Source organism: Myxococcus sp. CA051A, assembly GCF_013336705.1.
Lineage (GTDB): Bacteria > Myxococcota > Myxococcia > Myxococcales > Myxococcaceae > Myxococcus > Myxococcus llanfairpwllgwyngyllgogerychwyrndrobwllllantysiliogogogochensis.
On record NZ_JABUMS010000003.1, the window covers coordinates 799,183 to 854,981 of the forward strand.

General features: G+C 68.5%; 50 protein-coding genes (1 of these 50 running past the window's edge). 28 read left to right on the forward strand and 22 right to left on the reverse strand.

All coding sequences use genetic code 11. The features are described 5' to 3' along the window. Together HUA74_RS13165 and def are read left to right on the forward strand one after the other, a co-directional pair. On the forward strand, positions 1-1,415 hold the 3' portion of the coding sequence (locus HUA74_RS13165; RefSeq protein WP_174454389.1) for a response regulator. It extends 5,722 nt beyond the left edge of the window; 1,415 of the gene's 7,137 nt are visible here — the last part of the coding sequence; its start codon lies off the left edge, out of view; it ends in the stop codon at positions 1,413-1,415. Positions 1,416-1,503: 88 nt separating this feature from the next. After that, on the forward strand, positions 1,504-2,037 hold the full coding sequence (gene def, locus HUA74_RS13170) for a peptide deformylase (RefSeq protein ID WP_141648714.1): 534 nt from the start codon (positions 1,504-1,506) through the stop codon (positions 2,035-2,037). Here def and nth read toward each other — a convergent pair. Further along, entirely contained in the window at positions 1,991-2,713 is a 723-nt protein-coding gene (gene nth / locus HUA74_RS13175) for an endonuclease III (protein WP_246137809.1), read from the reverse strand. The genes def and nth overlap by 47 nt on opposite strands. A gap of 48 nt (positions 2,714-2,761) precedes the next feature. Here nth and ltaE point away from each other — a divergent pair, with 48 nt between their 5' ends. Next, positions 2,762-3,787, forward strand: coding sequence for a low-specificity L-threonine aldolase (ltaE, locus tag HUA74_RS13180; protein ID WP_174454803.1), 1,026 nt, complete (start codon positions 2,762-2,764; stop codon positions 3,785-3,787). 226 nt (positions 3,788-4,013) lie between these two features. Then, on the forward strand, positions 4,014-4,922 hold the full coding sequence (locus HUA74_RS13185) for a M23 family metallopeptidase (protein ID WP_217442604.1): 909 nt from the start codon (positions 4,014-4,016) through the stop codon (positions 4,920-4,922). 113 nt (positions 4,923-5,035) lie between these two features. Here HUA74_RS13185 and HUA74_RS13190 read toward each other — a convergent pair whose 3' ends face one another. Next, complete coding sequence (locus HUA74_RS13190) at positions 5,036-5,305, reverse strand: HU family DNA-binding protein (protein ID WP_002635502.1); 270 nt, start codon at positions 5,303-5,305, stop codon at positions 5,036-5,038. A 495-nt stretch (positions 5,306-5,800) separates the two neighbouring features. Between HUA74_RS13190 and HUA74_RS13195 the strand changes: the two genes are divergently transcribed. Then, a complete protein-coding gene (locus tag HUA74_RS13195; protein ID WP_174454804.1) occupies positions 5,801-7,465 on the forward strand; it encodes a hypothetical protein in 1,665 nt (554 codons plus the stop codon). Here HUA74_RS13195 and HUA74_RS13200 read toward each other — a convergent pair whose 3' ends face one another. Further along, a complete protein-coding gene (locus HUA74_RS13200) occupies positions 7,466-8,590 on the reverse strand; it encodes an alpha/beta fold hydrolase (protein ID WP_174454805.1) in 1,125 nt (374 codons plus the stop codon). It lies immediately after the preceding gene. 119 nt (positions 8,591-8,709) lie between these two features. Here HUA74_RS13200 and pssA point away from each other — a divergent pair, with 119 nt between their 5' ends. The 4 genes from pssA to HUA74_RS13220 all read left to right on the forward strand — a co-directional run bounded on the left by pssA (position 8,710) and on the right by HUA74_RS13220 (position 13,104). Next, on the forward strand, positions 8,710-9,570 hold the full coding sequence (pssA, locus tag HUA74_RS13205; protein WP_174454806.1) for a CDP-diacylglycerol--serine O-phosphatidyltransferase: 861 nt from the start codon (positions 8,710-8,712) through the stop codon (positions 9,568-9,570). Between the two features lie 246 nt (positions 9,571-9,816). Next, a complete protein-coding gene (locus tag HUA74_RS13210) occupies positions 9,817-11,079 on the forward strand; it encodes a CinA family nicotinamide mononucleotide deamidase-related protein (protein WP_174454807.1) in 1,263 nt (420 codons plus the stop codon). Next, positions 11,076-12,542 (forward strand): hypothetical protein, encoded by a 1,467-nt coding sequence (locus HUA74_RS13215; protein WP_174454808.1) that lies wholly within the window; start codon positions 11,076-11,078, stop codon positions 12,540-12,542. The genes HUA74_RS13210 and HUA74_RS13215 overlap by 4 nt, the downstream gene beginning before the upstream one ends. Before the next feature lie 58 nt (positions 12,543-12,600). Then, the gene (locus HUA74_RS13220; protein ID WP_141647764.1) at positions 12,601-13,104 is read left to right on the forward strand and encodes a DUF1285 domain-containing protein; all 504 of its coding nucleotides are present in this window, start codon (positions 12,601-12,603) and stop codon (positions 13,102-13,104) included. Here HUA74_RS13220 and recA read toward each other — a convergent pair. Next, positions 13,101-14,129 carry a recombinase RecA gene (gene recA / locus HUA74_RS13225; RefSeq protein ID WP_174454809.1) on the reverse strand — a complete coding sequence of 343 codons (1,029 nt, stop codon included), beginning with the start codon at positions 14,127-14,129 and terminating at the stop codon, positions 13,101-13,103. The genes HUA74_RS13220 and recA overlap by 4 nt on opposite strands. Before the next feature lie 491 nt (positions 14,130-14,620). Between recA and HUA74_RS13230 the strand changes: the two genes are divergently transcribed. After that, the gene (locus tag HUA74_RS13230) at positions 14,621-16,003 is read left to right on the forward strand and encodes an NAD(P)/FAD-dependent oxidoreductase (RefSeq protein ID WP_174454810.1); all 1,383 of its coding nucleotides are present in this window, start codon (positions 14,621-14,623) and stop codon (positions 16,001-16,003) included. 12 nt (positions 16,004-16,015) lie between these two features. Here the strand turns inward: HUA74_RS13230 and HUA74_RS13235 are convergent, their stop codons facing one another. Then, positions 16,016-17,644 (reverse strand): YifB family Mg chelatase-like AAA ATPase, encoded by a 1,629-nt coding sequence (locus HUA74_RS13235; RefSeq protein WP_174454811.1) that lies wholly within the window; start codon positions 17,642-17,644, stop codon positions 16,016-16,018. A gap of 285 nt (positions 17,645-17,929) precedes the next feature. Between HUA74_RS13235 and HUA74_RS13240 the strand changes: the two genes are divergently transcribed. After that, entirely contained in the window at positions 17,930-18,520 is a 591-nt protein-coding gene (locus tag HUA74_RS13240) for a hypothetical protein (protein WP_246137702.1), read from the forward strand. On the opposite strand, the gene HUA74_RS13245 is transcribed toward HUA74_RS13240, so the two are convergent. The 5 genes from HUA74_RS13245 to HUA74_RS13265 all read right to left on the reverse strand — a co-directional run bounded on the left by HUA74_RS13245 (position 18,421) and on the right by HUA74_RS13265 (position 21,677). Then, a complete protein-coding gene (locus HUA74_RS13245) occupies positions 18,421-19,044 on the reverse strand; it encodes a DUF2378 family protein (RefSeq protein ID WP_141647759.1) in 624 nt (207 codons plus the stop codon). The genes HUA74_RS13240 and HUA74_RS13245 overlap by 100 nt on opposite strands. An 80-nt stretch (positions 19,045-19,124) precedes the next feature. Further along, entirely contained in the window at positions 19,125-19,631 is a 507-nt protein-coding gene (locus HUA74_RS13250) for a biopolymer transporter ExbD (RefSeq protein WP_141647758.1), read from the reverse strand. Continuing rightward, the gene (locus tag HUA74_RS13255) at positions 19,631-20,044 is read right to left on the reverse strand and encodes a biopolymer transporter ExbD (protein ID WP_141647757.1); all 414 of its coding nucleotides are present in this window, start codon (positions 20,042-20,044) and stop codon (positions 19,631-19,633) included. Before HUA74_RS13255 ends, HUA74_RS13250 begins: the two co-directional genes overlap by 1 nt. A gap of 128 nt (positions 20,045-20,172) precedes the next feature. Continuing rightward, on the reverse strand, positions 20,173-20,856 hold the full coding sequence (locus tag HUA74_RS13260) for a MotA/TolQ/ExbB proton channel family protein (RefSeq protein WP_141647756.1): 684 nt from the start codon (positions 20,854-20,856) through the stop codon (positions 20,173-20,175). Positions 20,857-20,924: 68 nt separating this feature from the next. Continuing rightward, on the reverse strand, positions 20,925-21,677 hold the full coding sequence (locus tag HUA74_RS13265; protein ID WP_174454812.1) for an energy transducer TonB: 753 nt from the start codon (positions 21,675-21,677) through the stop codon (positions 20,925-20,927). Positions 21,678-21,908: 231 nt separating this feature from the next. Between HUA74_RS13265 and HUA74_RS13270 the strand changes: the two genes are divergently transcribed. The 4 genes from HUA74_RS13270 to HUA74_RS13285 all read left to right on the forward strand — a co-directional run bounded on the left by HUA74_RS13270 (position 21,909) and on the right by HUA74_RS13285 (position 28,568). Continuing rightward, on the forward strand, positions 21,909-25,121 hold the full coding sequence (locus tag HUA74_RS13270; RefSeq protein WP_174454813.1) for a TonB-dependent receptor: 3,213 nt from the start codon (positions 21,909-21,911) through the stop codon (positions 25,119-25,121). Between the two features lie 36 nt (positions 25,122-25,157). Continuing rightward, on the forward strand, positions 25,158-25,874 hold the full coding sequence (locus HUA74_RS13275; RefSeq protein WP_174454814.1) for a hypothetical protein: 717 nt from the start codon (positions 25,158-25,160) through the stop codon (positions 25,872-25,874). A 137-nt stretch (positions 25,875-26,011) separates the two neighbouring features. Then, positions 26,012-27,556, forward strand: a complete 1,545-nt coding sequence (locus HUA74_RS13280; protein WP_174454815.1) for a radical SAM protein — start codon at positions 26,012-26,014, stop codon at positions 27,554-27,556. 94 nt (positions 27,557-27,650) lie between these two features. Then, a complete protein-coding gene (locus HUA74_RS13285) occupies positions 27,651-28,568 on the forward strand; it encodes a hypothetical protein (protein ID WP_174454816.1) in 918 nt (305 codons plus the stop codon). 303 nt (positions 28,569-28,871) lie between these two features. On the opposite strand, the gene HUA74_RS13290 is transcribed toward HUA74_RS13285, so the two are convergent. Beyond that, positions 28,872-29,594 carry a hypothetical protein gene (locus HUA74_RS13290; protein ID WP_254625034.1) on the reverse strand — a complete coding sequence of 241 codons (723 nt, stop codon included), beginning with the start codon at positions 29,592-29,594 and terminating at the stop codon, positions 28,872-28,874. Positions 29,595-29,597: 3 nt separating this feature from the next. After that, positions 29,598-30,176, reverse strand: coding sequence for a DUF4920 domain-containing protein (locus HUA74_RS13295; RefSeq protein WP_174454817.1), 579 nt, complete (start codon positions 30,174-30,176; stop codon positions 29,598-29,600). A gap of 89 nt (positions 30,177-30,265) precedes the next feature. Here HUA74_RS13295 and HUA74_RS13300 point away from each other — a divergent pair, with 89 nt between their 5' ends. Then, positions 30,266-30,697 carry a DUF2752 domain-containing protein gene (locus HUA74_RS13300; RefSeq protein ID WP_141646518.1) on the forward strand — a complete coding sequence of 144 codons (432 nt, stop codon included), beginning with the start codon at positions 30,266-30,268 and terminating at the stop codon, positions 30,695-30,697. A 9-nt stretch (positions 30,698-30,706) separates the two neighbouring features. Beyond that, a complete protein-coding gene (gene plsY / locus HUA74_RS13305) occupies positions 30,707-31,285 on the forward strand; it encodes a glycerol-3-phosphate 1-O-acyltransferase PlsY (RefSeq protein ID WP_141646517.1) in 579 nt (192 codons plus the stop codon). On the opposite strand, the gene HUA74_RS13310 is transcribed toward plsY, so the two are convergent. From HUA74_RS13310 to HUA74_RS13320, 3 genes are all read right to left on the reverse strand, one after another. Further along, entirely contained in the window at positions 31,202-32,449 is a 1,248-nt protein-coding gene (locus HUA74_RS13310; RefSeq protein ID WP_174454818.1) for a class I SAM-dependent RNA methyltransferase, read from the reverse strand. The genes plsY and HUA74_RS13310 overlap by 84 nt on opposite strands. A gap of 51 nt (positions 32,450-32,500) precedes the next feature. After that, positions 32,501-32,785, reverse strand: a complete 285-nt coding sequence (locus HUA74_RS13315; RefSeq protein WP_141646515.1) for an antibiotic biosynthesis monooxygenase — start codon at positions 32,783-32,785, stop codon at positions 32,501-32,503. Between the two features lie 105 nt (positions 32,786-32,890). Beyond that, the gene (locus HUA74_RS13320) at positions 32,891-35,962 is read right to left on the reverse strand and encodes a DNA translocase FtsK 4TM domain-containing protein (protein ID WP_174454819.1); all 3,072 of its coding nucleotides are present in this window, start codon (positions 35,960-35,962) and stop codon (positions 32,891-32,893) included. Between the two features lie 203 nt (positions 35,963-36,165). On the opposite strand from HUA74_RS13320, the gene HUA74_RS13325 reads away from it, so the two are divergent. From HUA74_RS13325 to gatB, 4 genes are read left to right on the forward strand one after another with little or no spacing between them, the layout of a single operon-like run. After that, positions 36,166-36,495 (forward strand): zf-TFIIB domain-containing protein, encoded by a 330-nt coding sequence (locus tag HUA74_RS13325; protein WP_141646513.1) that lies wholly within the window; start codon positions 36,166-36,168, stop codon positions 36,493-36,495. A gap of 26 nt (positions 36,496-36,521) precedes the next feature. Beyond that, positions 36,522-36,809, forward strand: a complete 288-nt coding sequence (gene gatC / locus HUA74_RS13330) for an Asp-tRNA(Asn)/Glu-tRNA(Gln) amidotransferase subunit GatC (RefSeq protein ID WP_141646512.1) — start codon at positions 36,522-36,524, stop codon at positions 36,807-36,809. Between the two features lie 21 nt (positions 36,810-36,830). Next, a complete protein-coding gene (gene gatA, locus HUA74_RS13335; RefSeq protein ID WP_174454820.1) occupies positions 36,831-38,291 on the forward strand; it encodes an Asp-tRNA(Asn)/Glu-tRNA(Gln) amidotransferase subunit GatA in 1,461 nt (486 codons plus the stop codon). Between the two features lie 29 nt (positions 38,292-38,320). Then, on the forward strand, positions 38,321-39,760 hold the full coding sequence (gene gatB, locus HUA74_RS13340) for an Asp-tRNA(Asn)/Glu-tRNA(Gln) amidotransferase subunit GatB (protein WP_174454821.1): 1,440 nt from the start codon (positions 38,321-38,323) through the stop codon (positions 39,758-39,760). On the opposite strand, the gene HUA74_RS13345 is transcribed toward gatB, so the two are convergent. Both HUA74_RS13345 and HUA74_RS13350 read right to left on the reverse strand, forming a co-directional pair. Then, the gene (locus tag HUA74_RS13345) at positions 39,761-40,825 is read right to left on the reverse strand and encodes a carbon-nitrogen hydrolase family protein (RefSeq protein ID WP_174454822.1); all 1,065 of its coding nucleotides are present in this window, start codon (positions 40,823-40,825) and stop codon (positions 39,761-39,763) included. Between the two features lie 62 nt (positions 40,826-40,887). Then, positions 40,888-41,850 (reverse strand): isopenicillin N synthase family oxygenase, encoded by a 963-nt coding sequence (locus HUA74_RS13350; RefSeq protein WP_174454823.1) that lies wholly within the window; start codon positions 41,848-41,850, stop codon positions 40,888-40,890. Positions 41,851-42,028: 178 nt separating this feature from the next. Here HUA74_RS13350 and HUA74_RS45565 point away from each other — a divergent pair, with 178 nt between their 5' ends. Continuing rightward, entirely contained in the window at positions 42,029-44,566 is a 2,538-nt protein-coding gene (locus tag HUA74_RS45565) for a protein kinase (protein WP_254625035.1), read from the forward strand. 38 nt (positions 44,567-44,604) lie between these two features. Here the strand turns inward: HUA74_RS45565 and HUA74_RS13365 are convergent, their stop codons facing one another. Continuing rightward, positions 44,605-44,964, reverse strand: coding sequence for a hypothetical protein (locus HUA74_RS13365; protein WP_141646507.1), 360 nt, complete (start codon positions 44,962-44,964; stop codon positions 44,605-44,607). A 260-nt stretch (positions 44,965-45,224) separates the two neighbouring features. On the opposite strand from HUA74_RS13365, the gene rplU reads away from it, so the two are divergent. The 6 genes from rplU to HUA74_RS45570 all read left to right on the forward strand — a co-directional run bounded on the left by rplU (position 45,225) and on the right by HUA74_RS45570 (position 50,960). Further along, positions 45,225-45,533, forward strand: coding sequence for a 50S ribosomal protein L21 (gene rplU / locus HUA74_RS13370; RefSeq protein WP_141646506.1), 309 nt, complete (start codon positions 45,225-45,227; stop codon positions 45,531-45,533). A gap of 38 nt (positions 45,534-45,571) precedes the next feature. Then, on the forward strand, positions 45,572-45,844 hold the full coding sequence (gene rpmA / locus HUA74_RS13375) for a 50S ribosomal protein L27 (RefSeq protein WP_141646505.1): 273 nt from the start codon (positions 45,572-45,574) through the stop codon (positions 45,842-45,844). A 129-nt stretch (positions 45,845-45,973) separates the two neighbouring features. Next, positions 45,974-47,494 (forward strand): GTPase ObgE, encoded by a 1,521-nt coding sequence (gene obgE / locus HUA74_RS13380; RefSeq protein ID WP_174454824.1) that lies wholly within the window; start codon positions 45,974-45,976, stop codon positions 47,492-47,494. Positions 47,495-47,498: 4 nt separating this feature from the next. Beyond that, complete coding sequence (locus HUA74_RS13385) at positions 47,499-48,179, forward strand: RNA methyltransferase (protein WP_141646006.1); 681 nt, start codon at positions 47,499-47,501, stop codon at positions 48,177-48,179. A gap of 77 nt (positions 48,180-48,256) precedes the next feature. Continuing rightward, entirely contained in the window at positions 48,257-49,153 is an 897-nt protein-coding gene (locus HUA74_RS13390) for an outer-membrane lipoprotein carrier protein LolA (RefSeq protein WP_371817232.1), read from the forward strand. A 10-nt stretch (positions 49,154-49,163) separates the two neighbouring features. After that, positions 49,164-50,960: a hypothetical protein gene (locus HUA74_RS45570; RefSeq protein WP_371817233.1), complete on the forward strand. Its 1,797-nt coding sequence runs from the start codon at positions 49,164-49,166 to the stop codon at positions 50,958-50,960. Between the two features lie 102 nt (positions 50,961-51,062). On the opposite strand, the gene rimO is transcribed toward HUA74_RS45570, so the two are convergent. Genes rimO through HUA74_RS13420 form a run of 4 tightly spaced genes read right to left on the reverse strand, consistent with a single transcriptional unit; the run spans position 51,063 to position 55,776 of the window. Further along, complete coding sequence (gene rimO / locus HUA74_RS13405; protein ID WP_217440474.1) at positions 51,063-52,460, reverse strand: 30S ribosomal protein S12 methylthiotransferase RimO; 1,398 nt, start codon at positions 52,458-52,460, stop codon at positions 51,063-51,065. Between the two features lie 32 nt (positions 52,461-52,492). After that, on the reverse strand, positions 52,493-53,605 hold the full coding sequence (locus tag HUA74_RS13410) for a hypothetical protein (RefSeq protein ID WP_141646008.1): 1,113 nt from the start codon (positions 53,603-53,605) through the stop codon (positions 52,493-52,495). Between the two features lie 8 nt (positions 53,606-53,613). Further along, positions 53,614-54,111 (reverse strand): YajQ family cyclic di-GMP-binding protein, encoded by a 498-nt coding sequence (locus tag HUA74_RS13415; RefSeq protein ID WP_141646009.1) that lies wholly within the window; start codon positions 54,109-54,111, stop codon positions 53,614-53,616. Between the two features lie 24 nt (positions 54,112-54,135). Beyond that, the gene (locus tag HUA74_RS13420; protein WP_141646010.1) at positions 54,136-55,776 is read right to left on the reverse strand and encodes a ribonuclease J; all 1,641 of its coding nucleotides are present in this window, start codon (positions 55,774-55,776) and stop codon (positions 54,136-54,138) included. Between the last annotated feature and the right edge of the window lie 23 nt (positions 55,777-55,799).

Consider the following 55,799-nt stretch of genomic DNA (forward strand, 5'->3'; position numbering starts at 1 on the left):
GCCGTCACCGCACCGCGCTGGAAGTACGCCTGGACGCCGAAGCGCGTCAGCGCGAGGCCATCGAGACCCGCATCGAGGAACAGACCCAGGCGCGAACTGAAGCCGAGTCGCTGTCCGCTCGCCTCGCCGAGCAACTCGCCCAGCTCCAATCCCGGCTGGAGCAAACGGAAGCGGACCTGTCCCAGGTGCGGACGGAGCGCGAGGAAGCGCGCCAGTCCTTGGAGGCACTGCACGCGGAGAAGGCTCGATTGGAAGCGGACTCCGCGGAAGAGCGAGCCCGGTCCGAGCGCGAGCGCCTGGAGTTGGAGGAACGAGGCCACCGCGAGGCCGAGGAGGCCGCCGCGCACGCCCGTGCGGCCCTGCTCCCCCTGGAGGCCCCACCGGGGCGCCCCGAACTCGCGGTGTCCCGCAGCGGCAGTGTCACCCAGGAGGGCCTGTCCCGACTGGTGCTCCGACTCTGCGAGGCGCGCATGGAGGTGCGCCTGGAGCTGAAGGTGATGAACGCGCTGCGCGTGTTGTGGCTCCGGGATGGCTCGCTCGTGGGGGCCGTCTCGTCCGCGTCGGGTGAGTCGCTCATCGACCGTGCCCGCGCGGATGGCCTCATCGACGCGCGGCAGGAGGGCGAGCTGCGGCTGGTGCGCAGCGCCACCACCGGCGCGCTGCTCGACGCGCTCCGAGGCCGAGGCTATCTGCGCGAGTCCGAGTCCGTACCGCTGGTGCAGCGCTACACGGAGCAGGTCTTCCTGGATGCCCTGGCCGAGCCCTCCACGCTGTACCGGTTGGTGCAGGAGCCGGCGCCGCACGAGGTGGCGCTCGCCGCCGCCACGCGCCCGCCGCTGTTCCTGCTGGCGGAGGCCCTGCGCAACACGCTGACCGCCGAGTCCCTGCTGGCGTCCGCTGGCGGACTCCGCGCCCGAGTCGCCCGAGGTGACCTGCACCTCGCGCCCGACGACTTCGGCCTGCCTCCCAAGGACTTGCAGCTGCTGTCCCAGGTGGATGGTGAGCACACGGTGGAGGCGCTGTTGTTGGGGGCGGGTGTGCCGCAGGACTCGGCCTTGAAGGCGCTCTCGGTGGCGAGGACGCTGGGGCTCATCATCCTGCGGCCCGCGGACGCGGATGACTCCGGAGAGCTACCGCCCGAGCTGGACGTCCGTCGGCTGGAAGCGAAGTTCGAGGAGATTCAGGACGCGGACTACTTCACCGTGCTGGGGCTGGCACGCACGGCGGGTAGCGAGGAGGTCAAGCGGGCCTACGAGCTGCTCGCCGCCGAGTTCCACCCGCTGCGTTTCGCGGGGCATCCGGACCCGGCGCTCCAGCACCGCGCGCAGCAGATTCGGGGTGTGTTGTCCGAAGCCGCCCAGGCCCTGGGGGATGACCGACTGCGCTCCGAGTACGCACGCAGCCTGCTCGACTGACAGGGGGTGGACGTCCCGTGCGCCGGGGCGGGGGAGGGCTGCCCGCACGGGGTTGCCCGTGCGCGCGGGGGGAGTTAAGAGGGCCTCCATGGTTCGTGAGATCCTCATCTGGCCCGACCCCATCCTGAAGCAGAAGGCCAAGCCCGTGACGAAGGTGGACGACTCCACCCGCGCGCTGGTGAAGGACATGTTCGAGACGATGTACGCCGCCGACGGCGTGGGACTCGCGGCGCCGCAGATTGGCGTGCTCCAGCGCGTCATCGTCCTGGACACCACGCCGCGTCAGCCCGAGTCCAAGCCCCTGGCGATGATCAACCCGGAGCTCGTCGCGCTCGAGGGTGAGACGACCTACAACGAGGGCTGCCTCTCCCTCCCCGGTGAGTCGGAGGACGTGGACCGCGCCGCCGTCGTCACGGTGAAGTACCTGGACGTGGACGGTCAGGAGCAGACGCTGCGCTGTGACGAGCTGCTCGCCATCGCCGTGCAGCACGAGACGGACCACCTGAATGGCACCGTCTTCGTGGACCACGTCTCCACGCTGAAGCGCGAGTTCATCCGCAAGCGGATGAAGAAGCTCAAGGCTTCGCGCGAGAGCGAGCTGAACCCTTCGGCTTCTCGGTAGTCGCTCGGGCCACGCCCTTCTTGGGGCACAGCTCGGCCACGACGCACCGGTCGCACTCGGGGGAGCGGGCAAAACACGTCCGCCTCCCGTGCCACACCAGGAGCTGGTGGCCTTTCGTCCACCAGGGGATGGGCAGCACGGACCGCATGTCCGTCTCCACCTTGTCCGGGTCCTCGTGCGTGGTGAAGCCGAGCCGGTACGCGAGCCGCTTCACGTGGGTGTCCACCGGGAAGGCATCGTCGCCGCCCAGGTGGATGCACACGACGCCCGCCGTCTTGCGGCCCACGCCGGGCAGCTCCGCGAGCGTGTCGCGCCGGAGCGGCACCTGGCCGCCATGTTCCCCCACGAGGATTTTCGCCGCCGCGACGATGTTCTTCGCCTTGGCGCGGTACAGGCCGCAGGTGCGGATGAAGGGCTCCACGTCGGCGGGTTGGACCTCCGCGTAGGCGTGGGCGTTGGGGAAGCGTTGGAATAGCGCGGGGGTCACCATGTTGACCCGCTTGTCGGTGCACTGGGCGGAGAGCATCACCGCCACGAGCAGCTCCAGGGGGGAGCGGAAATCCAGCTCGATGTGGGCATCGGGCATGGAGGCTTCCAGCCGCTCCATGACCTTCACCGCGCGCTCACGCTTCGCCGCCGTTGTCTCACGTCCGGGCACGCGGCCGTTGTATGTCACCCCTGTCGTGCCCCCAAGCCCTGGCTGTCGCCACCCCGCGGGAGAACCATGAAGCCCATCGACTTTCGCTCCGACACCGTCACCAAGCCCACCGCCGGTATGCGCCGAGCCATCGCGGAAGCGGAGGTGGGGGACGACGTCTACGGCGAGGACCCCACGGTGCTGCGCCTGGAGGCCCGGGTGGCGGAGCGGCTCGGGCTCGAGGCGGCCGTCTTCGTACCCTCGGGCACGCAGGCCAACCAGGTGGCCATCGGCGCGCACTGCCGGGCGGGGGACGAGGTGCTGACCGAGGCGGGCAGTCACATCCTTCACTACGAGGGCGGCGCGGTGCCGGCGCTGTGGGGCGTGCAGCCGCAGCCGCTGCCGGGTGAGCGGGGCTTGCTGACGCCGGAGGACGTGGCGGCGGCGGTGCGCGAGGACAACATGCACAACCCGCGCACGCGGCTGCTGTCGTTGGAGAACACGCACAATCGCGGCGGGGGCTCGGTGTGGCCGGTGGAGCGCTTCCGCGCGGTGGTGGAGGTCGCACGCAAGGCGGGGCTGGCGGTGCACCTGGATGGTGCGCGCCTGTTCAACGCGGAGGTGGCGGCGGGTGTGCCCGCGTCGACGTGGGCGAGGCTGACGGACACGACGTCGGTGTGTTTCTCGAAGGGGCTGGGGGCGCCGGTGGGCTCGGCGCTGGCGGGCCGCGCGGACCTCATCAAGGAGGCGCGTCGGCTGCGCAAGCGGCTGGGTGGAGGCATGCGGCAGGCGGGCATCCTGGCCGCGGCGGCGCTGTACGCGTTGGACCACCATGTGGAGCGGCTCGCCGAGGACCATGCGAATGCGCGCCGACTCGCGGCGGCGCTGGCCGAGGTGCCGGGAGTGAAGGTGGACACGGCGCGGGTGGAGACGAACATGGTGTTCGCGGAGTTCGACCGCCCGGCCCTGGAGATGGTGACGCTGCTGGGGGGACACGGCGTGCTGACGAACCCGGCGGGGGGACCGCGCTCGGTGAGGTTGGTGACGCACCTGGACCTGTCCGCGGCGGACATCGACGAATCGGTCGCGCGCATCCGGCGAGCGTTGGCGTAGGCCGCCGGTCGCCACGCGGGGCTCAACGAGGGGGCGAGGTTTTCCGGGCCGCGAATCTGTCCGCCCCCCGGGTTGCTTGCTCGCTCCCGCTCCGGGCGAAGCCGTGGCTGCTGGGCGAGGGAAGGCACCGAGCGGAGCGTGGTAAGCTCGTCGGGCCGTGCGTCGACTCCGCCTCCTCGCCTTCGTCAGCGTCTGCGCCTGCTCCACCCCTCGGTCGGAGCAGAAGATGAGCTTCGATGAGGTCTACGAGACCCCGGAGCGGTCCTCCGCGGAGCCGTCCTCGTCCCCTGTCCCCGAGGGTGTCCCCGCCCCGCCGGGTGGACGTGTACGCCTGGCCGCGCCCGAGCCCTCCATGGAACTCCAGGAGGCCCTGGAGTCCTTCAGGGAGCGGGCCCGTGGGCACCGTCGGAAGGTGGCGAGGGGTGGGCCCATGCCGTTGGGTCAGGTGGAGAGCTGGGAGCTGATGAACGGGATGTTGGATGCGTTCCTGGCGCGCGCGGTGGAGCGCACGGACTCCCGTGACGTGGAGCGAGCCCGAGGCGTCCTGGAGGCCGAACTGGAGCAGGACGGCAGGACGTATGGCGACATGCCTGGAGCCCTGGCGGAGGCCGTGGTGCTGAGGGTCGGGCGGCTCGCGGTGCGCATGGCGGAGCTGCGGCGGCTGGAGCATCCGGAGGAGGTCAACGGACTGCCCCGACTGGCCTGGCCCGTGGATCCGGTGACCATCACCAGCGTCTTCGGTCAGCGGTGGCACCCCATCCTGGGCGAGCAGCGGCGCCACCTGGGGGTGGACCTGGCGGCGAAGCAGGGCCAGGTCGTCTACACGGCGACGAAGGGTGTGGTGTTGCGTGCGGGGTGGAACGGCGACCACGGCCTCCAGGTAGAGGTGCAGCACGATGGGCGCTGGTTGACGCGCTACAGCCACCTGTCCCGGGTGTTGGTGGAGCCGGGGGAGATTCTCGAGCGGGGCCATGCGGTGGGGCTGGCCGGCGAGACGGGGCTGGCCACGGGCGTGCACCTGCACTTCGAGCTGTGGCGGGACGGGGAGGTGATGGACCCCCTGGACGCGCTTGGGGACGAGGGCGAAGGGCGTCTGGAGGCGCCGCCGATGGCGCGGGGTGGTGCGGGCTTGTGAGCCCGCAACGCATCAGGGGCGCCACCGGCTTGAGGTAGCGCCCCTGAGGGGAGTGCCCGGTTCATCGCGAGTCCCTGGGACGCCACGGCATGAACCGGGGTGGCGTCAGCGACTCACAGCGAGTTCTTCAGCTCCTTGGCCGGACGGAAGCCAATGGTCTTCGAGGCCTTCAGCTTCATCATCTCGTTGGTCTGCGGGTTGCGAATCTTCCGCGCCTTGCGGGAACGCACCGACCAGGTTCCGAAGCCGGGGTAGCTGAATCGCGCGTCCTTCTTCACCGCCTTGCCGATGTTGGTGAAGACGATGTCGAGGATCTGCGCCGCCGACTTCTTGGTGAGACGTGTCTGCGCCGCCACCACCTCGACGAGCTCTGCCTTGGTCATTACGCCCCTCCGTCCTGCGTTGTCTGGCCTTGAATGCGCGTAAGCCAACCGGTGGTAACAAATCGCTCTTTTCCCTGTCAATGCTGACCGCGCTCCGAGGCCGGAAAATCGGCCTCCGGACGAAAAGTTGGCTCGGTGAAACACCGGGCGTAGACAGAGGGAGAAATCCGCACCCGAGACACCGACACACCGTGTGGAATCAGGGTGTCGAAAACAATTGGGTTGATCGTGATTTGAAGAAAGTCTTTGGGATTTCGATCACTTGGCGTGTGTTGCTGATCGCGCCTGGGTCGGGGTGGGCGGGAATGGACTAGGGTTTCCGCCTGCGTGCGCTTCCGAACGTTTCCGACGTTGATGATCCTGACGCTGGGTGCCTGCCGGGGCCCGGGGCTGCCCGTGGCCGGGGGAGTTCCCCCTGGGCGGGAGCAGGTCCGTGTCGAGGTGTGGGTGGACGCGGCGTGGTGGCGGCCCGGGGATGGTTCCAGGGAGAGGCCCTTGAGGTCGCTGGCGGAGGCGCTGGCCCGGCCGGGTCCGCTGACGGTGCACCTGGCGGCGGGAGCGTACCGGGGCCCCTTCACCCTGCCCGAGGACGTCCGGCTGGAGGGCGAGGGACCCGGCACGGTGCTGCTGGTGGAAGCCCCGCAGGGCACGGTGCTGCGCGCCGCCGGGCCATCAGGTGGGGCGGAGGGACCCGAGGAGACGCTGCCGAGCGCCGCCGGGCCATCGGGTGGGGCGGAAGGGCCTGCGAGTGATGGGCAGCGTGTGCTCCCGCCGATTTCTCCAGGCTTGCAGGGCTTGCCGTTTCGGCCCGAGGGGCATGGTGGCTTCCCGTGGACCTCCCCTGGGCAGCAGGGCGTGCCGTCTCAGTCCGTGGGGCATGGTGGCTTCCCGTTGAGCCCCTTGGGCCCGCGGGGCTCGGTCGCGGTGTCGAGTGGATCTCCGTTGAAAGCCACGGATCCGCAGGACCTTTCGTCGCCAGCCACGGGAACGGGGGGAGTCCTGTTGCGGAACCTGGAGGTGCGGGGCGGAACCTGGGGCCTGGAGGTGACGGGCGGCGGGCGCGTCTTGGTGGAGAACGTGGGTTTCAGCGGCCAGCGCCAGGGCGCGGTGCGGGTGACCTCCGGAAGGTTCGACGCGGTGGATGCACGCTTCGAGGCCACCGTGTCGGAGACCGTGGGTGTCCTGCTCGACGCGCCCGAAGAGGCTCCGTCTCCACCGTCATCCCGGGACGCGTGGCTGCGAGGAACCTCCTTCACGGGTCCCTTCCGTCGCGCGGTCCGCGTCCGAGGTGCCGAGTCTCGGGTGCTGCTGGAGGACGTGCGCTTCACGGGGCCGGTGACGGCGGTGGGGATGGATGGTGGGCACGCGGAGGTCCGTCGTGCGGTGTCGGAAGGCGGCCGAGGCGCGGCGTTCTCAGTGGTGGAGGGCAGCCTGGTGATGGAGGACGTGCGAGTGCGGGGGCACGAGCTCGCGGTCTCCGCCATGCGTGCGCTGCGCCTGGAGGTGCGGGGGCTCTTCTCAGTGGGCGCCGAACGGGCGGGATTGGGCGTGGTCGCCTCGCGCGGCGTGCTGCTGGAGGACGTGGTGGTGCGCGGCAGTGGCAGCCACGGTGCGTTCCAGCTCACGGGCTCGGAGGTGGAGGCGCGGCGCCTCCATGTGGAGGATGCCGCCGAGTACGGAGTGGTGGCGGTCGGCGGAAGCCTGAGGCTCACGGGCGGCACCGTGGTGGGCGTGCGCTCGGTGGATGGCATCACGGGAGACGGACTGCACCTGCGTCAGGTGCGCGCGGACGTGGAGGGCGTGGTGATTCGGCGAACCACGGGGGCCTGCGTCCTCGCGGCGCAGAACGCGCGAGTGTCCCTGCGCGACGCGGAACTGGAGCAGTGCGGGCAAGCGGCGCTGGTGGTGGACACGCTCGCGAGGCTGGACGCCACGGGAGTGGAAGCGCGAGACAGCGGTGAGACGGTGCTGGCGGCGATGGGTGATGGCGACCTGCGCGTGGACGCGCTCCTCGTACGGGGGGCCAGCCAGGGCCTCATCTGGGTCGAGTGCACGGGAGACACCCGGGTGAGACTGGGGCGCATCCGCACGGAGGACCGGAGGGGCGAGGAAGCGCCGTGTGTGGAGCGCCTCGCCGAGCCCCGGCCCGGCCCGCGCTGATCACGCGGGGGGTGGCGCGGGCGCGTCGGCCGAATCCAGGGGCGTGGCGTGCTTCTCCAGCCACTCGCGGATGACGGGATACACCTCCTGGGGCGCGCCCTTGCCGAACACGAGGTCTCCGTGCCCGTAGTCCAGCGCGTCGCCCCGGTCCCTGCCGAAGACGTGCAGCGTGCGGTCCTCGGAGGTGACGAGGGCGAACTGGCTCTCCACGTTCTCGGCGGTGGCCAGCCGGTCCGCGCTCCCGCCCATGACGAGGATGGGGAGCTGGAGGCGGGAGATGCCGGCGCGCCAGTCACGGGTGCGGTCGAACGAGCGGAACGCGTCATGCTCAATCCAGTCCTGGAACTGGAGCAGCACCTTGCGGCTCATCGACGACATCATGTTCGCGTAGACCTGCCGCTGGATGCGCGGAGGGATGTGCAGGGGATTCACCACCAGGTCCGACAGCGGGAGCGTCACGTAGCCGAGGAAGGGCGCGAGGCTTGCGCTCATCCACTCCTGCCGGAAGCGCGCGGGCCATGCCGCGCGGACGCCCAGCGAGATGAGCGTGCGCAGGAAGGGCTCTGACTTGAAGTGCACGGGGGCGCCGAGCGTGAGCAGTCCCGACAGCTTCGCTCCTTCCGGGCCTTGCGCCAGGGCATAGCCCACGAGCCCTCCCAGCGAATGCCCGAGCCAGAAGGCCCGCTTCGCGCCCGTCTCCTTCAGGGCCAGCTCCAGCAGTGCGGGGCCGTCCTGGAGGATGTGGTCATCGATGGTGAAGTCCGTGTACCGCCGGCCACGGGGGGGCAGGCGCGAGTGCCCGGTGCCGCGCCATTCGACGCTGAAGCAGTCGAAGCCCGCCTCCGCCAGATAGTGGGCGACGGAATAGGGGGGCTCGAAGTCGAAGGTGTACCGGTTGGCGGCCAGTCCATGGCACAGCAGCACCGGCTCCTCGAAGCGCCGCACGGGGGCGCGCCGGGCGTGGACCGCCAGCTCCCATCCATCCGCGCACTGGGCCTTGAGGGCCTGGGGCAGCGGGGTGCGCAGCCGGTACCACCTCCGGACGAGCGCCACCCACAGGACATTGCCCATGACCACGACTAGGCTGGCGACCAGCACCCACACGACCCATCGCCAGTCTCCCATGTTGCCCTCCTGGATGACCCCTCGGTCTGACGGTGCCTCGAATAAAACCCTGCTAAGGTCCGTTCACCCGCCGTCCTGTTGCCAGGAACTCACGGGCATCAGAGGAAGTCGAGGGAGCGATGAAGTTACGGAAACTGATGTTCGTGCTGCCGAACCTCTTCACTGTCACGTCCATCTTCTGTGGCTTCTACGCCATCACGCTGTGCGCGGGTGAAGCGGGTCCCGTCCAGCTCTATCAGGCCGCGCTGGCCATCTTCTTCGCGATGTTCTTCGACGGGTTCGACGGTCGCGTCGCCCGGTTGACGAAGACGCAGAGCGACTTCGGTGTGCAGCTCGACAGTCTGGCGGACGTCGTCTCGTTCGGGGCGGCTCCGGCGCTGTTGGTCTACAAGTGGGCGTTGGCGCCGCTGGGTTTCGCGGGGCTGTTCATCTCCTTCGCGTTCGCCGCGTGCGGCGCGCTGCGGCTGGCGCGCTTCAACGTGCTGGCGGCGCGCAATCCGCATGGCGGGGGTGGGCGCTTCTTCGTGGGCCTGCCGATTCCCCTGGCCGCAGGCATGCTCGTCTCGGTCATCATCTCCCACCACGTGGCCTCGCGAGGCGAGCCGTTGCACGAGTCGGCCGTTGTCCCGGTGGCGGTCGCGGTGGTGGGACTGGCGCTGCTGATGGTGTCGACGGTGCGTTACCGCACCTTCAAGGACACCCGTCCCAGTCGCAAGAGCGCGGGTGTGTTCACGTTGATGGTGGTCGGCGGTGTGGCCATCGCGACGCAGTACCATCCCGCGTGGTTGTTGGTGGCCTGCTGTGGTGCGTACCTCGCGCTGGGGTTGGTGGAGTCCGCGGTGCAGGTGCGCACGCATCTGGCCGCGCGCAAGGTGACCGCCGGCTCCACGGCTGTCGCCGCCGTCATCGACGACGAGGATGATGACGAAGAGGCCGAGGACGGTACCGGTCCGGGCAACGACGGGCCCGCCTTCCTCTGACCGAACGAGCGGAGTCGGAGCCCTCCTTCTGGGCGGCCGACACCCGCTCGACGACGCCACGGCGCGAGTGCCGAGACCTCGCCCGAAGGCGGCCCTCGCCGTGCAGACGTGCCCGGCACCGAGGAAGCAGGCGCGAGCCCGCGCCGAGGGAAGGCGGGCGTCCGGACGCGGTCCTGGCGGGTGAGCGAGCGCGGAGATGCTTCCGTCCGTGCCGAGGCTGACAGGTGCCGCTAGGATGCGCGACCCATGCGCGTCGAGTTGCTGTGCACTGGTGACGAGCTGGTCACCGGCCTCATCACGGATACGAACAGCACCTACCTGGAGTCCCGTCTCTTCGACTTGGGCGTCAAGGTGGAGCGGGTGGTGTTGGTGGGCGACGTCCGCCCCGACATCACCCAGGCGTTGCTGGAGGCGTCGTCCCGGGCGGAGGTGGTGGTGGTCTCCGGCGGGTTGGGACCGACCGCGGACGACTTCACGCTGGAGTGCGCCGCCGCCGCCGCGGGTGTCCCGTTCGAGGAGGACGCACGGGTGCTTGGCTGGCTGCAAGAGCGCTATGCGGCCCGGGGTCTCCCCATCAACCCGAGCGCGCTGCGCATGGCCCGTATCCCTCGCGGCAGCGAGCCGGTACGCAATCTGGTGGGCTCCGCGCCCCTCGTCATCCTCACGCTGGGACGTTGTCGCCTGTTCTTCCTGCCCGGCGTGCCGCGCGAGTTCCGCGCCCTGCTGGATGGAGAGGTGCTGCCACGCATCCAGGCGGAGCTGGAGGCCAGACCCGGTCGAGTCTTCCGTGCCTTCCGCCTGTTGCGCACGGTGGGGCTTCCCGAGTCGGAGATGGACCTCGCCGTGGCGCCCCTGGCTTCGAGCCACCCCCGGGTGGTGTTCGGCTTCCGAACGCACGCACCGGAGAACCACCTCAAGCTGATGGCGGAGGCGCCCTCGCAGGCCGAGGCTGATGGTGCGCTGGCGGCCGCCGAGGTCGACTGCCGACGGGTGTTGGGTGCCCACGTCTTCGGCGCGGACGGGGACGAGTACGCCCCGGTGCTGCTGGACGTGCTGGGCCGCGCGGGCGCCACGCTGGCGACGGCGGAGAGCTGTACGGGGGGCCTCATCGCCCAGTGGCTCACGGCGGTGGCGGGAGCCAGCACCGTCTTCGTCGGAGGGGCGGTGGTGTACTCGGAGAAGATGAAGTCCGCATGGGTGGGTGTTCCACCCGAGATTCTCGAGCGTCATTCCGCCGTGTCCTCCCAGACGGCCATCGCCATGGCCGAGGGCGCGCGTGCCGCCTGCGGCACCACATATGGCTTGTCCGTGACAGGGTACGCGGGGCCTGGGGGAGGAACTCCCGAGGACCCCGTGGGCACCGTGTACTGCGCGCTCGCGGGCCCGGACCTGGTGACCCGGTGTGAGCGCATGTCCTTTTCCGGAGACAGAGAGCGCGTGCGGCTCTTCGCTGCCTCCCACACGCTGGAGATGCTGCGACAGCACCTGCTGTCCGCCGCCCGCCCATGAGTCGCTCCAAGTCCAAGCGCCAAGAGCCATCCACCCCCGAGCCCGGTGTGACGGGCCCGGCCCCAGAGGAGTCGGCCATCCCAGCTCCCGAGTCGCCCGCGGAGGCCACTGCCCCCTCCACGCAGAGCGCGCCCTCGCTTTCGGGAGGCGCGCCCGGTGCCATGCTTCGCGTGTGGTTCGCCGCCTACCGCGTGGAGGTGCTGCTGTTCGTGGTGGCGTTCGTCGTGCTCTCGAGCTTCAGCTCCCAGCGCTTCCTGCGCCAGAGCGCGGCGCCGCACTTCATCTACCAGGCCCAGTCGTGGTTGGAGGGGCGGCTGGACGTGGACCCCCAGGTCCTCCCCAATCTGGAGGACTGGGCCTGTGTGCGTCAGATGGGTGGCGAGAAGGTCCGCTGCGAGGGCCGGCCGCTTCCCGATGACCGCTGGTTCGTGAGCTTCCCATCCTTCCCCGCCGTGGCGATGCTGCCCTTCGTCGCGCTGCACGGGTATCAGTTCAACGACACCTCGTTCGGCGTCATCGTTGGCGCGTTGGCGGTGGCGCTCTTCTATTCGCTGCTGCGCTTCCTGGCGAAGGAAGGTGAAACGGCGCGCACCCGCGATGAGAACGTCGTGCTCGCGCTCACGCTCGCCTTCGGCACGTTGTTCTTCTACTGCGCCATACGTGGCGAGGTGTGGTTCAGCGCCGAGGTCATGGGCGTGGCCCTCACCTGCCTCTACGTGCGCAACGCCCTGCGTGCCCACCGGCCTGGCCTGGCCGGAGTGTTCTTCTCCATGGCCACGCTCACGCGCACGCCGCTGTTCTTCGCGGGTCTCTTCTTCGTGCTGGAGGCGCTGTGCCCGGGCCCTGAGCCCCGGCTGGAGCAACTCAAGGCCCTGGGGCGCAACTGGAAGCCGGCGGCGCGAAAGGTGGGCTTGTTCGCGCTGGGCGCCGCACCGCTGGGGCTGCTGGCCGCTGGCTACAACGTGTATCGCTTCGGCCGATTGAGCGAGTTCGGCCACGCCTTCCTCTTCAACAACCGCGTCAACGTGGACATCGACCGGTGGGGCCTCTTCCACTGGGAATACCTGGGGCGCAACCTGGAGGCCGCCTTCCTCAAGTGGCCGTCGCTGTCGCTGGCGCCGCTCAAGCTCGGCTATGACCCCCGAGGGCTCACGTTGTTGCTGACGCTGCCCTTGCTCGTCTTCCTGCTGATTCCGAAGCTGAGACCGCGCCTGCACTGGCCGCTGTGGCTCACCGTGGCCGTGTGCGCGCTGCCAGGGCTCTTCTACCAGAACACGGGTTACATGCAGTTCGGCTTCCGCTTCAGTCTGGACTACACGCCCTATCTCTTGCTGCTCTTCGCCATTGGCGGCTGGTCGCTGCGCCAGCGCGTGGTGCTGGCGACGCTGGCGCTGGGCGTGCTGGTGAACTTCTGGGGCGCGGTGGCCTTCCGGGGCTACACGGAGCTTGTCCGGAACTGGTAGGGCAGTGGAGCCCGAGGACTTGAATCCCCCAGGCTCCGCGCGCAGATAGAAAGAGGCCATGCAACCTCCCACCGGACAGCCTCCTGCCGGCAAGCGCTGGCACACCCGCGAGGACAGCGGCATCCGCCTCGATGCCCGCCTGCGCTGGTGGCACGACGACGAGCCCATCGAGCATCCGAAAATCATCGAGCTCTTCAACGCTTCCCTCATCCTGGACGACACGGGCCGCTACCAGCTCCGCATCGGCAATGACTGGTGCTTCGTGCAGGTGGCGGATGCCGCGTACGAGGTGCGGACCGTGGACGTCACGCCGGAGGAACGCGTGTCCATCCGGTTGAGTGACCGCACCGCCGAGGTGTTGGACCTCTCCACCCTGGCCGCGGAGTCCGATGGGGTCCTGACCTGTCGCGTGAAGCAGGGCAGGGCCAAGGCGCGCTTCTCCCGGGACGCGCAGTACCAACTCGGCCAGTTGTTGGAGCCGGCTCCCGAGGGTGGGTTGCTGTTGTGCGCGGGTGAGCGTCGCTATCCCGTGGCCCTCACCCTGGATGAGCTGGCTGGCTAGGCCGCTGCCTCCACGGGCGCGGTGGGGCAGGGGAGGGGCGGCGTACCCGCCAGTTCCCGGGCCAGCGTCTCCAGGGCGTCGGGGTGCTCACGCAGCCATTCCACCGCGCGTTCCCGTCCCTGTCCGATGCGCTCTCCCCGCAGGCTGAAGTGGCTGCCGGCCTTGTCGATGAGGCCCGAGGCCACGCCCAGGTCGAGCACCTCGCCTGTGCGGTGGATGCCGCTGCCGTACAGCAGGTCGAACTCCGCTTCCTGGAAGGGCGGGGCGACCTTGTTCTTCACCACCTTCACGCGGGCCCTCGAGCCCACCACGGCGTCTCCGTCCTTGATGTTGCCCGTGCGGCGAATCTCCAGCCGAACCGAGGAGTAGAACTTCAAGGCGTTGCCGCCCGTGGTGGTCTCCGGGTTGCCGAACATCACCCCAATCTTCATGCGAATCTGATTGATGAAGACGATGCAGGTGCCCGAGCGACTCACCGCGCCCGTGAGCTTGCGCAGGGCCTGGCTCATCAGCCGCGCCTGCACGCCCATGTGCGCGTCTCCCATCTCCCCTTCGATTTCCGCGCGGGGCACCAGCGCCGCCACCGAGTCCACGACGATGAGGTCCACGGCGCCGGAGCGCACGAGTTGCTCGGTGATTTCCAGCGCCTGCTCACCGGTATCCGGCTGTGAGACCAACAACTCCTCCACGCGCACGCCCAGCTTGCGCGCGTAGTGGATGTCGAGCGCGTGCTCCGCGTCGATGAAGGCCGCCACGCCTCCCGCAGCCTGGACCTGCGCAATCGCATGCAAGGTGAGTGTCGTCTTGCCCGACGACTCGTTGCCGAACACCTCCACCACGCGCCCTCGGGGATAGCCGCCCACACCGAGGGCCCGGTCGAGTCCCACGGAGCCCGTCGGAATCACCGCGACCTTCTGTTCGTGCGCGTCAGCCCCCAGCGTCATCACCGAGCCTCGCCCGAACTGCTTCTCGATGGATGCCACCGCCGCCGCCACTGCCTTCAGCTTCTCCGTCAGCTTGCTCATCGACACCCTCGCCGCCCTGTCCTTGTGACTGTGCTGCGTTCCTTCTCCTCCGGATGGAGGTGACGGACGCATCGGCGTGGGGATGAGCAACGTGCATGCCGGGGGCGTGCTCCCCTGGAGCGCGCGTGACGAGGTGTCCGCGAGGCCGGTGGAGTGTCCCGGATGGTGGAGGGTGCGCGCGGCGAGCCCGCACATGTCCTTCGGGCCCCGACAGGCTCGGCGCGCGTCTCCGGGGCGGACACCTCCATTGCACCGCCGATGTCCCGGTGCCATCGCGGGAGAGCCACACGCGCGTCGCCCGATACCCCCCGCGAAGCCGCGGTGAGCGGGGACTGCATGGGCTTGCAGATGAGACTGTGGGGGCTCCCAGTCTTTCGCTTAATGCCTCGCATTATCGTGCGATTCATCTGGAGCAAGGGGGCGCTCGGTTGCTCGTCGGGGGCACGGCGCTTTGCGTTGAAGTTTGGAGGGGGCGGCATGACCTTTCCCTCGTGAAAACCCAACGCGAAGACCTGCCTCATGTGGTCATCCTCGGTGGAGGGTTCGCCGGGCTCAGCGCCGCGCGGCAGCTCGTCAAGGCGCCTGTCCGCATCACGCTGGTGGACCGACACAACCACCACCTCTTCCAGCCGCTGCTGTACCAGGTGGCCACGGCGACGTTGAGTCCCAGTGAGATTGCCGCACCCCTGCGCGGGCTCCTGGGTCCCAAGGGCGTGGCGGTGGTGCTGGCGGACGTGACGGGTGTGGACACCGCGGGCAAGCGGGTGCTGCTGTCGGATGGCGAACTGAAGTACGACTACCTCGTCATCGCCACGGGGGCGACGCACTCGTATTTCGGCAATGACCATTGGGCGCCTTTCGCCCCGGGCCTCAAGTCCATCGAGGATGCGGTGGAGATTCGGCGTCGCGTCCTGCTGGCCTACGAGATGGCCGAGCGGGAGACGGACCCGAGCATCCGCCGGGCGCTGCTCAACTTCGTCATCATCGGTGCGGGGCCCACGGGCGTGGAGATGGCGGGCTCGCTGGCGGAGATAAGTCGGAGCTCCTTGACGGGAGACTTCAAGAACATCGACACGCGCGACGCGCGCATCATCCTCATCGAGGGGCTGGGCAAGGTCCTGCCCGTGTATCCCGACGACCTCGCCGCGCAGGCCCGCCGCACGCTGGAGAAGCTGGGCGTGGAGGTCCGCACGGGCGCCCGGGTGACGAACATCGACGAGTCAGGCGTCTACATCGGCACGGAACACATCGCGGCCCGCACCGTTCTCTGGGCCGCGGGTGTCGCCGCCTCGCCGGTGGCGCGTTCGTTGGGTGCTCCGCTGGACCGCGCGGGCCGGGTGAACGTGACGCCCGAGCTGACGGTGCCGGGGCATGAGGATGTCTTCGTCGTGGGAGACCTCGCCTCGCTCAAGCAGGCGGATGGCACGCCTGTGCCGGGGCTCGCGCCCGCGGCGATGCAGGAAGGCAAGCACGCGGCCCACAACATCCTCCGTCGGCTCCGGGGCCAGCCGATGGTGCCGTTCAAGTACTGGGACAGAGGCTCCTACGCGGTGATTGGTCGCGGCCACGCGGTGGGAATCGCCTTCCGCCGCTTCAAGCAATCGGGCTTCCTCGCCTGGTCGGCCTGGCTCTTCATCCACCTGATGTTCCTCATCGGCTTCCGCAGCAAGCTGGCGGTGATGCTCGACTGGGCCTATTCGTATCTGACGTTCAACAAGTCGGCCCGCATCATCACCGGCCCCGCGCCTCGGTTGGATCAGCTCCGTCTCCCGAGCTCGACCACCCGCGGCGAGCAGATACTGCTGACGGACGCGGAGCCCTCGACACACGGCGCCGCATCCTCGCGGGGGCTGGCTCCTCCGTCCTCGCACTGAGCCTCCGCCGCGTTAGGGGCGCTCGGGTGGCCCCGTTCCGGAAGGAGTCACCGGCCAGCGGGAACCGGAACGGGAGGGCGGGGTGCCGCCGTGCGTGTTGGCGTGCAGCCACCCACGCCGGTCCAGTGCCCTGCAGTCAATGGCGAGTTGCATGTCCACGTCCTCGATGCGCCCGTGTCCTTCCAGGTCTGCCCGAGTCAGGGCCAGCTTGAGCAGCCGGTCATGCGCGCGTGCGGACAGGCCGTGGTGACGCACCGCCAGCTCGAGCATCCGCTCTGCTCGCGGACTCAGGACGCAATGGCGTCGCAGCAGATGGGAGGGAAGCTGGGCGTTGCAGTGCACGCTGGGCTCGTCACGGTAGCGTTCCCGTTGGCGTTGCCGCGCGGTCTCCACGCGCTCCCGGTGGTAGAGGCTCGTGGTCTCCTTCGGCTCCGCGCGCGCCAGGTGGTGGTACTCCACCGGGCGCGTCTGCAGTGTGATGTCGACACGGTCCAGAAGAGGTCCGCTGACTCGCGCGTGGTAGTCGAACACCCGATGCTCGGGACATGTGCAGGTGTGGCCCGGCACGTTGAAGTAGCCGCACGGGCAGGGGTTCATCGCCGCCACCAGCATCACCTGACACGGATAGCTGATGTTCTGGTTCGCCCGTGCGAGGTGGATGACCCCTTCCTCCAGCGGTTGGCGCAGCACCTCCAGCACGTTTCGTCGGAACTCCGGCAACTCGTCCAGGAACAGCACGCCGTGGTGCGCCAGGGAGAGTTCGCCGGGGCGCGCCAGGGGGCCTCCGCCGACGAGGCCCGCATCGGAGAGGGTGTGGTGCGGCGCGCGGAAGGGCCGTGCTCGCACCAGTGAGTGTCCCGCGTTGAGCAGCCCCAACACCGAATAGACCTTCGTCACCTCGAGCGCCTCGGCGAAGGTCATCGCCGGAAGAATGCTGGGCAGGCGCCGTGCGAGCATCGTCTTGCCGGAGCCTGGTGGTCCGCACATCAGCACGTTGTGCCCACCTGCGGCCGCCAGCTCCAGGGCGAGCTTGAGCTCGGGTTGTCCCCGCACATCCGCCATGTCGGGCTCGGGCCGCCCCTGCGGCGCCGCGGCGGAGGGGCCTTCGCGGCGGAAGGGCGTGATGACGTGGGTGCCCGCGAGGTGGTCCACCGCTTCGCGCAGGCTCGTCACCGGGAGCACCGTCAGTCCCTCGACGAGCGCGGCTTCGGCCGCATTGGCCGCTGGCACCATGACGCCCTCGAAGCCCCGGTCCCTCGCCGCCACCGCGAGTGGCAACACTCCCTTGATGGGCTTGAGCGAGCCGTCCAGCGACAGCTCTCCACCGAAGAGGTAGCGAGCCAGGGGCCCGTCCTCGAGCAGCTTCGCCGCCGCCAGCACGCCCAGGGCGATGGGCAGCTCGAACGCCACCCCGTCCTTGCGCAAGTCCGCGGGCGCCAGGTTCACGGTGATGCGCTTCTGCGGCAGCTCGAAGCCCGTGTTCTTCAGCGCGGACACGACGCGCACCTTCGACTCCCGCACCGCGCCCTCTGGCAGCCCCACCACGTTGAAGTAGGGAAGCCCGAGCGCCATGTCGACCTCGCACTCCACCACCACCGCGTCGATACCCATCAACGCCCCCGACCGCACCCTCGCCAGCATGTCCCCGCCCTCTCCCTCAGACGTCGCGACCTTCGCGGAGCAACCCGCGTACCGACGGCGTCCCGAGGCGACGGCCCTTCGAATCCAATCTCCCCAGGCGGATGCCCATCCCGAGGGCCCGCGCGTCACGATTCCAGATGCACTGGATTAGTGAAGGTGGGTCTAGCCAGGGCGGGTGCCTCTTGGGTACCTTGGCGGGTATCTGGGGAATGCATGGGGGAGATGACGCGCATGGGGTCGCAGGTCATTCATCGGCGCCGTCCGGTCCGTATCCGTCGGGCTGACATGAAGCGAGGCCAGCGGATGAAGGTGGCCTTCGCGATGTTCCGCTTCTGCCTCTACGGCATGGTGGGACTCAGCTCGGAGATCTTCTTCTACAACCTGGTGCGCATCTCCCGGGACGTGCCCATCCTCGGGACGCTGTTCCAGTTCCAGTGGCAGGTGGACGACCGGCTGGGGCTCAACGCCATCTGGAACACGCCCAACATCACGGCCTACGGGCAGTGCTCGCTGTGGATGTTCCTCATCTACGGCGTCGCGTGCTTCTGCTTCGTGGAGCCCGTCTACCGCTGGATGCTCTACCAGCACGCCAGCTTGCGAGCCGTCGTCTACGGCGTCGGCATCCTGCTCTTCGAGGCCTTCAGCGGGCTGATGCTGGAGCGGCTCACGGGCTACCGCATCTGGTACTACGCGGACGCGGGCGCCATCTTCTGGGAGATGACGTCGCTCTACATCCTGCCCATCTGGATGGTGACGGGGCTCATCGCCGAGTTCATCTACAGGGAGCTGATGGACCCGGACCTCATGGCAGCCTTGGAGTCCCCGCTGCCCGCGACGCCGGAGGAGACCGAGGCCTCCTTCCAGTTGATGCGGTAGGTGCAGGCGTGGCCGTCGTAGCCGGACGGCTCCACCTTCACGTCCTGTGCGCCGGCCACCCGCAGTCCCGCGTGGATGATGCCGGCGGTGAAGTCCGGGTAGTCACCCACCTCGTTCATCCACAACTCGAACTGGGTGGGGGTGAGCTCCACCAGCTTCGACTCGGTGTAGTTGTTGCCCGCCCGGAAGTTCTGTGTGGCCCGCATGAGCGTCCGGCGAGGCCCCAGCACGCGCAGCAGCGACAGCACCGCGCGGCCCAGCATGGTCTCCCGGAAGCCCTCGATATAGGCCTCGCCGAGCTTCCACGTACCGGGGCCGATGGCTTCCTGGGGAAAGAGCTCTTCCGCGGCGATGCGCAGGAAGGCCATCCACGACGGGAAGGCGTAGGCGGGACGAAGCTTCTGGTCCACGTCGAGCCCCGCCTGGCGCAGGCGACTCTTGCACGCAGGCGTCAGCCGCCCGTGCAGCGCGCGCAGGAAGAGGGCTTCGATGGTCTGTTCAAAGACGAGAAGCTCGTCAGCCATGAGGAGTGAACTCTAGCCGACGAGCTTCTGATTGTGAACCGCGACTCCAACCCGGAGCGTAGGGCTCCGGGCAGAGGTTTTCAGGGAGTCGGCGTCGGAGCGGGCGCCGGAGTGCCGGTGTCCACCTGCGTACCCTGGATGATGGCGTTCGACGGCAGCTCGGTCGCCATGGCGAGGACCTTCGCGCCGGCGCCCTTCGCACCATCCATGGCCACGATGAGGCGGCCATAGTTCGTCGCGTCGTCCGCCATGAAGAAGACGACCTTCTCGTCCGCCTTCTTCGCCGCGAGCATCCGCTTGAGCCGGTTGACGTAGTCGGCGGTGGGCACCTTCTCCGTGTTGATGGAGTAGCCGCCGTCCTTGTCCAGCAGGACCACCAGCTGCTGGTTATTCGGGTCTTCCGGCGGCGGCTGATCCTCCACCTCGGTGTCCGGCACGCGCACCAGGATGTCCTTCTCCAGGAGGGGCGTGACGACCATGAAGATGATGAGGAGCACCAACACCACGTCCACCAGCGGCGTGACGTTGATCTCCGAGTTGGGCGGCGTTTGCGGCTTCACCCACTGACGCTGCTTGTGGCCCGCCATTACTTCTTCTCCTCGACGCCGAGCGCGATCTGCTTGGCCTTGGCCTTGCGGGCCACGTCCAGCACCCTGCGCACGTCGCCCACGTTCACGGTGTTGTCGCCCTTGAGCAGGATCTTCTTGCCCGGGTCCTTCGCCAGCTCCTGCGTCAGTCGGTCCTGGAGCGCCTGCTCGTCCACCTGGTCATTCTCCAGGAACACCTTCTTGTCCGGAGTGATGGAGACGTAGAGAGGGTCTGAGTCCTTGCCCTTCTCCTTCTCGATTTCGGTGGCCTTCGGCAGCTCCACGGACTTGCCGCGCTGGAGCATGGGAGTGACGACCATGAAGATGATGAGGAGCACCAACACCACGTCCACCAGCGGCGTGACGTTGATCTCGCTCTTGATGCCCCCCTTGGGGCCAGCTGACATTCCCATGCGTTTAACCTGCTTCCAGGTGGTGGAAGCCCGCCGTCCCGGGTGGCGTCGCAGGCCCCCAGATTTCAGGGGCCGCGTTCACGTCGGGAGGCGGGCCTCGGGTCGTCCCCGGGCTCGCCGGTGACTGCTCAGGCCGCGTGCGAGGAGTGCGCGCCGCCGCCCATGTGGCGGGCGACCACGTCGAGGAACTCGTTGGAGGACTCAGAGATGTCCACCGAGCGAGCATCCACCCAGCCCTGCAGGAAGTTGTAGGCCATCACCGCGGGGATGGCGACCAACAGACCGAAGGCCGTGGTGATGAGCGCCTCGGCGATACCGGCCGAGATGGTGCCCAGACCGCCGGAGCCGGCCGCCGCCATGAGCTGGAAGGCGTTGACGATACCCATCGTCGTGCCGAGCAGACCCACGAACGGAGCCGTGGAGCCGACCGTGGCCAGCAGGCCCAGTCCGCGCTTCATGCTCTGAACCTCGCGCTGCGCCTGACGCTCGAGCGCCCGCGCCACCGACTCCACCGCGATGTCCTTGTTGTTGGGGCTGATGCGGTACGCGGTGAGGCCGGAGTTGATCACCCGACCCAGGTGACCCACGTCCTTGCCCAGGTTCGTGTTGGCCGCGGTGGTCAGGTCGCCCTTCGCCAGGATGGCACCCATCTTGGCGGCGAAGTTGCGGCTGTCGGACCGGGTCTTGCGGAAGACGATCATCCGCTCCGCCATCACGACCAGGGACGCCACCGACATGATGGCCAGGGTGAAGATGATCATACGGGCGAAGGTGCCCGTGTGGTGCCAAATATCGATGAGAGTGAATTGCATGGCTTGATTAAGCGCTCCTCCTCACGAGCGCGGGGTGGTCGGCGGTGCTTCTCTACGGCGCGCCCGGATCAGCGCGGAAGCTTCAGATTCAGGGTGAAGGTGTAATCCACCTGGACCGGACGGCCCTGGAACGTGACGGGCTTGTAGCGTGACGAGGTCAGGGCGTCCATGACGGCCTGTTCCATGTGCGGCAGGGGCTTGATGATTCGGCAGCGCTCCACTCGACCTTCCACGGTGATGACGCACTTGACGATCATCGTGCCCTGCACGCGGGACTCGAGCGCCTCACGCGTGTACTCGGGCTGCGGGCCCGAGACCTTCTCCGGACGCGTCATGCCCGCACCAAACGGCAGCACTTCCGTCCCCGTCCCGCCCAGCTGCCCGCCGACCACGCCGCCAATCACGCCACCCACGACGCCGCCCACCACACCGCCGGCGACACCGCCCTCGACGCCACCCTCGACCTGCTCCTCGCTGGCCTCCTCGGGAGCCTCTTCCGGCTCTTCGGCCGGCTCGGCCTCCTTGGGGACCTCTTTCGGGATCTCCTTGGGCTGGACGATGGTGTCGGGCTTCTTGGGCTTCTTGGGCGTCGTCTTCGGCTTGGTGCTCGCCGCCGGGGGAGGAGGCGGCGGGGGAGGAGGAGGCGGGGCCATGGTGGCCTTCAGCGTCACCTCGATCTCCTTCTCCTCCTCGACCGGTTCCCTCGTCGACAGGAAGTAGGCCACGCCGAACAATGCGACGTGCAGGATCACGGAGATGGTGGTCCCCACGCCGAACCGCGCTCTGGGCGCCTGACCGCGGTCAAGGACTGAATCAAACATGTACTAGACTCCTCATCACCAGTGGACACCCACCACGCCCCGCCCGGCTGAAAGGGCGCGCTACCATACAGAAACGCGTTCCGGGTTCAAGCAAGCACGGTCAAGGGTAACTGACGTGATCGCGCAATTGCCCCACTGGTTACCAAAAAGCAACGGTCTATTGACAACTGCTTGACCTCGGATATTTTCCCCAGTCATTTTCGGTTGCAGCCCACCTTGGAGGGGTCTGGTATGCACTTGAACCGAGTGCTCCGGGAAACCGGAGTTGTCCTGGCCGCAGGTCTGCTTTATGGATCGGCGGCTTTCGCGCAGTCGAGCACGATGATCGGTACTGTCATCGACGCTCAAAGCCGGCAGCCTGTTCCTGACGTTGTTGTCACCGCGACCTCGCCCAACCTTCAGGGTGAGCAGACCGTGGTTACCGACGCTCAGGGCAACTACCGTATTCCCCAGCTGCCGCCTGGTGTTTACACCCTGCGGTTCGAGAAAGAGCAGTTCAAGCCGTACGCACGTTCTGACGTCCAGCTGCGTCTGAACCGCACCATCCGCGTCAACGTCGAGCTGCTCCCCGAGTCCCTCGGTGAAGTGGTGGAGATCGTCGGCGCGCCGCCGACCATCGACGTGGGCTCCACGACCACGGGCGTCAACGTGGATCAGGAGTTCATCAAGCGCATCGCCGTGGCCCGTCCGGGTGGCAAGGGAGGAGCGGCTCGCTCCTTCGAGTCCCTGGCCGAGCTGGCGCCTGGCGCCCAGAACGACCAGTACGGTGTGTCCATCAACGGCGCGACCTCGCCTGAGAACGGGTACGTGGTGGACGGTCTGTCCACGAACGACCCCGCCTACGGCGTGAACGCCAGCCCGATGAGCATCGAGTTCGTGCAGGACGTGAACATCATCACCGGCGGTTACCTGCCGGAGTTCGGTCGCTCCACGGGCGGTGTCATCAACGCGGTGACCCGGTCTGGCTCCAACGAGTTCCACGGTTCCGTGTTCGCGAACTGGACGCCGGGAACCTTCGAAGGCACCCGCAAGCAGATCCAGGAAGAGGGCACTGTCATCAGTGGCCTCAACGAGCTGCAGAACCTGGGTGACTTCGGCGCGACCCTCGGTGGCCCGATCCTCAAGGACAAGCTGTGGTTCTTCGCCGGTTTCGCGCCGTCGTTCACGCGCTACCAGCACACCCGAACGCTGAACGCCATCCGGCTGAACGCGGACGGCTCCCGCATTACGAACGACGAGGGTTTCACCGTCGTCGACCCCATCGCGGGCTCTGACCGTCAGTACTACGCCGACACCCGGACCGTGCAGTACATGGGTAAGTTGACGTACCTCATCAACCAGGACCACAACGTCTCGATCGCCCTCAACGGCACCCCGACGACGACCGGTGGCATGGGCAAGCTGAGCATCAACCCGCAGTCCGGTGGTCTGCCGGGCGCGCTGTCCTCCCGTCCTGGCGACTTCGCCTTCACGGAGACCAACGCGAACGCCACGTCGCTGGCCCTGAAGTACGCGGGCGCGTTCATGGACAAGAAGGTCCTGGTCGACGCGAACCTCGGCTGGTTCCACCAGACGGCGTCCACCCTTCCGGCGGACGGCAGCAAGATCGGCTCGTCGCAGGGCCTCGCGGGCTACTCCCGCATGCTCTACAACTTCGAGCGCCGGCTGACGGTGTTCGAGAACCTGCCCGCGGGTCAGGAAGCGGCGTGCGATCCGCTGGAGACGGTCGACGAGAACGGCGACCCGGTCTCGGTCGAGCGTTGCCCCGTGACGGGCTACACGCTGGGTGGTCCCGGCCTGATGTCCGACGCGAAGCTGGACCGCTACCAGATCAACGCGAAGGCCACGTACCTGCTGAACGCGCTCGGCACCCACGTGCTGAAGGCCGGTGTCGACACCGAGTTCCTGTCGTACGACCAGCTCAAGGCGTACGGCGGCGGCGTGTACTTCCAGGAGAATCGCCCGTACGCGGGTGCGACCCTCAACGGGCAGCCCTACACGGAGACCATCGCGGTTCATGACTACCGCCGCTATGGCTACCAGGCGTCCCCTGACAGCCCCATCACCCAGCTGACCCAGCAGTCGAAGACCACCAGCACCACGGTCGGTGGCTTCCTGCAGGACTCCTGGTCCATCGCCAACCGCGTCACGCTGAACCTCGGCGTGCGCTACGACGTGCAGGCGATGTACGGCGGTGATGGCGATCTGGCCCTCATCCTCGGCAACCAGTGGTCGCCCCGTATCGGCGCCATCGTCGACCCGTTCGCCAACGGCCGCACGAAGTTCTTCGTGAACTTCGCCCGGTACTACGAGCAGGTTCCGCTGAACATGCTCGACCGCGCGTTCCCGGGTGAGCGTCGTTACGAGGCCCGCCGCGCCATGGTGGAGCCGGGTGAGTCGGGTGGTTGCGACCCGTCCAGCCGCGAGAGCCAGGAGACGGAGTGCCGGGATCCCAACTACGTCCTCGGCCAGCCGGAGAGCAGCCGTAACCCGAACCGCCTCTTCACGGGCGGCAAGGTGGAGAACGAGCCGATCGACCCGGACATCAACCCCCAGTCGTCCGACGAAATCGTCGTCGGCGGCGAGTACGAGCTCATCGCGAACACCCGCGTGGGCGCCAGCTACACCCACCGCGACATGAACATGGTCATCGAGGACATGAGCCGCGATGACGGTCGCTCGTACTTCCTCGGCAACCCGGGCAGCGGCTTCGCCAAGGAGTTCCCGAAGCCGGAGCGTAACTACGACAACGTCACCGTCTACCTGAACCGCACGTTCTCGGACGGCTGGCTGGCCCAGGCGAACTACACCTGGTCCCGTCTGTACGGTAACTACCCCGGTCTGTTCCGTCCGGAGACGGCTCAGCTCGACCCGAACATCCTGTCGGACTTCGACCTCATCAGCCTCCTGGCGAACCGCACGGGTCTGCTCCCGTTCGACCGTACCCACCAGATCAAGGTGTTCGGCGCCAAGGAGTTCAACTTCACCAACGAGCTCTCCGCGAGCATCGGTCTGTCCTACCGCGGCAACTCCGGCACGCCGATCAACTACTTCGGTGCGCACGCTCTCTACGGTTCGGACGAGTCCTTCGTCCTCCCCCGTGGCGCGGGTGGCCGTACGCCCTGGCTGAACGTCATTGACTCCAACATTGGCGTCAACTACCGCGTCAGCAAGGACAGCGTGATCTCCGTGACCCTCGACGTCTTCAACCTCTTCAACTTCCAGGGCGTCAGCACGGTGGACCAGACGTACACCCTGCTCAGCGTCGCCCCGATCCCGAACGGCAAGCCCAGCGACCTGCCGGGCAACGTGACGTGGCAGGAAGGCGAGGAGCGTCCCGAGGCGTTCGGTACCGTCGACGGAGACATCAACCCCAACTTCAAGAACCCGACCAGCTACCAGCCGCCCCGGCAGATGCGCCTTGGCGTCCGGTACACGTTCTAGTCTCTGGCCACTCACGGAACCGGGATTTCAAGTCACATGACCAAGAACATTTTCAATGCTGCGATGGTCCTTGTTGGCACGGCGAGCGTGCTGACGGGCTGCAACTTCGACCAGCCAGAGGCGCCCTGCTTCGTGCAGGACAACGCCAACTGGGTGGTCAAGTACGATGCGGTGGACTCCCCCACCCTCGTCAACGGTGGTGGTGCTTGCACCATCGTTGCTCCCCCTGGAGAGTTGCTCGGCGTCTTCAAGTTCAATGACCCGGACAACCTGAACAACTCGCTGCTCACGATTCGTCCCAACGGCCTGGCGAGCATCGCGAGCCGGGATCCTGGGGCCCCCTCGGAGCAGACGGCGCTGGGTGCGCTCGCTACGGAGCCTGATGACAAGGACTTCTGCGCGGCCCCCTCGCTGTCGGCGGCCACCGTCAATGCCGCGGCGACCAGCACCGCTGCGGCGACGACGATCCGCTACGAGTACACCAACGTGGATGTCTACGCGGCTCCGTTCGCGCCCGGCACCCAGCTGAAGGGTGAGCTGAAGTACACGAAGGATGGTTGCGCCTCGAACTACACCATGCGTGCCCTGTGGCCCGCGATTGCGTGCAGTCCGTCGGATGCGACTTCTTGCGGTCCGGACTCGGGTCTGAACCCCGATTTCGCCGCGGAGTGCCTCACGATTCGATTCAACGCGGACGGGACGCCGGCGGCGTCGTACTGCGTTCCTTCGAAGCAGGTTCCGTCCTTCAGGTAGTCGTTCAACGCTGAACAGCGCCACCTGACAGGTGGCGCCTCGCGGCCCCGCCAGCCCTCCTCAAGGAGTGGACTGACGGGGCCGCGGTGTTTGATGGGCTGTACCTGTCTGTCAGGGTTGTTTCTGTCTGGAGGAACATGGAGGGCCGTTACTCACTCATCCACCACGTCCGCTCGCTGTTGGACGACGAAGAAGGCACCCTCTACAAGGAGGCTCCCTTCCGTGTGGCCCTCTGCTACCCGAGCCCCTACCACGTGGGGATGAGCTCGCTGGGCTTCCAGGCCATCTACCGGGAGGTTCACGAGCACCCGGGTGCCACCGCCGAGCGCGCCTTCCTTCCGGATGACGTGGAGGCGTTCAAGCGCACCCGGACGCCGTTGTTCACCTGGGAGTCCCAGGCTCCCGTCTCCAGCTTCGCGATGCTGGCGTTCTCCGTGGCGTATGAGCTGGAGCTGACGGGGTTCTTCACGATGCTGGAGTTGGCGGGGCTGCCCGTGCTGGCGGAGGAGCGCCGGGATGGGCGCCATCCCCTGGTCGTGGCGGGAGGGCCCCTGACGTTCTCCAACCCGGATCCGCTGGAGCCCTTCGTGGACGTGCTCGTCCAGGGCGAGGCGGAAGACCTCATGCACGTGCTGGTGGAGGCGGCGGCCACGATGGAGCGCGAGGCCCTGCTGGACCACCTGGCACGCATCCCTGGCTTTCGTGTGCCGGGGCGCGGAGGCCAGCGCTACCACGTGGCTCGGGCCACGGATTCGAGGCTGCCTGCTCGCACGCAGATCATCACCCCGCATACCGAGCTGCGCTCGATGTTCCTCATCGAGCCGGAGCGGGGGTGCTCGCGCGGCTGCCACTACTGCGTCATGCGCCGCACGACGAACGGGGGCATGCGCACGGTGCCTCCAGAGCGGGTGCTGTCGCTGATCCCCGCGCACGCCCGGAGGGTGGGCCTGGTGGGCGCGGCGGTGACGGATCATCCGCGCATCGTCGAACTGCTGCGCACGCTCGTGGACGCGGGGAAGGAAGTCGGGGTGTCGTCACTCCGGGCGGATCGGCTGACGCAGGAGCTGGTGGATCAGCTCCGCCGGGGTGGGGCGACCAACCTGACGGTGGCGGCGGACGGGGCCTCGCAGCGCATGCGGGACATGGTGGACCGCAAGCACTCGGAGGAACAGATTGTCCGTGCGGCGGGGTACGCCCGCACGGCGGGCATGAAGCAGCTCAAGGTCTACAACGTCGTGGGGCTTCCCTTCGAAGGGGACGAGGACATCGACGAGCTGATCCGCTTCACCGCGGAGCTGTCCCGCATCCTTCCCGTGGCGTTGGGGGTGGCACCCTTCGTGGCCAAGCGGAACACGCCGCTGGACGGGGCGCCCTTCGCGGGCATCAAGGAGGTCGAGAACCGGCTGGAGAGGCTGCGCAAGGGCCTGCGTGGGCGCGCCGAGGTGCGTCCCACGTCCGCCCGGTGGGCGTGGGTGGAGTACATGCTGGCCCAATGTGGCCCGGAGGGTGGCCTGGCCGCGATGGACGCCTGGCGTGCCGGGGGGAGCTTCGCGGCCTGGAAGAAGGCCTTCGAGGCCCGGGGCTGTGAGCCCTATCTGGCGCGTCGGGTGGAGGACGGGCGGCGCAACCCCGTCCATTGGCCCACCGTCCCGAAGATGGCGCCCCCCGCGTCCGCCGCGTGACGGGGATGTGCAAGTGCCGCTGCACTGCGGGCTCCGCTTCCGCTAGAAGTCCGCATGCGCCGATGGCCGGCGCCCAGGGGCAGCGGAGAACCAGGTGAGCGCGCAGCGTGTGGACAAGGCGTGGCAGCAGAAGGGCCTGAAGGAGTACTCGACGGAGGCCCTGGTCGGAACGCTCGGTCACTACGGTATTTCCGTGGCCGAGGCGGACTTCCGAAAGCTCTCGGAGACGACCTTCCCGCTGGGCATCGCCCAACAGTGGAAGGCCCAGTGGAAGGGCACGGGCCCCTTCAAGGACTTCGTGGTGGCGGCGCCGGTGGAGCTGTGGCGCCGCTGGCTGCCGGACCGCGTGGCGCCGTACGAGCTGACGGATACGCTCGCCTCGCTCATGAAGTCGCTGCTCCAGTTGCTCAATGGCGCGGCGGACGCTCCGGTGGCTCCGGCCTTCGAGAAGATGAACGGCCTGCGCACGCGCCTGCCCGTGGATGACAAGGGCGGGCCCCAGGAGCGCTTCATGCAGGAGGCGCTGGCGCCGTTCTCGGAGAAGGACGCGGAGCTGTTCGACAGCCTCGCGGAGACGCTCGCCCGTTCGGGGCACGGGGCTCACGCGGAGTCGTTCGCGGACCTGGAGGAGTTCTTCCTGCCGGACCGCAAGGGCATCTCCCGCGCCATGGTGCGCGCGGCGCGCGGCGAGCAGGACGCGGCCGTGTCGGACCTGGTGAAGCTGACCGAGGACACGGCGCGTACGCCCATCGCCCGGATTCTGGCCGTGGACGGCCTCATCCACCTGAAGGCGAATGGTCCCGCCGCATCGGCCGGCCGCATGCTGCTGGAGTGGGCCGAGTCGACCAAGGACCTGCACCTGGCGCTGGACCTCGTTCCCCGTCTGGAGCACGTCTACAAGGCGCAGAACGACCGCGTCTCCCTGCTGGACCTGGTGCGCACGGCCGACCGCCTCAATGCGGAGCACGACCGCATCCACCCCGGCCACACCCGTCACCGTCACGGGCGCTGAAGCCAGCACCTGGCGGCGCGCGGGCGAGTGCTCGCGCGTCGCATCCAGAAGGGCAGGGCGCGCCACCGGCGCTTCCAGAGGCGCCCGTGAACGCGAAGACGGTGAGGCGCATGCGATGAGGAGTCGCTCGCGGCGCACCTCACCGCGAGGCGCCTCCGGCGAACGTGGTGGGCTCGCGAGGCGCATGCGACGAGGAATTGCTCGCGTCATACTGCCCCGAGAAGTCCCTCATGAGAACGGGTGAGCTCGCGACGAAGTCGGCGAGGGATGCCCTCGTGACCGTCGATGTGCCCTGGAGAGGCCCTACTCGGCGGTGTTCGAGCCTGCGCTCCGCGCCTGACGCGCCGGTTGTTTGCGCCGTGCCTTCTTCTTGGGAGAGGTCGCGGCCTCCGCGGCCCGCGCGGTCGCTTGCTCGGCGGAGGCCTCGCCGCCGCCCTCCGTCAGCGCCGTCGTCGGAGGTGAATCCGGCGAGGCGACTTCGACTTCCAGCGCGGCGACTTCCTGGGTCGCCAGGGGCGTCGAGCGCTTCAACGGAATCTTGAGCACCCGGGGCACGCCTTCCACGACGTCTCGCGTGGGCACCACCGCGCCCACCGTCGTGTAGCGGATGGCGCCAGTCTGGGTGAAGGCGTGCTTGAGCGTGTACTCCTTCGCGCGTGGCAGGAACCAGTCACGCACTGCCTTGAGGGGCATCACGTGCAGCTCTCCCTGCGAGAGGAAGACGTACACGAGGAGGTCCGCGCCGCTGTAGAGGAAGCAGCCCGGCGTGTCCTTCTCCAGGTTGGAGACCAGCTCGAAGAAGTAGCGGCGTCGGGTGGCGTTGCGGTCGCCCTTCACCTCGATGCCGCGCACCTCTCCCGTCGGCAGCTCCCAGAGGAGGTCCACGCCACGGTGCTGGAAGCGGGGGTCTGACTGCACGTCATGCACGCGCGAGCCCGGCTCCGTCTCCAGCAACCACGTCCGAGCGTGTTGCACGGCGCGGTCCGCCGCGCCCTGCACGCCCCTCATGCTGAAGCTGCGCGCCATGTCCTAGCGGCGCAGCTCAACGCCCGTCGCGACGAGCTGAACCTCGCGCGGCTTGCCGTCCGCGCCACGCGGGACGATGGCGCCTTCCGCCTCGTAGTGCGACGCGTGGCCCTCGCTCAGCTCCGCCACCTTCACCACGCCCTCCACGCGCGCCTGCGAGCCCGCCGAGTCCAGCGGGACGAAGAAGCCGTAGTCCTTGAACGTCACGCGCACGCCCGGCCCCTTGGCCTGGGGGTCCGTCGCCAGCTCCATCCAGCAGCCCTTCTTCTCGCAGGCCTTGCGCACCGTGCCCTCGAGCCGCACCGTCTTCCCATCATGGGGCTGGGGCTTCGCCAGCAGGTCCGCGAGCTTCACGGGAGATGCGCCCTTGAGCGCCTCGCCCCGGGTGAGCTTCCAGTTCTCCTGCGCGGCGGCAGGCGCCGTGGCGGCGGTCGCCTCGGGCTTCGGCGCTGCCTTGGCGGCCTCGGCGGGGTGGTGACAGTCGGCCGCCGCGGCCTTGTCCTTGGCGGGCGTCTTGTCGCCAGCGAACGCAATCAGGGGAACAGCGACCAGCAGCATCAGGGACGTGCGGAGCGAGTTCATGACTCGCTCGCTTAGCCAAAACTCGTTGCCCCGGCAAGGCGGCGCCCGTACTAGAGTGGGACTCCCGCACACCTCTGGGCGAGGCGCGCATGAAGGTCTTCCTCCCTCCTCGCAATCGACGCCTCGGCACCGTGGACTACCTGGGGCTCATCGGCCTCGTGGGGCTGCTCGTGGCCCGGTACATCCCCGTGGCGAAGCTCATCCCCTTCTGGGGCTGCGTGCTGCGCGAGCGGACAGGCTGGCCCTGCCTCGGCTGTGGGCTGACGCGCGCGGCCGACCGCTTCGCCCACTTCAACTTCGAGGGGGCCTGGGAGGCCAACCCCCTGGGGACGGTGGCCGCCTTCCTGTTCGCCCTGGCGGTCGTGGTGACGGTGCTGCACCTCGTCTTCGCCGTCCCCATCCCCGAAATCCGACTCTCGCCCCGGGAGTGGAAGGTGTTCCAGATGGTGATGCCCGCCATCCTCCTGGTGAATTACGCCTACGTGGTGGTGAAGACGCGCTTCCCCCACCTGCTGCTATAGCGTGGGGTCGTGACTTTCGCGCTCGTCCTGCTGGGCTACTTCGCCGGCTCCATTCCCTTCGGTGTCCTGCTGACGCGATGGCTGCGTGGCGTGGACGTGCGCCAGAGCGGCAGCGGCAACATCGGCGCCACCAACGTCACCCGCGTCGCGGGCAAGAAGCTGGGCGCGGTGGTGCTCGTGCTGGACGCGGTGAAGGGCGCGCTGCCCGTCGCGCTCGCGCTGCAGCTCGTGCCGGACCTTCCCACGGTGCACGTGCTGGTGGGCCTGGCCGCGGTGCTGGGCCACGTCTATCCGGTGTGGCTCAAGCTGCACGGCGGCAAGGGCGTGGCCACCGCGCTGGGCGTGCTGCTGGTGCTCGCTCCGCTGGCCGCGCTGGCCGCGGGTGCCGCGTACATCACCTTCTTCGCGGTGTGGCGGGTCAGCTCCCTGGGCTCGCTCGCGGCCGGAGCCACGGCGGTGGGCACGTCGGCCTTCACCGCCCGGGCTCCGGAGTACACCGGCCTCTCAGCTGTCCTCTTCGCCCTCATGCTTTGGACGCACCGGAGCAACATTGGCCGGCTGCTTCGGCGCACGGAGCGGCGCTTCTGAGTTTTCGTCCAAGTGGCTGCTGCCCGCGGCCCGGTAGCCGAGCAACGTGCATTCGATGGGGCCGTTCCACATCTCCCGGCGCGCGGACGGGCGCGAATGGAACGCGCTCTCGAAGGCCGGGTTGCCGGAGAGCACCCAGACGCGCCAGCCGGGCACGCGCAGGGACTCGCCCAGCTTGTAATAGAAGCTCTTCATGCCCTTCTGTCCGCCGGAGCCCGTGAGCCGGTCTCCATAGGGCGGATTGGTGAGCAGCAGGCCACTGGCGGCGGGCAGGTGCGGCAGGTCTGTCGCGTCAGCTTCGGCCAGGATGATTTCCTCTGACAGCCGTGCGGCCTGCACGTTGCGCTGGGCGGCCTCCAGGGCCTCCGGGTCCTTGTCGAAGCCCCAGATGGGGACCTCCACCTTGCGCTCGTTGCGGCGGGCATCCGCGCGCAGGTCCACGAGCAGCTCCTTCGCGCGCGGGCCGATGACGGGCCAGCGCTCCACCGCGAAGTCGCGGTTGAGTCCGGGCGCTCGGCGACGGGCCATCATCCCGCCTTCAATCAGCAGCGTGCCGGAGCCGCACATCGGGTCCACCAGCGCCTCTTCGCCCGTGTAGTGCGCGGCGCGCAGCACGGCGGCGGCCAGCGTCTCCTTGAGCGGCGCGACGGTGGGCCGCACGCGGTAGCCCCGGCGATTCAACGCATCGCCGCACAGGTCCAACGACAGCGACAGCGTCTCGCGCGACAGGTGCGCCACCACGCTCACGTCCGGGTTCTTCGTGTTCACGTCCGGCCGGGTGCCGACCTTGGTGCGCATCCGGTCGACGATGGCGTCCTTCACCTTGAGCGCCACGAAGCCCGAGTGACTGTGCTCGCTGTCCTTCAGCGTGGCATCCACCGCGAACGTCGTGGTGGGCGTCAGGTGCTCCTCCCAGGGGACGCTCGCGGCGGCTTCGTACAGGCCCTCCGCGCCGTGGGCCTCGAAGGTGCCCAGCGGGTAGAGGATGCGCATGGCGATGCGGGACCAGAGGCAGACCCTGAGGGCCTCGTCCAGCGAGGCCATGAAGCGGACTCCACCGCGGTCCTGTCGGATGCGGCGCGCGCCAAGCTCCTTGAGCTCGTCCGCGAGAAGGTCTTCGGTGCCGCGAGCCGTGGTGGCGAAAAGGGCGATGCGTTCAGCCATAAGACACCGCCCTTAGACGACCTGGGACTGCTTGGGAACCCACAAGACGCCTCAGGTGCCCACCACCTCGTAGATGGCGAACGTCGCCCCGTCCTGCTCGGCGCTGGCCTCCTTGGCGCGCCGGAAGTCCTCCGACTGGAAATAGCTCCGCATCGCCTCCTTGTCCCGCCAGCGCGTCACCAGCAGGAGCTCCGGCGAGCGCTCGAAGGACCGCAGCACCTCCAGCCCCAGGAACCCGTCATGGGTGTCCACCCGCCGCGCGCGCTCCTGGAAGCGGGCAATCAGGCGCTCGGCCTCCTCAGGGGCGGGGCGGAAGCGGGAGATGGCGACAATCATGGGCGCTCACCTGGGCTGTCGTGAGGTGGGGGAAACGAAGTGGGGGCGCCCGGACCGCTCCGGACACCCCCACGATGAACAATCGGGGCCGCTTTCCTGGCGGCCCTACATGGCTCCGGCGCCGGGCATGTCGCCCACACCCCGGATGAGTACCTCGCGGGGCTTGGCGCCATCCGCCGCGCCCACCACACCGTCGCGCTCCATGCGCTCAATCATGCGAGCCGCGCGGTTGTAGCCGATGCGCATCTTGCGCTGGAGCATGGAGATGGAGACGGCCCGCATCTCGCTGACCGTCGCGAGCGCCTGGTCGTACAGCTCGTCGGACAGTTCGTCTTCTTCGCCACCAGACTCCACGTCCTCGTCGCGCGGCTTGAGGATGGACTCGTCGAAGACGGGCTTGCCCTGGGCCTTGAGGTGGTCCACCGCCTTCTTGATTTCGTTCTCCGACACGTAGGCGCCGTGCACGCGCTGCAGGTGCGCGCTCGTGGGCGGCATGATGAGCATGTCGCCCATGCCCAGCAGGGCCTCCGCGCCCACCGTGCCCAGAATCGTCATCGAGTCCGGCTTGGAGCGCAGCATGAAGCTGATGCGCGTGGGGAAGTTCGCCTTGATGACGCCGGTGACGACGTCCGTGGACGGACGCTGCGTGGCGACCATCAGGTGGATGCCGGACGCACGCGCCATCTGCGCCAGGCGCGCCACGTAGGTCTCCACCTCGCGGCTGGCCACCATCATCAAATCCGCCAGCTCGTCGATGATGACCACGATGTACGGCAGCTTCTTGAGCTCCTTCTTCTCCGGCTTGTCGCTGGCCGAGACGAAGGGCACGTCCGACTCGTCGTCGGCCTCGGCTTCCACCTCGGGCACTTCGTCCGGCGCGTCGGACCCCTGCGCCTCGTGCAGTTCGTCGTCGTCCCGAGGCACGGCCACGCCCAGTCCGTCCCCGCCCGAGGAGGGCTTGTCGCCGCCCTCCACGTCGAGCACGAGCATCTTCTTGGGCTTCGACTTCTTCTTCGGGGCGGCCTCGGGAGTGCCCGACGCGCCCTTCACCTCGGTGGCGGAGCTCTCCACCAGCTTGTTGTAGCCGGCGATGTTGCGCACGCCCGCCTCGGAGAGCAGCTGGTAGCGGCGCTCCATCTCCTCCACCGCCCAGCGCAGCGCGAGCGCCGCCTTCTTCGGGTCCGTCACGACAGGTAGCAGCAGATGCGGGATGCCCTCGTAGATGGAGAGCTCCAGCATCTTCGGGTCCACCATGATGAAGCGGACCTCCTCCGGTGTGGACTTGAGGAGGATGCTCATGATCATGGAGTTGACGGCCACCGACTTGCCGGAGCCGGTGGTGCCGGCGATGAGCAGGTGGGGCGCCTTGGCCAGGTCGAAGACATACGGCATGCCCTCGATGTCCTTGCCCACGCACATGGTCAGCTTGCTGGCGCTCTTGATGAAGGCGTCCTGCTCGGCGATCTCCTTGAGGTAGACGGTCTCCCGGTCCTTGTTGGGAACCTCGATGCCCACCACGCCCTTGCCGGGGATGGGCGCGACGATGCGCACGCGCATCGCCTCCATGGCCATGGCCAGGTCGTCCGCGAGCGCGGCGATCTTGCTCACCTTGATGCCCGGTCCCGGCAGGAACTCGTACATGGTGACGACGGGGCCGGGACGAATCTCCACCACCTCGCCGACGATGCCGAAGTCGGCCAGCTTCGCGCGCAGCTTCTCCGCCGTGGAGAGGAAGGCGTCCTTGTCCAGCTCGGAGCGCTCCTGCTTGTCGCACTCCAGGACGTCCAGCGGCGGCAGCGTGAAGCTCTTGCGGTCACCCACGAACTCGAACTGGTCCTGGGCCTTCTTCCCGGTGGGCGCGGCCAGCGCCTTGGGAGCGACGATGAGCGGCATGCGCGCCGCCGCCGGGGTGGCGGGCGCGGGAGCCGGGGCAGGGGCCTGCGCGACGGGCTGAGGCGCCGGCGCGGCGATGACGGGGGCCGCGGGCGCGGGCTCGTGGCTCTCCGGCAGCGCGGCGACGGGCGGCGTGCCCGGACCGGTGACGATGTTCGGAGTCTTCCGGCGGCTCCTCGGGGGCTCGACACCCTCGGGGACAATCGGGGTGGAGTGGGGCGCGGGCGCGAGGAACGACGCGGCCCAGGCCGGGTCCGCTCCAGGCGCGGGACGCTTCTCGGCGCGCAGCGCGAGCCTGTTGTCGGCGGGCAGGGCCGGCGAGGACGTGGGCGGCAGCGAGTCCGTCTCGGCGGGGAGCGGCAGTGCCTTGCGCTTCTCCCCCTTCTCACGACCGTCCTTGAGGGCCAGCTTCGCGGCGAGGGCCTGCTCCTTCTCGTTCTGCCGGGCCAGGCGCACGGCCTCCTCGGCCATGGCCTCCGCCTCGGCGGCTTCGGCCTCTTCGGCGGCGCGCTCGGCCTCGGCCAGCTCTTCCTCATCCGCTTCGATTTGCGCGAGGAACGCGGCCTCCTCCAGCTTCTCCTCCGCGGCGCGCTCCTGACGGACCTTGTAGGACGCCTTCTGGGCCTCCCAGAAGACGTTCGCGGACTCGGCGACGCGCCGGCCCAGCACGCTCAGTCCGGCCCACACCAGCGAGCACAGCTTGAAGAACGTGTACTGCGTCCCGACGATGAGGGCGGCGGCGCTGATGGCCGTCACCAGGATGACGGTGCCGACCGTGGAGAACAGTCCCTCCATCACCCCACCCAGGCCGGCGCCCAGCGCGCCACCCGGCGGGTGCGCCCAGCCCTTGTCCCCAGCGAACATGAGCTGCGCCAGGACGGAGATGCTCACGGTCAGCAGCACGAGGCTGATGATTTGAGGACCCCGCTTGCGCTCGCGGCTGCCCACGAAGAGCACCATGGCCGTGTAGAGCCCACCTACGGGGGCCAGGTAGGCGCACACGCCCAGCATCCCTCGCAGCGTCTCCGCGATGAGGTGGCCCATGGGGCCCACCGCGTTGCGGAAGCCCGGTCCGACCCTGTCATGGGCGTCGAACGTGGCGACCGCCAACAGGGACAAGAGCGACGCCGCGAGCAGGAACACGCCGGTGATGGCACGCCCCGCGCTGCCGTCGCCTCCCTCGGCGCCCGCCTTCCGTCGCTTGTCCGCGAGCGCCTTGCGACGCGTCGCGATCTCCTGACGGGAGAGTACCGCCTTTTCCGCCCGACCCTTCTTCGCCGTCATGACCTTCTTCCCTCTGCGCGTCTCAGCCGCGTAGCGGGCTGTAGCAATGCCCGTCGCGAGTGTAGGGAGGGAGGGGGTCTGGTCAATTTTCCGGCAGTCGCTCCAGCCCGGGCGGAAGGTGCCGGACACGGGGCCTACATTTCGGCTGCACCCTCCACCAGAGGGGGTATGGTGCCGCCACGATTTCTTGGAGGAGCATCGCCATGGCAGACACCGACAAGCCGTCCTCGAGCGAGGAAGAGTACTTCGCCCGGGAGGACATCGAAAAGAAGCGCAAGCTGGCGCTCCAGCAGGCCGCGGAGACGGCGGAGAAGCAGCGCGAGGACCTCAAGAAGCTCCACTGGATGAAGTGCCCCAAGTGCGGCATGGACCTCCAGACGCTCAAGCAGGGCAACATCGAGCTGGAGACGTGCTTCAACTGCGGCGGCGTCTTCCTGGACTCCGGTGAGCTGGAGCAGTTGATGGCGCACCACGGCCACGAGGGCAGTGGCAAGGTGATGGGCGCCATCCTGAATCTCTTCAAGCGCAAGTAGTCACTCGCGGTCGGAGGCTTCCACGCATGGCCCTCACGCTCGAGCAGGTGCGACATGTGGCCACGCTGGCGCGGCTGGCGCTGACTCCCGAGGAGGAGCAGCGCCTGTCCACGCAGCTGTCGGCGGTGCTGGACGCGGTGACGCAGTTGCAGTCGTTGGATGTGGAGAACGTGGAGCCCACGTCGCATGCCACGCTGACGGCCTCGCTCCTGCGGGAGGACGTGACGCGGCCTTCGCTGCCTCCCGAGAAGTCGCTGGCCAACGCCCCGGCGAAGTCGGGCACGTCCTTCGCGGTGCCCAAAATCATCGAGTAGTCCGGAGGGGAGCCCCACGTCATGCAGCTCACGGACCTGACGATGCTGGAGCTCGCGGAGAAGCTGGCCGCGGGTCAGGTGTCCTCCGTGGAAGCCACTCGCGCGTGTCTGGAGCGCATCCAGCGGGTGGACCCGAAGATTCGCGCCTTCCTGCGCGTGGACGAGGCCGGTGCCCTGGCCGCCGCCGAGGCCAGTGATGCGCGCCGCAAGGCGGGCACTCCGGCAAGCCCCCTGGACGGCGTGCCCGTGGGACTCAAGGACCTCTTCCTCACCGAGGGGCTGGAGACCACCGCCGGCTCGCGCGTGCTGGAGGGCTTCGTGCCGCCGCTGGACGCGACGGTGGTGCGCCTGTTGCGAGAGGCGGGCCTGCCGCTGTTGGGCAAGCTCAACCTGGATGAGTTCGCGATGGGCTCCTCCAACGAGTCCAGCGCCTACTTCCCCACGCACAATCCCTGGGACGTGACGCGCACGCCGGGAGGCTCCTCGGGAGGCTCGGCGGCGGCGGTGGCCGCGCGCGAGGTGTTCGGCGCGCTGGGTACGGACACGGGTGGCTCCATCCGCCAGCCCGCGGCCTTCACCAACACGGTGGGCCTCAAGCCCACGTATGGGCGTGTGTCGCGCTACGGCGTCATCGCCTATGCCTCGTCGCTGGACCAGCCCGGGCCGATGACGCGCACGGTGTCGGACGCGGCGGCGCTGCTTCAAATCCTGGCGCGGCATGACCCACGGGACTCCACGTCCGCGCCGGTGAAGACGCCGGACTATTCGGCGGAGCTGGAGAAGGGCGTGCGCGGGCTGAAGCTGGGCGTGCCGCGCGAGTACTTCGCCCAGGGCATGGAGGAGGAAGTGGAGGCCTCCGTGCGCGCGGCCCTGCGCGAGTATGAGCGCCTGGGCGCGACGCTGGTGGACGTGTCGCTGCCGCATACGAAGTACGCGCTGGCGACGTACTACCTCATCGCTCCCGCCGAGGCGTCCAGCAACCTGGCCCGCTACGACGGCGTTCGCTACGGCCTCAGGGCCAAGGACGCTCGCGGCCTCAAGGAGCTGTACTCGCTGACGCGCGAGCGGGGCTTCGGGCCGGAGGTGAAGCGCCGCATCATGCTGGGCACCTACGCGCTGTCCGCCGGCTACTACGACGCCTACTACCTGCGCGCGCAGAAGGTCCGCACCCTCATCCGCGAGGACTTCACGCGCGTCTTCCAGGAGGTGGATGCGCTGGTGGCCCCCATCTCCCCGGTGGCGCCGTTCAAGCTGGGCGAGAAGGTGGATGACCCGCTGTCCATGTACCTGATGGATGTCTACACGCTGCCCTGCAACCTGGCGGGCGTGCCGGGCCTGTCGGTGCCCTGCGGCTTCACGAAGGCGGGGCTGCCGGTGGGACTCCAGATTCTGGGACGGGCCTTCGACGAGGCCCTCCTGCTGCGCATCGCTCGGGCCTTCGAGCGCGAGCACGACTTCTTCCGCCGCCTCGCGCCCGTCTAGGGCACGAGGTCCGCATCGGTGACACCGCCATGCCCGTGAGCGATTTCCAGCCCGTCATCGGCCTCGAGGTCCACGCGCAGCTCCTCACGCAGTCGAAGATTTTCTGCGGCTGCTCCACCGCGTTCGGCGCGGAGCCCAACCGCAACACCTGTCCGGTGTGCCTGGGTATGCCCGGCGTGCTGCCCGTGCTCAACGAGCGCGTCGTCGACTTCGCCATCCGCACGGGCCTGGCGCTCGAGTGCCGCGTCAACGCGAAGAGCGTGTGGAGCCGGAAGAACTACTTCTATCCGGACCTGCCCAAGGGCTACCAGATTACGCAGTACGACCTGCCCATCTGCGAGTACGGCAAGCTGCTCATCGACACGCCGCAGGGCGAGAAGCTCATCCGCGTGCGCCGCATCCACATGGAGGAGGACGCGGGCAAGAGCGTGCATGACGCGGGCGGGGGGCAGAGCCTGGTGGACCTCAACCGCGCGGGCGTGCCGCTCTTGGAAATCGTCAGCGAGCCGGACCTGCGCGACGCGGACGAGGCGGTGGAGTACCTCAAGGCGCTGCGCGACGTGCTCGTGTACCTGGGCGTCAACGACGGCAACCTGGACGAGGGCAGCTTCCGATGCGACGCCAACGTGTCGGTGATGCCCAAGGGCTCCGACACCTATGGCCAGCGCTGCGAGCTGAAGAACCTCAACTCGTTCCGCTTCGTGAAGCAGGCCATCGAGTACGAGATTTCGCGGCAGGTGGATGTCATCGAGTCCGGCGGGAAGGTGGACCAGGAGACGCGCCTGTGGGACGTCAACAAGGGCGTCTCTCGCTCCATGCGCAGCAAGGAGGACGCGCACGACTACCGGTACTTCCCGGAGCCGGATCTCCCGCCGCTGCACGTGACGACGGAGGTCATCGAGGCGGTGGGCCACGAACTACCGGAGCTGCCTCGCGCGAAGCTCCAGCGCTTCGTGAGTCAGTACGGCCTGCCCGCGTATGACGCGCGCATCCTCACCGCGGAGCGCCCGCTCGCGGACTTCTTCGAGGCGTGCGCCGAGCGCTACCCCGACGCGAAGAAGCTCTCCAACTGGTTCCTCGGGGAGCTGCTGCGGCTCTTGAAGGAAGAGGGCTCGACGGTGACCTCGGTGCGCTTCACGCCCGTGCAGTTGGCGGAGCTGCTGGGCGCGGTGGACCAGGGCACGGTGTCCGCGAATGCGGGCAAGGACGTGCTGGCGGAGATGTTCCGCACGGGCCGCTCGGCCTCGGACATCATCGCGGAGAAGGGCCTCGCTCAGGTGAGCGACACGGGTGCCATCGAGGCCGTGGTGGACGACATCCTCGCGAAGAACGCGGGCGAGATTGAGAAGTACCGCGCGGGCAAGAAGCAGGTGTTCGGCTTCTTCGTGGGACAGGTGATGCGAGCCATGAAGGGCAAGGGCAACCCCGCGCTCGTCAACGAGCTGCTCAAGAAGAAGCTCGGCGACTGATTACGCGGGACACGCGGGCACGGTGACGTGGAGCACGTCCTCGTCCCGTGGGTGCTCCGAGCGCGCGAGCACCCTTGGCTGTGCCTCGTCCGTGCGCTCGAGGATGAGCGAGGGCGCCTCGAAGTGGTTGTCGAACAGGTCTCCCACGAGCTGGGCCGTCACGGTGTAGCGGACCCGGCGGAAGCTGGAGAGCTGGGAGGCAAGGCCCTCGTCGAACCACTGCTCGCCCCCCGCGCGTGGGTTGTCTCCCGTCGAGTCGAAGGGCCACGGTGAGTCCCACGGCCACGGGTTGGCGGACGGGTGGGCGAGGATGTCCGCACCCACTGCGTCCAGGTACTGCGCGCAGGGGACGAACCAGGGCTCCTTCGTGGTGTGGGGCTTTCGGAAGGCGTCGTAGCCCAACAGCGTTCCCAGTCGGCCGAAGGGTGTGGCGAGCACGGTCAGGTCCTCGGGCCGTCCGGGGCTCAGGTGCAGCACGTCCTCGCGCCCGGGCACCAGGTTCACCTTGCGCGTCACCGCCACGCAGTGGCCCTCGGGGTTGAAGGTATGGCTGGTGTTGTACGTGCGCGCGCCTCGGGGCTCGAAGTCCGGGGTGCCGAATCCTCGCCTGTTGTCCGGGAGCAACGCGCTGCCCGCCACCACCCACAGGCCGAAGTCCCGGGCGATGCCGGAGAACGTCTCGTGCACCACGCGATGCACGCGGGCGGCGAGCGCGGCGTAGAGGCACTCTTCTCGCGTCGGAGGCTGGAGTGTTCTCCAGGCGCGCCACATTGGCCCCCACTCGGCCAGCGCCACTCGCCGCATGGCGCTTCGAGTCGTCGTGTGGCGCCGCACGCGGGGCAGGTGGCCCATCATCCCCAGCGGCGCGCCCACCAGCTCTGGCCACACCGCGAGGGCGGGATGAAGAGGACGGCCAGAGGTGTGGCGCGCCCGCAGGCCATCGATTCGTGCCGCGAGCGCACGGTGCTTCGCGGTGAAGGTCGCGGGGGACGCGTAGTCCTCGAGCGCGATACGGGGCTGGAGGGCGAACAGCTCGACGTGCGTGGGGGAGAGGGCGTCGTCCACGAATGGGCCAGGGCAACCGGTGGGGCGCGAGCTCGCGCCGTCCACCGGGCGGAAGCGTGTGCCTACTTCAAGAGTCCGTTCTCCCGCAGACGCTGTTGCAGGAAGGCGCCCGCGGTGATGGGCGCGTGGCGGGCCGGGTTGTCCGGCGTCTCGGTGCTGGGCAGCGGCTTGAGCACGCAGTCCGAGAACGGATGCACGAAGAAGGGCAGCGAGTAGCGGACGGTGTCCTCGTCCGTGCTCTTCGGATTCACCACCCGGTGCGTGGTGGCGGGGATGACCTCGTTCGTCACGCGGCTGAGCATGTCGCCGGAGTCCACGACAATCTGCCCGCGCAGCGTGTCCACGGGCAGCCACTCGCCGTCGCGCGTGAGCAGCTCCAGGCCGGACGCGGTGCCTTCGCACAGCAGGGTGATGAGGTTGATGTCCTCGTGCTCGGCGGCGCGGACTCCACCCGGGATGAAGCGCTCGCGCAGCGGCGGATAGTGGATGAGCCGCAGCACCGAGTTGCCGTCGGTGGCCATGTCACTGAACGTCGTGCGCGCCACGCCGAAGAACTCCGCCAGGGCCTGGAGCATGACGCCGGCGGCGCCATCCAGCTCGCGGAAGAGCGACAGGGTGTTCTCGCGGAAGGAGGGCACTTCCCCGGGCCACACGTTGGCGCCGTAGTCCTTCAGGTACGGGTGGCCGGCTGGAAGCTCGCGGCCCACGTGCCAGAACTCCTTCAGGTCCCCCACCTTGCGGTCCTTCGCGTGCTCCTTGCCGAAGCCGGTGTAGCCGCGCTGGCCCGCCAGCTCCGGCACCGCGTAGCGCGTCTTCACGTCCTCCGGGAGCTGGAACAGTCGCTCCACGTCCGAGTAGGTGCGGCGGATGAGCGCGTCGTCGATGCCATGGCCGACGATGGAGACGAAGCCGAACTCCCTCAACCCCTCACCGAAGACTTGTACGAAACGAGCGCGCTCGGTGGGTGTGCCGCTTCGGTAGTGGGACAGGTCGAGGAGGGGGATGCGGCGTGAGGTTCCGGACATGGGCTGCGCACTCTAATCGAGCGTGATGGATTGTCGGCATCGACAGCGTCGGCCGGTGGACCGTCTTCATGTACCGCGGCGCTGGCTTGCGTCACACCAGCCGACATCCTCGCGGGCCGCCAGTGGTCAGCTCGGGACGGGAATGTCCAGATTAGCAGGGCAGGCCCGGGGGAGTGGCATGGCCGAGGTGAGCAGCGGTGATGCGTGCGAGGCGTGCGGCCAGCGACATGGGTCGGCGACGTCTTGCTCGACGCTGGTTCGCGCGGAAGGAGAGGGGCCGGCGCCCAGGCCGAGGTGCCCCGTGGCGAGCGAGGAAGCAGACCCCTTGGTGGGCGCTCGTCTGGGCAGCTTCCGACTGGTGCGCCGATTGGGGCGCGGCGGCATGGGGACGGTGTACCTGGGCGAGCACGTGTCCATCGGTAGTCGGGTGGCGGTGAAGGTCCTGCACGAGCACCTGGCCATGTACCCGGAGCTGGTGCAGCGCTTTCACGCGGAGGCTCGGGCCGTCAATGTCATCGGCCACGAGAACATCGTCAGTATCTTCGACCTGAACGCGGGGCCGCCCCGGCCGTACCTCATCATGGAGTACCTGGACGGCGCGCCGCTGTCGGCCTGGGTGGGCACGCCGCTGCCCGCACCGGCGGTGGTGTCGGTGCTCTCGCAGGTGTGCGACGCGCTCCAGGCCGCGCACTTGAGTGGAATCGTCCACCGCGACCTCAAGCCGGACAACATCTTCCTGGTGCGGCGCGGGCGGGGCACGCCCTTCGTGAAGGTGCTCGACTTCGGCATCGCGAAGCTGGCGGATGCGAACATGCCGCAGACCCACGCCGGCATCATCGTGGGCACGCCCGAGTACATGGCCCCGGAGCAGTCACTCAGTCGTCGCGTGGACGGGCGCGCGGACCTGTATGCGTTGGGCGTCATCGCCTATCAGCTGGTCACCGGGCGCCTGCCCTTCGAGGACGAGGGGCTGACGGCGCAGCTCGTGGCCCATCAGATGCGAGCGCCGCCGCCGCCTCGCTCGGTGCATGCGGCGGTCCCCGTGGCGTTGGAGCGGGTCATCCTGCGCACCCTGGCCAAGGCGCCCGAGGAGCGGTACACGACGGCCGCCATCCTGCGCGCGGCCCTGGAGGGAGCACTGGCGGAAGAGGCGCGTGCGCGCACGAAGCCGGCGCGTCCTCCCGGGACTCCGCCAGCGCCCGTCAGGACGGTTCCTCCCGCTATCTCACCGGAAATCGTCGTGATGGAGGACGCCATGGCGCCCTGGTCGCCGGCGCCTCGGCCCGTGTCTCCAGGGTGGGCCTCGTCGCCTCCGCGGAGTGCGCCGGTAGCGCCTCCACGTCTGGCTCCTCCGGTGCCTGTCGCGAGTCGTGAGGGGGCCGCGCGCGCGGGCATGCCCGTCGGCGCGGGGACACCGCCTTCGCCAGTGGCCGTCGCGAGTCGTGAGGGGGCCGCGCGCGCGGGCATGCCGTTCGGCGCGGGGACACCGCCTTCGCCAGCGGCCATCGCGAGTCGTGAGGTTGGTCCCCGCACGGGCATGCCCGTCGGCACGGGGACACCGCCTGCGCCAGTGGCCATCGCGAGCCGAGAGGGCGCTCCGCGCGTGGTCATTCCCGTCGGCCTGGGGACGCCGCCTGCGCCAGTGGCCATCGCGAGCCGAGAGGGAGCTCCGCGCGTGGGCGACCCTGTCGGCATGGGGGCACCGTCCGCGCAGGCTCTCGTGCCGATGTCCGTCGCGAGTCGTGGCGGTGTTCCGAGCGTGGGCGCAGCCCTCGGGAGTGGGACTCCTTCATCGAGGGCACGCACGGTGGAGCTGCCGGTGCGCGTGGTGTTGCGGCCCGGGGAGACGCCGGTGTGGCTGACGGGCTCGGACCTGTCGCGCGGAGGGCTGTTCCTGCGCAGCGAGGGGGTGCTGCCACCCATCTTCGCGCGGCTGCCCATGGTGCTGGAGCTGGACTCCGGGCCGCAGTCCGTCGTCTGCGAGGTGGTGCGCCACGTTCCGGAGGAACAGGCTCGCGTCTGGGGCATGGCCACGGGCTTCGGCGTCCAGTTCGTCGAAGCCACGCTGGCGCTCAAGGCCTCCGTGGACGCGCTCCTGCGAGCAGGTCCCAACCGCCGTCCACCTCCTCCACTCGTGCCCATGGCGGACGACGCGGAAGCCGCGCACGTGCTGGAGTCGTACCGGACGCGGCTCGCGGGGGACCACTACGCGGTGCTGGCCGTGCCCCCTGACCTGGAAATGGGCGCCCTGCGCACCCGCACACGCGAGGCCCGTGGCTCCCTGGAGTCGCTGCGCCAGCGGCCTTTGTCACCCTCGCAGTGCCTGCTGCTCGACTCGGTGCTGGGCCGGCTGCATGAGGCCGGAGACGTCCTGGGCACGGTGACTCAGAGGGCGCTGTATGACGCCTGGCGGGGCAATCACCGAGGTGTCGCCCGATGTCTGGAGGCGGGGCTCACGTCGGAGCAGCTCGATTCCCTCCGGCGGGAGTTCCTCGCGCGCAGGCCCCAGTCCGCGGGGATGGCGCGTGTGCACTATCTCTCCGGCTCCGCGCTGGAGCGTGAAGGGCAACTGTCGCGTGCCCTGGAGACCTACGAGCGGGGGCTGGCGCTGGACCCGCTCGAGTCGAGCCTCCACCACCGTTACCGCACCGTCCGCCGGGCGCTGGATGCTCGCGGCGCCTCGGAGCGCACCAACGACAGGACCCGACCTTCCTGACGGAAGACCGGGCCCGGTGAAGCGCGAGGAGCGGGCGACTACCCGCCAGCGGCGGCGGCGCAGGTGGCGCTGATGCCCTCGGTGCGGTCGAAACAGTCGCTGAACTGGTCAATCCACTCCACTTCGCTGCCCACCCTGCAGTCCGGCAGATCCTGGATGCAGTCGGCCAGGTCGCTCAGCCGGTCCTTGTCGCTGTCCGAGCAGGCATCCAGCGCGTCCTCGCAGACGCCCTTGTCGAAGGTGTCCTCCTCCTCACCCCCCGTATCCGTGCCGCAGGCCGACACCTTCTCCTCCAGGGCCTTGTTCGCGTCCTCCAGGTCATCGCAGGCGTTTCCGCCGCAGCCGGCGCCGAACAAAAGGGTGACGGCGGCCATCAGGCCGAACATGAATTTCTTCATTGTGGAATTCCCCCCCGGGGGACAGTCAGATTGGTTGGACGGTGATCGGCCGGGCTTGCTCTGGCCGGACCATCAGGTAGGGTCGCCCTTTCCCAGGGGCAATCTGGACTGCCGGACGAGATGATCCAGCAACCGTCTTGACTCCCCAGGGCATCTCCCGTAAATCCGGCCGTCCTTTGCGCCACAGGGCGGTCCGTCCGTCCGAAATGCGCGGCCGATTCCACGGGTTGACCCAACCCGAAGCTGACAGGGGTTAGACGATGTACGCAGTGATTCGCACGGGCGGAAAGCAGTACCGCGTCGCCGAGGGCGATGTCCTCCGGATCGAGAAGATTACCGGCGACATCGGGGCCGAGGTGTCCTTTACCGATGTCCTGCTGCTGGGCGGCACGGATAGCCCCAAGGTGGGCCGTCCCACGGTCTCCGGCGCTCGCGTCGTGGGCAAGGTGCTCGCGCAGGACAAGCACCGCCGCGTCCTCCACTTCCGCAAGGAGAAGGAGGGCTGGACCCGTCGCCGTGGCCATCGCCAGCCGTATACCGAGGTGAAGGTCACCTCCATCTCCGGCTAGTCCGGACGGTTTCACCTCAACTTCAGGAGCAAGGTGTCATGGCCCATAAAAAGGGACAGGGTTCTTCGCGAAACGGTCGCGATTCCAACCCGCAGTACCGCGGCGTGAAGGTGTACGGCGGCCAGGAAGTCTCGGCTGGCAGCATCCTGGTTCGCCAGGTCGGCACGGTCATCCACGCGGGGTCGAACGTGAAGCTCGGCCGCGACTTCACCCTCTATTCGGTGGTGGACGGCATCGTGAAGTACGAGCGCCTGGGCCGCGACCGCAAGAAGGTCTCGGTCTATCCGGCCGCCGAGCAGGCCAGCGCCTGACGGTAACCCGGCCTCACAGGGCCGGTCGCCGCGAGGCATCCACGAGCGGGTCGCTTCTCCAGTCCACGCGCCCTTTCAGGCGCCCAGGACGCGAGGCGGCCCGCTCTGCGTTTTTCAGGAGACGCTTTCATGAAGTTCGTCGATGAGGTCCGCATCTTCGTGAAGGCGGGCGATGGCGGTAACGGCTCCGTGTCCTTCCGGCGTGAGAAGTTCATCGAGCGCGGTGGACCCAATGGTGGAGACGGTGGCAACGGTGGCTCCGTCATCTTCGTGGGAGACCCGCAGCTCACCACGCTGCTGGACTACCGCTATCAGCAGCACCACCGCGCCAAGAATGGCGAGCACGGCATGGGCAGCGACTGCAACGGTCGCGCGGCCGACGACATGATCCTCCGCGTGCCGGTGGGCACGCTGGTGAAGGACCACCACACCGAAGAGCTGCTGGTGGACCTGAGCGAGCCGGGCCAGCGCTGGGTGGCGGCCAAGGGCGGGCGGGGCGGGTTGGGCAACATGAACTTCGCGACCTCGACGCGGCAGACGCCGCGCTTCGCCCAGGACGGGACGAAGGGCGAGGAAGTCACGCTGCGGCTGGAGCTGAAGCTGCTGGCGGACGTGGGCCTGCTGGGCTTCCCCAACGCGGGCAAGAGCACGTTCATCTCGCGGGTGAGCCGCGCCCGGCCGAAGATCGCCGACTACCCGTTCACCACGCTGGTCCCCAACCTGGGCATGGTCCAGTACAAGAACGACCTGTCGTTCGTGATGGCGGACATCCCCGGCATCATCGAGGGCGCCAGCGAGGGCGTGGGCCTGGGGCACCAGTTCCTGCGCCACGTCGAGCGGTGCAAGGTGTTGATCCACCTCATCGACATGGGCGCGGAGGGTGAGGGCCGCGAGCCGCTGCACGACTTCGACGTGCTCAACCGTGAGCTGGCGAAGTACAGCGCGGAGCTGGCGAGCCGGCCGCAGGTGGTCGCCGCCAACAAGCTGGACCTGCCGGATGCGCAGGCGCGTCTGGAGGCGTTCCGCGAGGCGCTGCGCGAGCGCGGCATCCGCGTGTACCCGGTGTCCTGCGCCACGGGCGAGGGCATGCCGGCGCTGATGGACTCGGTGGCGGAGGTGCTGTTCACCGGTCGCACCGAAAAGCTGCATGTCGAGGCTCCGCCCCGAGCGAAGGGCGCGAGCAGCAAGTCCGTGGCCAAGGCCGCGATTGCCAAGGTGCGCGAGACCCTCTCCAAGGGTACCGCCGCCGTGGTGAAGGCGACCGCCGCGAAGCTGGGGCGGGCGAAGAGCGCTGCTGTGAAGAGTGCTCCCACGAAGCAAGGCAGTGCGAAGGGAGCTCATGTGAAGACGACTCTGGTGAAGCAGGCCGCGGTGGCGAAGGCGGCGACGAAGGCTTCGGCGAAGAAGAGCGCTGGGGCGAAGAAGGCGGCGGCGACGAAGGCCCCCGCGAAGAAGGCCGCTGCCGCGAAGAAGGCTCCGGCGAAGAAGGCCGCTGTCGCGAAGAAGTCCGCGGCGAAGAAGGCTCCGGCGAAGAAGGCCGCTGCCGCGAAGAAGTCGACGACGAAGGCCGTGGCGAAGAAGGGCACCTCGGCGAAGAGGGCCTCTGCCGCGAAGAAGCCCGCGTCGCGCAAGTCAGGCGGAAGGGGCTGAGACGATGGCTGGCGGCGGTCCTCGGTACGAGCGCTTCGAGAAGGACAAGTTGGAGCCGGAGCAGTTCCTGCTCGATGTGCGCAAGGAGAAGATCGACCGCGTCGTCAGCCAGCGTACGCGCAACTTCACGGTCGTCCTGGACCGGCTGGAGGACAGCTTCAACATGGCCGCGGTGCTACGCACCTGCGAGTCCATGGGGGTCCAGGAAGTCCACGTCGTCATCAACCCGGAGGCACCCTTCCTGCCGAACTCGAGGGTGGCTCAGGGCTGCGACAAGTGGCTGGACGTGAAGCTCTACAAGTCCTTCGGCGAGTGTCGCGAACACCTGAAGTCGCGGGGCTTCCAGTTGTACGCCGCCGCCATCCGTGACGGTGCCACCAGCCTGTATTCGCTGCGCTTCGACGGGAAGGTGGCCATCGTCCTCGGCAACGAGCGCTACGGGGTGAGCGACGACGTGCTCAACGCCGTGGACGGGACGTTCTGGATTCCGATGCGGGGCTTCAGCCAGAGCCTCAACATCTCCGCCGCTGCCTCGGCGTGTGTCAGCCGGGCGATTGCCTGGCGGGATGAGCACCTGGCGGGGGGCTCTGGAGACCTGTCGCCGGACGAGGCGCAGGAACTCCGTGAGCGCTTCTACGTGCTGGCCATCAAACAGAGGAAGCGGATCTTCAAGAAGCAGCCATGAATGCCGGCCCCCCGGGGCGCGTCGGTATGGGGTAGATGGACGCCGTGGGCCTACCCGGCCCCCTGGAGACGCACGCCATGTTCCTGGAAACCCTGCTCGCCACGCTCCTGTCCGCGCAAGCGGTGCCCCAGACCTCCTCCTCGCAGGCCGTCCCCACGCAGCCCGTCCTGGTGGCCCAGGGCGCGCCGGCGGGCGCTGGAAAGCCCACGGTGCCGCCTCCCACGGGCGGCGCGGCCAAGGCTCCCGCAGCCCAGCAGGGCGTGAATCCGGTGACGCCCGCCGCGAAGCCGCCCGCCACCGAATCAGGCAAGCCGGCCACGACGCCCCCTCAGAGCGCGCCGGACACGAAGCCCGCCGTGAAGGCCGCTGCGCCGATGACGCCCGAGGTGAAGTCCCTGGTGGACCGGATGCAGGCCTTCTACGAGAAGACCGGCGACTTCAAGGCGGGCTTCCGGCAGGACTACAAGTACAAGACCTTCAAGCGCACGCAGACGTCCGAGGGCGTCGTGTCCTACAAGAAGCCCGGGCTGATGCGGTGGGAGTACCAGAAGCCCTCCGTGCGCACCTTCGTGCTCGCCGGCAACAAGATCTACGCGTACGACCCGACGGCCCAGTCGCTCACGGTGGCCAACGTGGACACGAGCCAGCTCTCCGCCTCGGTGACGTTCCTTTTCGGACAGGGGAAGCTCGCGGACGAGTTCGCCATCAGCAAGGGGGCCTGCAAGGACTGCAAGGGCACGCTGCTGGTGTTGGATCCGCTGAAGGTGGAGCCCCGCTTCAAGCAGGTCCGGCTGGAGGTGGACCCCGCGTCGGCGCAGGTGCTGAAGAGCACCGTGGTGGATCCGGACGGCAGCGAGAACACCATCTCCTTCCTGGACCTGAAGACGAACGTGGGCATCTCCGCGGACAGCTTCAAGATGGACGTGCCGGACGACACTCGCGTGGATGACTTCACCAAGCAGAAGAAGCAGTAACCTGCGCGCCGTGCGCGGCGCGTTCCTGCTCTGGGTGGGTTTGAGTGTGGTGGGGGCTGGGTGTCACCGGGAGGTGGCGTCCGGCCCTTCACGTTCCGAGGGACTGACGGGGCGGACGCTGCCGCTGCTGGCGTCGCCAGCGCTGCGCCTCACCGTCGCGGGGAGGCTCGGGACTCGTGTCGTCCCGGTGGTGCTGGACGTGGCGAGGCCCTTGTCGATGGTCTCCCAGGAGTGCTTCGACGGAGGTCCTCCCGCGCCCGATGGCACCGTGCGCGCACCTGAAATCGCGGGAGGCTTCAGGGCCTGGCCGGTGGTGCCGCTGCCCGTGCTCACCGTGGGAGGGGCTTCGGTGCCGCTGCGCACCGCGGGGCTGTCGGGTGAGAAGCCCTGCTCGTTGACGCTGGGTTCGGACGTGCTGGAGCCCTATGCGCTCACGGTGGATCCGTTGCGGCGAGAGGTGACCTTCACCGCGTCGCGTCCGCGTGAGGCGCAACCGGCGGCGGAGGTGGCTTCGGATGCCGCGCGGGAAGTGCACCGCGTGGAGCTCAGTCGCGAGCCGGTGGGCGACTGGCCCCTCCTGGCGGTGCGGGTGTCTCAGGGGGAGGCGGAACTCACCGGACCCTTCGTGCTCACCACGCGCGAGCCCTTCTCGCGCATCGCGGTGGGGCCCGCCGAGGCGCAGGGGCTGCAGCCCTTGGAGACGGTCGCGCATCTGCCGCCGCGCACCTTCGCGGTGGATTCGGTGGACGTGGCGGAGGGCGTGGGCGCGCGGCCGCTCGTGGTGGAGGCAGCGGGACGATGGGACTCGCCGAGCAGCCTGGGACGGCTGGGGCCTGACGTGTGGGGGCGCTTCACCGCGACGCTGGATGCGAAGGGCGGGGTGCTGGTGCTGCGGCGTCCACGAGTCCGAGCAGTGGACGAGACTGAAGTGGGTTCGGTGTCATCACCACGGGCGGGGAGGGCGGAGGGACCCGATGCGTCCGCGACTTCACCACGGTCCACGACGACGGAAGGCGCAGGAGGGATGGGGGCGAGCGCATCCTCGACGCCGTCCGCGGGGACAGTCGGTGCCGCACCAGTGCCTTCAGGGGGCACTGCCTCGTCTCCGTCACGCTCCACGACATCCCCTGCTGCGACAACTGGCACTGCACCAAGGGCTTCGGGCACCGCTTCACCTTCGCCCGAGTCACCAGCACGGCCCACGGCGTCGGCGGCCCCCACGGCGCAGGCTCCTGGTGACACCTCGCCCTCAACATCGTCGGAGCCGGCACGTCCGGCGACTCCGAGCCCTGTCGCCAGGCGACAGCAGTGCACCGATGCGCACGGCGTCTTCAGCGAAGAGGCCTGCTACGGCCTGCACGTGCGCAAGGAACCCGAGGGCGGCATCTCCGTGGTGGGCGCGGTGTTCCGCGACCTGCCCGAAGGCGGACGCCTCCATTTGGAGCCAGTGGGCGCGGATGGCCAGCGGTTGGAGTCCGGGTGCGGAATCGGCCTGAACTTCCCGGCCACCAGTCGCGGTTTGACGACTCAGCACCGCCTGCCGTGGCCGTCGCTCGCACATGCCCTGCCCGTGTGCCACGCGGCGCTCGTTCAGGCGCGAGGCTTCAACCTGGCGCTCTTCGAGGAGGGCAGTCAGCCTGAGTGCCCCACGGCGTGCGCCTTCGTCACCGAGACGTCCTCGCGCCGCACGGTGTGCGAGTGCCAGCCCACGCCCCTGGGAGAAGGGGTCGCCGCGCCATCCCGCAAGGCACCGTCTCGCGAACCACCGCGCGAGGAGCGCGAGCTGGAGCCGGAAGATCCACGGTAGCTCCAGCGCTCCGCACCCAGCGGTTCAACACTCCGCTGGATACCTCCGACGAACTCCCGGGCCACTTCGCGATTCACGCGGCGGCGGCCCGGGAAGAACCACCTACTCCAGCCGGGTCACAGGCCGGGGAGCAGGCACCAGCTTCACCGGCGCCGGGTGCGCGTCGCGAGCGGTGTGCTGCCGCTGCTTCGGGTCCGGGCGCTCCACCACGCGAGCCACCAGGTCGTAGTCGTGCGCTTCCGTCACCTCCACGGTGACCAGCTCACCCGGGTACGCCAGGCCGTCGTTGATGTAGACGAGCCCGTCGATGTCCGGCGCCTGACCCTGGTGCCGACCCACGAGCAGGTGCTCCGTCTCCGGCGCGGGACCTTCCACCAGCACCTCCAGCCGCTTGCCGACGAGCTTCTTGTTCTGCTCGCGGTTGATGCGCTTCTGGATGGCCATCACCTCGCGCCACCGGCGCTCGATGGTCTTCTGCGGCACCTTGTCCGGCAGGTCGAACGCCGCCGTGCCTTCCTCGTCGGAGTACTGGAAGACGCCCAGGCGCTCGAAGCGCTGCGTCTTCACGAACTCCTTCAACATCTCGAAGTCCTCTTCCGTCTCGCCCGGAAGACCGACGATGAGCGAGGTGCGCATCACCAGCCCCGGCACGCGCTCGCGCAGCTTCGTCAAGAGGCCCTTGAGGAACTCCGAGTTGCGGCCACGCTTCATCGACAGGAGCAGCTTGTCGCTGACGTGCTGCACCGGCATGTCCAGGTAGCGGGCAATCTTCGGCTCCGACGCCATCACGTCGATGAGCTCGTCCGGGAACACGCGCGGATAGGCGTAGTGCAGCCGAATCCACTTCACGTCCACCTGCACCAGCGCCTTGAGCAGGTCATGCAGCTTCGGCCGGCCCGGCAGGTCATGCCCGTACGCCGTCAGGTCCTGCGCGACGAGGTTCAGCTCCTGCACGCCGCTGTCCGCCAGTCGCCGGGCCTCGATCATGATGTCGTCGATGGGCCGCGAGCGCTGTCCACCGCGCAGCGTGGGGATGATGCAGAACGCGCAGGCGTTGTCGCAGCCCTCGGACACCTTGAGGTACGCGGTGTACTTCGGCATCGAGTTGATGCGCGGCGTGTTCGCGTCGTGGATGTAGTCGGGGTCCGGAATCACCTGACGCGGAGAAGCCTCGGCCGCCAGCAGGTCGCCAATCTGGGCGTAGGCGCTGGTGCCCAGGAAGTGGTCCACCTCCGGCATCTCCTTCGCCAGCTCCTCGCCGTAGCGCTGGGACAGACACCCCGTCACCACCAGGGTGCTGCAGCTGCCCGACTTCTTCAGCTCGGCCATCTCCAGGATGGAGTCCACCGACTCCTGCTTGGCGGGACCGATGAAGGCACAGGTGTTGACGACGATGACCTGGGCCTCGGACGCTTCCTGCACCAGCGTGTATCCGCGGTGCTTCAACGTGCCGAGCATCACCTCGGAGTCCACCCGGTTCTTCGGGCAGCCGAGGGTCATCATGTACAGGTTCTTGGTTGGTTCCACCGCGTCTACCTATTTCCAAGCTCGGTTCGCGTGAAGTGGTCACCACTCCAGGCAAAGTTCATGGTCGCGCCGTTCGAGTAACGGATGGTCAACCCGTCCTCTTCATCCAGCTCCACCGAGGAGGCTCGCCCCAGGGCGCACGTAGCAGCCGGCCACTCGAGCACCCGAGCCGCCGTCTTCCCCGTCACGATGTAAAACCCCAGTCGAAGCTCCTTTTCGGCGTCACATTGACCCGCGACGGCATAGGGATTCTTCCCGGAGAGCACCGTAACGACCGGTCGCCCGTCCGGCAGGCTCAACGTGTCGGGCACATTCACGTTCACCGACGCGGCCTTCAGCGGATCCGTCACCACCAGCTCGCGCAGCGTCTCCGGCGTCAGCTCCTCGTCGCCCTGCGCCCAGGCCGGATAGCTGAGCAGGTCCCAGCCCAGCCAGCCCGTGGCCGCGGGCTCCAGCGCGGTGACGTGCTCCGGCGGCTTGAGCTTGAGCGCCTTGCGCGGCTCGTCCGGCAGCCTCAGCGCGTCGCCGACCATGGTGCCGCTCTGGCAGTTGGAGACAGGCACCGCCTTGGTGCCCGCGCCGTCCTGGTCCTCGTAGGTGATGCACAGGTCCATCACCATCGGGTCCCGAGCGGAGAAGCGCGGCAGCGCGCGCATCGGCACCGCGGCCACCAGCGACAGCGTGTTGCCCCGACGCTCCACCGCGCCATTCACCTTCTGCTGAGCGAACTCCGGCGTGCCGCTGTCCGCACCCGACGCGCGCTTGCCGTCGAAGCCGAAGCGCCACGTGTAGCCCGTCGTCAGCGGCCCGGTGTCCGGGAAGTAGATGGACAACGTGAGCACATCGCCCGCGAGGAGCTGATCATCCTTGGCGTCCACGCCCACGTAGAGCGTGTCCTTGCGGAAGCCCACCTTGGCGGTGAAGGACGCGCTGGCGCCTTCGGTGTCCAGGGACTTGAGCGCCAGCGGCGAGGTGAAGCCCTTGAGGCCTCCCTGGAAGCGCGGCGGCTTGGTCATGTTGGGCACCGGCCGTGACGGACGGGGCGCTTCTTCCTGGGCGGAGGCGATGGCCGGAACGCAGAGCATCCAGCAGAGGGACAGGGCAGCAGCGGCTCGCATGGGCTTCTTCAATCGCGGAAGTTGGTGAACTGCATGTCCAGCTTCAGTCGGTCCTGCTCCCCACGGAACAGGGCGATGGCGGCCTGGAGGTCATCCCGGTTCTTGCCGGTGACACGCAGCTGGTCGGCCTGGATGGAGCCCTGCACCTTCATCTTCGAATCCTTCAACAGCTTCACCAGCTCCTTGGACTTCTCCACCGGGATGCCCTGCTGGAGCTTGATGACCTGCTTCACGTTGTGCAGCCCCGTCTTCTCGATGTCGCCGTACTCGAGCGCGCGCAGGCTGATGTTCCGCTTGGCCAGCTTCACCAGGAGGACCTCCTTGGCGGCCTGGACGCGCTCCTCGCTGTTGGCCTTCACGGTGATGGCCGTGTGGTCCGGAGCGACGAGGACGTCCGCCTGGGTGCCCTGGAAGTCATAGCGGGTGCTGAGCTCCTTCTTGGTCTGATTGACCGCGTTGTCGAGCTCGGCGAGGTCGATTTTCGAGACGACATCGAACGAGGGCATGGGCAGCAGCGGCCCTTAACATACCTACACCCTGACGACCATGGGCACCACCAGGGGGCGCTTGGAGGTGTACAGCCGGAACGCACGGCGCACCACCCGGGTGAGTTCCTCTCTCACCAGGGCGTCGTCACCTCGGAGCTGGACGGACAGCTCCTCGAAGAGTGTCCGGGCCTCCTGGGCCACCCGGGGGAGGATCACCTGTTCGTCCAGTGACAGCCCCTGGCCGGAGAGTTGCGGGCCACCCAGCAGCTTCTGGGTGTCGCGCTGGAGCACGATGACGGCGGCCACCAGCCCCGTCTCGGACAGGCGCACCCGCTCATGGAGTGTGTCCGCCGTCACCATGCCCCCTCCGAAGCGGTCCTTGAAGATGCGCCCGGAAGTCACGCTGCCGGTGAAGCGGCCGCGCCCCTCCTCGAAGCCGACGATGTCTCCGTCCTGGGCCAGCAGGCACTGCGCGGGCTCCATCCCCGACTCCCGGGCGGTGGCCAGATGTCGGTGGAGGTGGCGGCCCTCGCCATGGACGGGGATGAAGTGGCGCGGCTTCACCAGCTCCAGCACGCGCTGCTGCTGGGGGCGGCTGGCGTGGCCGGACACGTGGACGCCGGGCTCCACCTGCGCGTAGGCGACGCGCGCGCCGCGCCATTGGAGCTGGTCGATGAGGGCGCCCACGCCGCGCTCGTTGCCGGGGATGGCTCGCGAGCTGAGGACGACCAGGTCACCCGGGCCCAGCTTGAACGGGCCATCACCAGCGGCGAGCTGGGACAGGCCCGCGCGCGGCTCGCCCTGCGCTCCGGTGGTGAGCACCAGCACGCGCTGCTGCGGCAGCTGCGGCACCGTGTCCAGGTGCACGAAGAGCGAGTCGGGCACGTCCAGGTAGCCCAGCTCGCGCGCCATCTCCACGTTGCGCACCATGCTGCGGCCCTGGAGCGCGACCTTGCGGCCCAGTCGCTCGGCGAGGGCCAGCAGGTGCCGCACGCGGTGCAGGTTGGAGGAGAAGAGGGCGACGACGATGCGGCCGGTGGCGTCCTTGAAGAGGCGCTCGAAGGTCTGCTCGACGACGCGCTCGCTGCCGGTCTCCTCCGTCAGCTCGGAGTTGGTGGAGTCCGACAGGAGGCACAGCACGCCTTCCTCGCCCGCCTCACCCCAGCGCTCCAGGTCCGTGCGCAGCCCGTCGATGGGGTCCGGGTCCAGCTTGAAGTCACCTGTGTGGATGAAGGTGCCTTCGGGCGTGCGGATGATGAAGCCCACCGCGTCCGGCACGGTGTGCGTCACGCGACTGGCCTCGACCTTGAACATGGTGCCGACGGCGAAGGGCTCGCGCGGCTCGATTTCGCGCAGGTCCGCTTCGATGCCCAGCTCGCTCAAGCGGTGGCGCGCCATGGCCAGCGTGAAGCGCGTGCCGTAGACGGGGACGTTCACCTCGCCGAGCAGGTAGGGAAGCGCACCCAGGTGGTCCTCGTGGCCGTGGGTGAGCACCACGCCCTTGAGCTGGGCGGCGTTCTGCTTCAGGTGGGTGAAGTCCGGGATGATGATGTCGACACCGGGCATCCCCTCCGAGGGGAACATCAGGCCGGCGTCGATGAGAAGCATCTCCCCGCGACAGGCGATGACCAGGGAGTTGAGGCCGATTTCTCCCAGGCCGCCCAGGGGAATGACTTGAAGCATTGGGAAGAGTCTAAAGACTCCCC

Bases quoted from the DNA above. Each gene is read 5' to 3' on its own strand.
- HUA74_RS13245 (WP_141647759.1), bottom strand. From the start codon at position 19,044: ATGGCTGACGAGCTTCTCGTCTTTGAACAGACCATCGAAGCCCTCTTC.
- HUA74_RS13240 (WP_246137702.1), top strand. From the start codon at position 17,930: ATGAAGCGAGGCCAGCGGATGAAGGTGGCCTTCGCGATGTTCCGCTTC.
- HUA74_RS13410 (WP_141646008.1), bottom strand. From the start codon at position 53,605: ATGCGAGCCGCTGCTGCCCTGTCCCTCTGCTGGATGCTCTGCGTTCCG.
- HUA74_RS13290 (WP_254625034.1), bottom strand. From the start codon at position 29,594: ATGGCGCGCAGCTTCAGCATGAGGGGCGTGCAGGGCGCGGCGGACCGC.
- HUA74_RS13320 (WP_174454819.1), bottom strand. From the start codon at position 35,962: ATGACGGCGAAGAAGGGTCGGGCGGAAAAGGCGGTACTCTCCCGTCAG.
- gatB (WP_174454821.1), top strand. From the start codon at position 38,321: ATGCCCGTGAGCGATTTCCAGCCCGTCATCGGCCTCGAGGTCCACGCG.
- HUA74_RS13215 (WP_174454808.1), top strand. From the start codon at position 11,076: ATGAGTCGCTCCAAGTCCAAGCGCCAAGAGCCATCCACCCCCGAGCCC.
- HUA74_RS13260 (WP_141647756.1), bottom strand. From the start codon at position 20,856: ATGCAATTCACTCTCATCGATATTTGGCACCACACGGGCACCTTCGCC.
- HUA74_RS13220 (WP_141647764.1), top strand. From the start codon at position 12,601: ATGCAACCTCCCACCGGACAGCCTCCTGCCGGCAAGCGCTGGCACACC.
- HUA74_RS13295 (WP_174454817.1), bottom strand. From the start codon at position 30,176: ATGAACTCGCTCCGCACGTCCCTGATGCTGCTGGTCGCTGTTCCCCTG.
- HUA74_RS13255 (WP_141647757.1), bottom strand. From the start codon at position 20,044: ATGGGAATGTCAGCTGGCCCCAAGGGGGGCATCAAGAGCGAGATCAAC.
- HUA74_RS13390 (WP_371817232.1), top strand. From the start codon at position 48,257: ATGTTCCTGGAAACCCTGCTCGCCACGCTCCTGTCCGCGCAAGCGGTG.
- HUA74_RS13350 (WP_174454823.1), bottom strand. From the start codon at position 41,850: ATGTCCGGAACCTCACGCCGCATCCCCCTCCTCGACCTGTCCCACTAC.
- HUA74_RS13265 (WP_174454812.1), bottom strand. From the start codon at position 21,677: ATGTTTGATTCAGTCCTTGACCGCGGTCAGGCGCCCAGAGCGCGGTTC.
- HUA74_RS45565 (WP_254625035.1), top strand. From the start codon at position 42,029: ATGGCCGAGGTGAGCAGCGGTGATGCGTGCGAGGCGTGCGGCCAGCGA.
- gatA (WP_174454820.1), top strand. From the start codon at position 36,831: ATGCAGCTCACGGACCTGACGATGCTGGAGCTCGCGGAGAAGCTGGCC.
- HUA74_RS13200 (WP_174454805.1), bottom strand. From the start codon at position 8,590: ATGGGAGACTGGCGATGGGTCGTGTGGGTGCTGGTCGCCAGCCTAGTC.
- HUA74_RS13250 (WP_141647758.1), bottom strand. From the start codon at position 19,631: ATGGCGGGCCACAAGCAGCGTCAGTGGGTGAAGCCGCAAACGCCGCCC.
- HUA74_RS13300 (WP_141646518.1), top strand. From the start codon at position 30,266: ATGAAGGTCTTCCTCCCTCCTCGCAATCGACGCCTCGGCACCGTGGAC.
- HUA74_RS13365 (WP_141646507.1), bottom strand. From the start codon at position 44,964: ATGAAGAAATTCATGTTCGGCCTGATGGCCGCCGTCACCCTTTTGTTC.
- rplU (WP_141646506.1), top strand. From the start codon at position 45,225: ATGTACGCAGTGATTCGCACGGGCGGAAAGCAGTACCGCGTCGCCGAG.
- recA (WP_174454809.1), bottom strand. From the start codon at position 14,129: ATGAGCAAGCTGACGGAGAAGCTGAAGGCAGTGGCGGCGGCGGTGGCA.
- gatC (WP_141646512.1), top strand. From the start codon at position 36,522: ATGGCCCTCACGCTCGAGCAGGTGCGACATGTGGCCACGCTGGCGCGG.
- HUA74_RS13275 (WP_174454814.1), top strand. From the start codon at position 25,158: ATGACCAAGAACATTTTCAATGCTGCGATGGTCCTTGTTGGCACGGCG.
- HUA74_RS13310 (WP_174454818.1), bottom strand. From the start codon at position 32,449: ATGGCTGAACGCATCGCCCTTTTCGCCACCACGGCTCGCGGCACCGAA.
- HUA74_RS13315 (WP_141646515.1), bottom strand. From the start codon at position 32,785: ATGATTGTCGCCATCTCCCGCTTCCGCCCCGCCCCTGAGGAGGCCGAG.
- HUA74_RS13420 (WP_141646010.1), bottom strand. From the start codon at position 55,776: ATGCTTCAAGTCATTCCCCTGGGCGGCCTGGGAGAAATCGGCCTCAAC.
- rimO (WP_217440474.1), bottom strand. From the start codon at position 52,460: ATGACCCTCGGCTGCCCGAAGAACCGGGTGGACTCCGAGGTGATGCTC.
- HUA74_RS13385 (WP_141646006.1), top strand. From the start codon at position 47,499: ATGGCTGGCGGCGGTCCTCGGTACGAGCGCTTCGAGAAGGACAAGTTG.
- obgE (WP_174454824.1), top strand. From the start codon at position 45,974: ATGAAGTTCGTCGATGAGGTCCGCATCTTCGTGAAGGCGGGCGATGGC.
- def (WP_141648714.1), top strand. From the start codon at position 1,504: ATGGTTCGTGAGATCCTCATCTGGCCCGACCCCATCCTGAAGCAGAAG.
- HUA74_RS13235 (WP_174454811.1), bottom strand. From the start codon at position 17,644: ATGCTGGCGAGGGTGCGGTCGGGGGCGTTGATGGGTATCGACGCGGTG.
- HUA74_RS13190 (WP_002635502.1), bottom strand. From the start codon at position 5,305: ATGACCAAGGCAGAGCTCGTCGAGGTGGTGGCGGCGCAGACACGTCTC.
- HUA74_RS13185 (WP_217442604.1), top strand. From the start codon at position 4,014: ATGAGCTTCGATGAGGTCTACGAGACCCCGGAGCGGTCCTCCGCGGAG.
- pssA (WP_174454806.1), top strand. From the start codon at position 8,710: ATGAAGTTACGGAAACTGATGTTCGTGCTGCCGAACCTCTTCACTGTC.
- HUA74_RS13325 (WP_141646513.1), top strand. From the start codon at position 36,166: ATGGCAGACACCGACAAGCCGTCCTCGAGCGAGGAAGAGTACTTCGCC.
- HUA74_RS13210 (WP_174454807.1), top strand. From the start codon at position 9,817: ATGCGCGTCGAGTTGCTGTGCACTGGTGACGAGCTGGTCACCGGCCTC.
- HUA74_RS13280 (WP_174454815.1), top strand. From the start codon at position 26,012: ATGGAGGGCCGTTACTCACTCATCCACCACGTCCGCTCGCTGTTGGAC.
- HUA74_RS13270 (WP_174454813.1), top strand. From the start codon at position 21,909: ATGCACTTGAACCGAGTGCTCCGGGAAACCGGAGTTGTCCTGGCCGCA.
- rpmA (WP_141646505.1), top strand. From the start codon at position 45,572: ATGGCCCATAAAAAGGGACAGGGTTCTTCGCGAAACGGTCGCGATTCC.
- HUA74_RS13415 (WP_141646009.1), bottom strand. From the start codon at position 54,111: ATGCCCTCGTTCGATGTCGTCTCGAAAATCGACCTCGCCGAGCTCGAC.
- ltaE (WP_174454803.1), top strand. From the start codon at position 2,762: ATGAAGCCCATCGACTTTCGCTCCGACACCGTCACCAAGCCCACCGCC.